52 protein-coding genes (2 of these 52 cut by a window edge) are annotated in these 56571 nt (G+C 73.2%); 27 read left to right on the top strand and 25 right to left on the bottom strand.

Annotation, left to right across the window (positions count from 1 at the left end):
- The 6 genes from ACZ7MX_RS29980 to ACZ7MX_RS29955 form a co-directional block, all read left to right on the top strand.
- Positions 1 to 1412: the 3' portion of a phytoene desaturase family protein gene (locus ACZ7MX_RS29980; RefSeq protein WP_472136513.1), read on the top strand. The gene continues 10 nt to the left of window position 1, outside the view; 1412 of the gene's 1422 nt are visible here — the last part of the coding sequence; its start codon lies off the left edge, out of view; it ends in the stop codon at positions 1410 to 1412.
- A 32-nt stretch (positions 1413 to 1444) separates the two neighbouring features.
- On the top strand, positions 1445 to 1981 hold the full coding sequence (locus ACZ7MX_RS29975) for an O-acetyl-ADP-ribose deacetylase (RefSeq protein ID WP_472136512.1): 537 nt from the start codon (positions 1445 to 1447) through the stop codon (positions 1979 to 1981).
- Between the two features lie 252 nt (positions 1982 to 2233).
- Positions 2234 to 2680: a hypothetical protein gene (locus tag ACZ7MX_RS29970; protein WP_472136510.1), complete on the top strand. Its 447-nt coding sequence runs from the start codon at positions 2234 to 2236 to the stop codon at positions 2678 to 2680.
- 177 nt (positions 2681 to 2857) lie between these two features.
- Positions 2858 to 3871, top strand: a complete 1014-nt coding sequence (pip, locus tag ACZ7MX_RS29965; protein ID WP_472136509.1) for a prolyl aminopeptidase — start codon at positions 2858 to 2860, stop codon at positions 3869 to 3871.
- 175 nt (positions 3872 to 4046) lie between these two features.
- Entirely contained in the window at positions 4047 to 5519 is a 1473-nt protein-coding gene (locus tag ACZ7MX_RS29960; protein ID WP_472136507.1) for an AlkA N-terminal domain-containing protein, read from the top strand.
- A 19-nt stretch (positions 5520 to 5538) separates the two neighbouring features.
- On the top strand, positions 5539 to 6147 hold the full coding sequence (locus ACZ7MX_RS29955) for a methylated-DNA--[protein]-cysteine S-methyltransferase (RefSeq protein ID WP_472136671.1): 609 nt from the start codon (positions 5539 to 5541) through the stop codon (positions 6145 to 6147).
- Positions 6148 to 6341: 194 nt separating this feature from the next.
- Here the strand turns inward: ACZ7MX_RS29955 and ACZ7MX_RS29950 are convergent, their stop codons facing one another.
- On the bottom strand, positions 6342 to 7001 hold the full coding sequence (locus tag ACZ7MX_RS29950) for a TetR/AcrR family transcriptional regulator (protein WP_472136505.1): 660 nt from the start codon (positions 6999 to 7001) through the stop codon (positions 6342 to 6344).
- Between the two features lie 166 nt (positions 7002 to 7167).
- On the opposite strand from ACZ7MX_RS29950, the gene ACZ7MX_RS29945 reads away from it, so the two are divergent.
- Positions 7168 to 7803, top strand: coding sequence for an NAD(P)-dependent oxidoreductase (locus ACZ7MX_RS29945; RefSeq protein ID WP_472136504.1), 636 nt, complete (start codon positions 7168 to 7170; stop codon positions 7801 to 7803).
- Between the two features lie 117 nt (positions 7804 to 7920).
- Here ACZ7MX_RS29945 and ACZ7MX_RS29940 read toward each other — a convergent pair whose 3' ends face one another.
- Positions 7921 to 8748 carry a nucleotidyltransferase domain-containing protein gene (locus tag ACZ7MX_RS29940; RefSeq protein WP_472136502.1) on the bottom strand — a complete coding sequence of 276 codons (828 nt, stop codon included), beginning with the start codon at positions 8746 to 8748 and terminating at the stop codon, positions 7921 to 7923.
- Positions 8749 to 8786: 38 nt separating this feature from the next.
- Positions 8787 to 9299: an NUDIX domain-containing protein gene (locus tag ACZ7MX_RS29935; protein WP_472136500.1), complete on the bottom strand. Its 513-nt coding sequence runs from the start codon at positions 9297 to 9299 to the stop codon at positions 8787 to 8789.
- 184 nt (positions 9300 to 9483) lie between these two features.
- Between ACZ7MX_RS29935 and ACZ7MX_RS29930 the strand changes: the two genes are divergently transcribed.
- Complete coding sequence (locus ACZ7MX_RS29930) at positions 9484 to 10608, top strand: glycerate kinase (protein WP_472136669.1); 1125 nt, start codon at positions 9484 to 9486, stop codon at positions 10606 to 10608.
- A gap of 83 nt (positions 10609 to 10691) precedes the next feature.
- Here the strand turns inward: ACZ7MX_RS29930 and pssA are convergent, their stop codons facing one another.
- From pssA to ACZ7MX_RS29880, 10 genes are all read right to left on the bottom strand, one after another.
- Positions 10692 to 11552, bottom strand: coding sequence for a CDP-diacylglycerol--serine O-phosphatidyltransferase (gene pssA / locus ACZ7MX_RS29925; protein ID WP_030412971.1), 861 nt, complete (start codon positions 11550 to 11552; stop codon positions 10692 to 10694).
- A complete protein-coding gene (locus ACZ7MX_RS29920) occupies positions 11539 to 12186 on the bottom strand; it encodes a phosphatidylserine decarboxylase (protein WP_030807016.1) in 648 nt (215 codons plus the stop codon). The genes pssA and ACZ7MX_RS29920 overlap by 14 nt, the downstream gene beginning before the upstream one ends.
- 169 nt (positions 12187 to 12355) lie before the next feature.
- Positions 12356 to 13561 (bottom strand): acyl-CoA dehydrogenase family protein, encoded by a 1206-nt coding sequence (locus tag ACZ7MX_RS29915; RefSeq protein ID WP_472136498.1) that lies wholly within the window; start codon positions 13559 to 13561, stop codon positions 12356 to 12358.
- A gap of 5 nt (positions 13562 to 13566) precedes the next feature.
- A complete protein-coding gene (locus tag ACZ7MX_RS29910) occupies positions 13567 to 14091 on the bottom strand; it encodes a MaoC family dehydratase (RefSeq protein ID WP_030412968.1) in 525 nt (174 codons plus the stop codon).
- 5 nt (positions 14092 to 14096) lie between these two features.
- Positions 14097 to 15059: an HpcH/HpaI aldolase/citrate lyase family protein gene (locus ACZ7MX_RS29905; protein WP_472136496.1), complete on the bottom strand. Its 963-nt coding sequence runs from the start codon at positions 15057 to 15059 to the stop codon at positions 14097 to 14099.
- Positions 15056 to 17092: a protein meaA gene (locus tag ACZ7MX_RS29900; protein WP_472136495.1), complete on the bottom strand. Its 2037-nt coding sequence runs from the start codon at positions 17090 to 17092 to the stop codon at positions 15056 to 15058. Before ACZ7MX_RS29900 ends, ACZ7MX_RS29905 begins: the two co-directional genes overlap by 4 nt.
- Positions 17093 to 17107: 15 nt before the next feature.
- The gene (ccrA, locus tag ACZ7MX_RS29895) at positions 17108 to 18445 is read right to left on the bottom strand and encodes a crotonyl-CoA carboxylase/reductase (RefSeq protein ID WP_472136493.1); all 1338 of its coding nucleotides are present in this window, start codon (positions 18443 to 18445) and stop codon (positions 17108 to 17110) included.
- Between the two features lie 509 nt (positions 18446 to 18954).
- On the bottom strand, positions 18955 to 21426 hold the full coding sequence (locus ACZ7MX_RS29890) for an AAA family ATPase (RefSeq protein ID WP_472136491.1): 2472 nt from the start codon (positions 21424 to 21426) through the stop codon (positions 18955 to 18957).
- 49 nt (positions 21427 to 21475) lie between these two features.
- A complete protein-coding gene (locus tag ACZ7MX_RS29885) occupies positions 21476 to 22279 on the bottom strand; it encodes a TetR family transcriptional regulator (RefSeq protein WP_472136490.1) in 804 nt (267 codons plus the stop codon).
- Between the two features lie 136 nt (positions 22280 to 22415).
- The gene (locus ACZ7MX_RS29880; RefSeq protein ID WP_472136489.1) at positions 22416 to 24236 is read right to left on the bottom strand and encodes a 3-hydroxyacyl-CoA dehydrogenase family protein; all 1821 of its coding nucleotides are present in this window, start codon (positions 24234 to 24236) and stop codon (positions 22416 to 22418) included.
- Between the two features lie 392 nt (positions 24237 to 24628).
- On the opposite strand from ACZ7MX_RS29880, the gene ACZ7MX_RS29875 reads away from it, so the two are divergent.
- The gene (locus ACZ7MX_RS29875) at positions 24629 to 25408 is read left to right on the top strand and encodes a HEAT repeat domain-containing protein (RefSeq protein WP_472136488.1); all 780 of its coding nucleotides are present in this window, start codon (positions 24629 to 24631) and stop codon (positions 25406 to 25408) included.
- 160 nt (positions 25409 to 25568) lie between these two features.
- Here ACZ7MX_RS29875 and ACZ7MX_RS29870 read toward each other — a convergent pair whose 3' ends face one another.
- Positions 25569 to 26099: a GNAT family N-acetyltransferase gene (locus ACZ7MX_RS29870; RefSeq protein ID WP_472136487.1), complete on the bottom strand. Its 531-nt coding sequence runs from the start codon at positions 26097 to 26099 to the stop codon at positions 25569 to 25571.
- A 165-nt stretch (positions 26100 to 26264) separates the two neighbouring features.
- On the opposite strand from ACZ7MX_RS29870, the gene ACZ7MX_RS29865 reads away from it, so the two are divergent.
- Both ACZ7MX_RS29865 and ACZ7MX_RS29860 read left to right on the top strand, forming a co-directional pair.
- Positions 26265 to 27140 (top strand): SDR family NAD(P)-dependent oxidoreductase, encoded by an 876-nt coding sequence (locus ACZ7MX_RS29865; RefSeq protein ID WP_472136486.1) that lies wholly within the window; start codon positions 26265 to 26267, stop codon positions 27138 to 27140.
- Between the two features lie 632 nt (positions 27141 to 27772).
- Positions 27773 to 28132, top strand: a complete 360-nt coding sequence (locus ACZ7MX_RS29860) for a MerR family transcriptional regulator (protein ID WP_472136484.1) — start codon at positions 27773 to 27775, stop codon at positions 28130 to 28132.
- A gap of 26 nt (positions 28133 to 28158) precedes the next feature.
- Here ACZ7MX_RS29860 and ACZ7MX_RS29855 read toward each other — a convergent pair whose 3' ends face one another.
- Positions 28159 to 29238: an Rv2578c family radical SAM protein gene (locus ACZ7MX_RS29855; protein WP_472136482.1), complete on the bottom strand. Its 1080-nt coding sequence runs from the start codon at positions 29236 to 29238 to the stop codon at positions 28159 to 28161.
- A gap of 197 nt (positions 29239 to 29435) precedes the next feature.
- On the opposite strand from ACZ7MX_RS29855, the gene ACZ7MX_RS29850 reads away from it, so the two are divergent.
- From ACZ7MX_RS29850 to ACZ7MX_RS29840, 3 genes are all read left to right on the top strand, one after another.
- Entirely contained in the window at positions 29436 to 29879 is a 444-nt protein-coding gene (locus ACZ7MX_RS29850) for an SRPBCC family protein (RefSeq protein ID WP_472136481.1), read from the top strand.
- Positions 29880 to 30205: 326 nt separating this feature from the next.
- Entirely contained in the window at positions 30206 to 32776 is a 2571-nt protein-coding gene (locus ACZ7MX_RS29845; protein WP_472136480.1) for an MFS transporter, read from the top strand.
- A gap of 246 nt (positions 32777 to 33022) precedes the next feature.
- Positions 33023 to 33658, top strand: coding sequence for a hypothetical protein (locus ACZ7MX_RS29840; protein ID WP_472136478.1), 636 nt, complete (start codon positions 33023 to 33025; stop codon positions 33656 to 33658).
- A gap of 32 nt (positions 33659 to 33690) precedes the next feature.
- On the opposite strand, the gene ACZ7MX_RS29835 is transcribed toward ACZ7MX_RS29840, so the two are convergent.
- Together ACZ7MX_RS29835 and ACZ7MX_RS29830 are read right to left on the bottom strand one after the other, a co-directional pair.
- Entirely contained in the window at positions 33691 to 34581 is an 891-nt protein-coding gene (locus ACZ7MX_RS29835) for a serine hydrolase (protein WP_472136476.1), read from the bottom strand.
- Positions 34582 to 34882: 301 nt separating this feature from the next.
- On the bottom strand, positions 34883 to 35764 hold the full coding sequence (locus ACZ7MX_RS29830) for a helix-turn-helix domain-containing protein (RefSeq protein WP_472136474.1): 882 nt from the start codon (positions 35762 to 35764) through the stop codon (positions 34883 to 34885).
- Between the two features lie 348 nt (positions 35765 to 36112).
- Here ACZ7MX_RS29830 and ACZ7MX_RS29825 point away from each other — a divergent pair, with 348 nt between their 5' ends.
- The 4 genes from ACZ7MX_RS29825 to ACZ7MX_RS29810 all read left to right on the top strand — a co-directional run bounded on the left by ACZ7MX_RS29825 (position 36113) and on the right by ACZ7MX_RS29810 (position 42368).
- Positions 36113 to 36946, top strand: a complete 834-nt coding sequence (locus tag ACZ7MX_RS29825) for a M55 family metallopeptidase (protein WP_472136667.1) — start codon at positions 36113 to 36115, stop codon at positions 36944 to 36946.
- Entirely contained in the window at positions 36939 to 38300 is a 1362-nt protein-coding gene (locus ACZ7MX_RS29820; RefSeq protein WP_472136472.1) for a M20/M25/M40 family metallo-hydrolase, read from the top strand. Before ACZ7MX_RS29825 ends, ACZ7MX_RS29820 begins: the two co-directional genes overlap by 8 nt.
- A gap of 44 nt (positions 38301 to 38344) precedes the next feature.
- Entirely contained in the window at positions 38345 to 40372 is a 2028-nt protein-coding gene (locus ACZ7MX_RS29815; RefSeq protein ID WP_472136470.1) for a S9 family peptidase, read from the top strand.
- A 160-nt stretch (positions 40373 to 40532) separates the two neighbouring features.
- On the top strand, positions 40533 to 42368 hold the full coding sequence (locus ACZ7MX_RS29810) for a CocE/NonD family hydrolase (protein ID WP_472136665.1): 1836 nt from the start codon (positions 40533 to 40535) through the stop codon (positions 42366 to 42368).
- A gap of 118 nt (positions 42369 to 42486) precedes the next feature.
- Here ACZ7MX_RS29810 and ACZ7MX_RS29805 read toward each other — a convergent pair whose 3' ends face one another.
- The 3 genes from ACZ7MX_RS29805 to ACZ7MX_RS29795 all read right to left on the bottom strand — a co-directional run bounded on the left by ACZ7MX_RS29805 (position 42487) and on the right by ACZ7MX_RS29795 (position 44704).
- Positions 42487 to 42681, bottom strand: a complete 195-nt coding sequence (locus tag ACZ7MX_RS29805; RefSeq protein ID WP_030412947.1) for a ferredoxin — start codon at positions 42679 to 42681, stop codon at positions 42487 to 42489.
- Positions 42682 to 42716: 35 nt separating this feature from the next.
- On the bottom strand, positions 42717 to 43904 hold the full coding sequence (locus ACZ7MX_RS29800) for a cytochrome P450 (RefSeq protein WP_472136468.1): 1188 nt from the start codon (positions 43902 to 43904) through the stop codon (positions 42717 to 42719).
- Positions 43905 to 44098: 194 nt separating this feature from the next.
- Positions 44099 to 44704 (bottom strand): TetR/AcrR family transcriptional regulator, encoded by a 606-nt coding sequence (locus tag ACZ7MX_RS29795; RefSeq protein WP_472136466.1) that lies wholly within the window; start codon positions 44702 to 44704, stop codon positions 44099 to 44101.
- Positions 44705 to 44749: 45 nt separating this feature from the next.
- Here ACZ7MX_RS29795 and ACZ7MX_RS29790 point away from each other — a divergent pair, with 45 nt between their 5' ends.
- Positions 44750 to 45646, top strand: a complete 897-nt coding sequence (locus tag ACZ7MX_RS29790) for a DUF2867 domain-containing protein (protein ID WP_472136464.1) — start codon at positions 44750 to 44752, stop codon at positions 45644 to 45646.
- A 9-nt stretch (positions 45647 to 45655) separates the two neighbouring features.
- Here ACZ7MX_RS29790 and ACZ7MX_RS29785 read toward each other — a convergent pair whose 3' ends face one another.
- Positions 45656 to 45793, bottom strand: a complete 138-nt coding sequence (locus ACZ7MX_RS29785) for a hypothetical protein (protein ID WP_199816352.1) — start codon at positions 45791 to 45793, stop codon at positions 45656 to 45658.
- A gap of 129 nt (positions 45794 to 45922) precedes the next feature.
- Here ACZ7MX_RS29785 and ACZ7MX_RS29780 point away from each other — a divergent pair, with 129 nt between their 5' ends.
- The 6 genes from ACZ7MX_RS29780 to ACZ7MX_RS29755 all read left to right on the top strand — a co-directional run bounded on the left by ACZ7MX_RS29780 (position 45923) and on the right by ACZ7MX_RS29755 (position 49659).
- Positions 45923 to 46078 carry a hypothetical protein gene (locus ACZ7MX_RS29780; RefSeq protein WP_472136463.1) on the top strand — a complete coding sequence of 52 codons (156 nt, stop codon included), beginning with the start codon at positions 45923 to 45925 and terminating at the stop codon, positions 46076 to 46078.
- 3 nt (positions 46079 to 46081) lie between these two features.
- Positions 46082 to 46492: an RNA polymerase sigma factor gene (locus tag ACZ7MX_RS29775; RefSeq protein ID WP_472136663.1), complete on the top strand. Its 411-nt coding sequence runs from the start codon at positions 46082 to 46084 to the stop codon at positions 46490 to 46492.
- A gap of 161 nt (positions 46493 to 46653) precedes the next feature.
- Positions 46654 to 46893, top strand: a complete 240-nt coding sequence (locus ACZ7MX_RS29770) for a hypothetical protein (RefSeq protein ID WP_472136462.1) — start codon at positions 46654 to 46656, stop codon at positions 46891 to 46893.
- Between the two features lie 181 nt (positions 46894 to 47074).
- Positions 47075 to 48532: a CoA transferase gene (locus ACZ7MX_RS29765; protein WP_472136460.1), complete on the top strand. Its 1458-nt coding sequence runs from the start codon at positions 47075 to 47077 to the stop codon at positions 48530 to 48532.
- A gap of 72 nt (positions 48533 to 48604) precedes the next feature.
- Entirely contained in the window at positions 48605 to 49204 is a 600-nt protein-coding gene (locus ACZ7MX_RS29760; protein WP_472136458.1) for a GNAT family N-acetyltransferase, read from the top strand.
- Between the two features lie 5 nt (positions 49205 to 49209).
- Positions 49210 to 49659 (top strand): glyoxalase superfamily protein, encoded by a 450-nt coding sequence (locus ACZ7MX_RS29755; protein WP_472136457.1) that lies wholly within the window; start codon positions 49210 to 49212, stop codon positions 49657 to 49659.
- Here the strand turns inward: ACZ7MX_RS29755 and ACZ7MX_RS29750 are convergent.
- Positions 49640 to 49975, bottom strand: a complete 336-nt coding sequence (locus ACZ7MX_RS29750) for a DUF6204 family protein (RefSeq protein ID WP_472136455.1) — start codon at positions 49973 to 49975, stop codon at positions 49640 to 49642. The genes ACZ7MX_RS29755 and ACZ7MX_RS29750 overlap by 20 nt on opposite strands.
- 307 nt (positions 49976 to 50282) lie before the next feature.
- On the opposite strand from ACZ7MX_RS29750, the gene ACZ7MX_RS29745 reads away from it, so the two are divergent.
- Both ACZ7MX_RS29745 and ACZ7MX_RS29740 read left to right on the top strand, forming a co-directional pair.
- On the top strand, positions 50283 to 52412 hold the full coding sequence (locus ACZ7MX_RS29745) for a DUF5107 domain-containing protein (RefSeq protein WP_472136453.1): 2130 nt from the start codon (positions 50283 to 50285) through the stop codon (positions 52410 to 52412).
- Positions 52413 to 52509: 97 nt separating this feature from the next.
- Entirely contained in the window at positions 52510 to 53433 is a 924-nt protein-coding gene (locus ACZ7MX_RS29740) for an NADP-dependent oxidoreductase (RefSeq protein ID WP_472136451.1), read from the top strand.
- 96 nt (positions 53434 to 53529) lie between these two features.
- Here ACZ7MX_RS29740 and ACZ7MX_RS29735 read toward each other — a convergent pair whose 3' ends face one another.
- The 3 genes from ACZ7MX_RS29735 to ACZ7MX_RS29725 all read right to left on the bottom strand — a co-directional run.
- Positions 53530 to 53889, bottom strand: a complete 360-nt coding sequence (locus ACZ7MX_RS29735) for a VOC family protein (RefSeq protein ID WP_472136449.1) — start codon at positions 53887 to 53889, stop codon at positions 53530 to 53532.
- A gap of 275 nt (positions 53890 to 54164) precedes the next feature.
- The gene (locus ACZ7MX_RS29730; RefSeq protein ID WP_472136447.1) at positions 54165 to 54980 is read right to left on the bottom strand and encodes a methyltransferase domain-containing protein; all 816 of its coding nucleotides are present in this window, start codon (positions 54978 to 54980) and stop codon (positions 54165 to 54167) included.
- A gap of 120 nt (positions 54981 to 55100) precedes the next feature.
- Positions 55101 to 56571: the 3' portion of a diacylglycerol kinase family protein gene (locus ACZ7MX_RS29725; protein ID WP_472136445.1), read on the bottom strand. Its footprint extends 11 nt past the window's final position; the window shows 1471 of its 1482 coding nt (coding positions 12–1482); its start codon lies beyond the right edge, outside the window; its stop codon occupies positions 55101 to 55103.

The raw sequence follows: 56571 nt of genomic DNA, 5'->3' as shown, positions 1-56571 counted from the left end.
TGCTCGATGCCGTCGTGATCGGGGCAGGACCCAACGGCCTGACGGCGGCCGCCGAACTGGCCCGGCGGGGAATGTCCGTCGAGGTCTTCGAGGCCCGCGACACCATCGGCGGCGGCGCCCGTACGGAGGAGCTGACACTCCCCGGTTTCCGCCACGACCCCTGCTCGGCGGTGCACCCGACCGGCGCCGGTTCGCCGGCCTTCAGGAAGATGCCGCTGGACCGCTACGGCCTGGAATGGGTGCACCCCGAGCTGCCGATGGCGCACCCGTTCCCGGACGGTACGGCCGCGGTGCTCGCGCACTCCGTCGGTGAGACCGCGATGTCGTTCGGCCCGCGCGACGCCGGCGCGTACCGCCGGCTGGTGGCGCCGTTCATCGGCAGGTGGGACGCGATGGCCCAGGACTTCCTGCGGACGCAGTGGCTCGGGCTCCCCTCCGACCCGCTGACCTACGCCCGCTTCGGCCTGGTCGCCGCGCAGCCGGTCACCCTCCTCAACCGCCGCTTCCAGGGCGAGAAGGCCCGCGCGCTGATGGCCGGCCTCGCGGCGCACGCCATCTCGCCGCTCGGCGGACCGGGCACGTCCGGCATCGCCCTGATGTTCGCGCTCGCCGCGCACGCCAACGGCTGGCCGGTGGCGCGCGGCGGCTCGCAGGCCATCTCCGACGCCCTGGCCGGTCTGCTGCGGGCGCACGGCGGGGCGGTGCACACCGACTTCGAGGTCAAGCGGCTGGACGACCTGCCGCCGGCCCGCGCCTACGTCTTCGACACCTCACCGACCGCGCTGGCCCGCATCGCCGGCCTGGGCAACGCCTACCGCGACGTCACGTACGGCCCCAGCGTCTTCAAGATCGATTACGCCATGGCGGAGCCGGTGCCCTGGACGGCTCCGGCCGCCCGCCGGGCCGGCACCGTCCACATCGGCCCCACCAGCACCGAGATCGACGCCGCGCTCAGCGCCGCCGTGCACGGCCAGGACCCGTCCGTCCCGTTCCTGATCACCGCGCAGCCCAGCCTGTTCGACGACACCCGCGCCCCCGAGGGCAAGCACGTCTTCTGGGCGTACGGGCACGTCCCCAACGGCTGGGAGGGCGACGCCACGGAGCTCGTCGAGCGGCAGATCGAACGTTTCGCCCCCGGTTTCCGCGACCTCGTGCTGGCCCGCGCGGTCGCCGGCCCGCCGGAGATCGCCGCCCGCAACGCCAATTACGTCGGCGGCGACACGGCCACCGGCTCCGCGGCCGGCCTGCGCCTGCTCATCCGTCCCAAGCTCGCCCGCATCCCCTACGAGACCGCCCACCCCGCGGTCTTCCTCTGCTCCCAGGCCACCCCGCCCGGCCCCGGCGTCCACGGCATGTCGGGCCACTACGCCGCCAAGGCGGTCTGGCGTCGCCTGCGCGCGAACCGCCGCTGACCCGAGCGGTTCCCGCGTCCTACGCTCGTCCCATGAGTTCCGACCGCGCCGCGGCCCACGCTCCCCGCCTCACCCTCGTCCAGGGCGACCTCACCGAACAGGCCGTCGACGCCGTGGTGAACGCCGCCAACTCCTCACTGCTGGGCGGCGGGGGAGTGGACGGCGCCATCCACCGGCGCGGCGGCCCGGACATCCTGGCCGAGTGCCGCGCCCTGCGCGCCTCCCGCTACGGCCGCGGCCTGCCCACCGGCCAGGCCGTCGCCACCACCGCCGGCCGACTGCCCGCCCGCTGGGTCATCCACACCGTCGGCCCGGTCCACTCCACGACCGAGGACCGCAGCGACCTGCTGGCCTCCTGCCACCGCGAAGCGCTCCGGGTGGCCGACGAACTGGGCGCCCGCACGGTCGCCTTCCCGGCCATCTCCACCGGCGTCTACGGATGGCCGCTGGACGACGCCGCGCGGATCGCGGTGGAGGCGGTGCGGTCGGCGGAAACGGCCGTCGAGGAGGTCCGGTTCGTGCTCTTCGACGAACGGGCGTATGCGGCGTTCGCGGCGCAGGTGCGCTGACCGGATACGGGAGGGCCGGAACGGCGGCCTCCTACCGGTGCCTTGCAAGGCGGTCGGAGTGCATCGCATGTCCCACATTGCGCGTATTTTCCGTGTTGCGCGTTTGTGACCTTCTGGGGTGGCGTCGTCCCGTGTCGCGGTCGTAGCGTGGCGGGGAAAGAGCACGACCGCCCCGCGGGAACACCGGCCCCCGAGTGCCGGGCCTCGCGTCGCAGCCGGTGCGTACGCATACGAAGCGGTTGAGGAGCGGGTATGCGAGCTCAGCGTGCGAAAACAGCATTTCTGGTCTGTGCCGGGGCAGCACTCGCGGTGGCCGGCGTATCGGCGCCGGTCTCCGCCTCTTCGGCACGACAGGCGCGGCCCGGTGCGGCGGTCGTCGACTGCGCCGAGAAACCACAGGTCCGCCCGGGCACCTTCATGCTCGCGTGCGGCGACGGCAACAACGTCCTTACGTCGCTTCGCTGGTCGCATTGGCAGCCGCAGTCGGCGGTCGCCGAGGGGCGGGACATGGTCAACGACTGCCGCCCCTACTGCGCGGCGGGCCACTTCCACAGCTACCGCGTCCGGGTGCGCCTCGACGCACCGCAGCACCGCCCGGGCCACCCCGGCCAGTGGCACTACACCCGGATCACCCTGACCTACCCCGCCGACCGGCCGGCGGGCACTCCTCGCGTCGTCACTACGCGACTCTGGAATTGACGGTACATCAGGTCTCGCTGCGGCGCTGCGCGATGGGCATTCCTGCCGTGGCCAGACGGGTTCTCCTGCCGCCTCCATCGGGACGCGTACATGCCGTCCTTGCCCCTGTGCGGTGACCACCGCGGCGTGATCCGTCGCCCCGTGGCGGACAGTCAACTCCGTCTTTAGCGTGACGCCATGCGCCCCTTGAGCGACCGCTGTCCGCCCATCGAGTATCCGCCCATCGAGCCGTACGACGCCGGGATGCTCGACGTCGGCGACGGCAACCTCGTGTACTGGGAGGCGTGCGGCAACCCACGGGGGAAACCCGCACTGGTCGTCCACGGTGGGCCCGGTTCGGGGTGTAAGGCCCGGGCGCGCCGGTACTTCGACCCGGACCGCTATCGGGTGGTGCTCTTCGACCAGCGGGGGTGCGGCCGTTCCACCCCGCATGCCGGCGACCCCGCGACGGACCTGCGGCACAACACCACCCCGCATCTGCTCGCCGACATGGAACGGCTCCGCCGGCACCTGGGCATCGAGCGCTGGCTGCTGTTCGGCGGGTCATCGGGTTCCACGCTGATCCTGGCGTACGCGCAACGGCACCCGGAGCGGGTCTCGGAGATCGTCATCCCGGGCGTCACCACGACCCGGCGCTCGGAGATCGACTGGCTGTACCGGGGGGCCGGCCGCTTCTTCCCCGAGGCGTGGGAACGCTTCCGGGACGGGGCGGCGCGAGGACGGCCGGTGCGTGCGGAGGGTGCGCGTGCGGGTGCCGGGGCCGGAGACCTGGTCGCGGCGTATGCGCGGCTGATGGACGATCCCGATCAGGCCGTACGGGAGCGGGCCGCCGCGGACTGGTGTGCCTGGGAGGACGCGGTGCTCTCCATGGAACCGCACGGCTCCGCCCACCCCTACGGGGACCGGCCGTCGACGGCGCGGCTGGCGCTGGTCCGGATCTGCGCGCACTACTTCTCGCACGGTGCGTGGCTGGAGGAGGGGGTCCTGCTGCGCGAGGCGGGGCGGCTCGCGGGCATCCCCGGGGTGCTCATCCACGGCCGCCAGGACCTGAGCAGTCCGCTCGACACCGCCTGGGAGCTGTCCCGGACCTGGACCGACGCCCGGCTGATCGTGATCGATGACGCCGGGCACAAGGGGAGCGGGCGGACCCGCGCCGAGGTGATCGGGGCGCTGGACCGTTTCGCGCGGTAAGGCTCGATCGCCTCGCGTGGTGCAAGGAGGAGTCGGAGGAGCCGGCGGAACCGGCGGTACGAGTTCCGCGTACCGGCGCCGCCACCGGCAGGGTGATCCGCACCGGACCTGGTAGCCCGACGTTGATGTCGGATTTCCGCCAGCCCGGCCCTCCTCGTTGCGGAATCCTGGAGGCATGCACACCGACACCGGGCGCTGTGTGCGCGCCGTGCAGTCCAAGGACGCCCGCTTCGACGGGTGGTTCTACACGGCCGTGCTCACCACCCGCATCTATTGCCGGCCCAGCTGTCCCGTGGTGCCGCCCAAGCCCCGGAACATGCGCTTCTACCCGAGCGCGGCCGCGGCGCAGCAGGCCGGTTTCCGGGCCTGCAAGCGGTGCCGGCCGGATGCCAGCCCGGGGTCGCCGCAGTGGGACGAGCGGGCCGACCTCGTCGCCCGCGCCATGCGGCTGATCGCCGACGGCATCGTCGACCGCGAGGGCGTCCCCGGCCTCGCCTCCCGGCTCGGATACAGCACCCGGCAGATCGAACGCCAGCTGCTCGCCGAACTCGGGGCCGGCCCCCTCGCCCTGGCCCGGGCCCAGCGGGCGCAGACCGCCCGGCTGCTGGTGGAGACGACGCAGCTGCCGATGGCCTTGGTCGCCTTCGCCGCCGGGTTCGCCAGCATCCGCAGCTTCAACGAGACGGTCCGGGAGGTCTTCGCGCTCGCGCCGACCGAACTGCGGCAGCGCGCCCGGCCGGACCGCCGGGCGGTCGTCCCGGGCACGCTCGCGCTGCGGCTGCCGTTCCGCCGGCCGCTCAACCCCGACAACCTCTTCGGTCACCTCGCCGCCACCGCCGTACCGGGAGTCGAGGAGTGGCGCGACGGTGCCTACCGCCGCACCCTGCGCCTCCCCTACGGACACGGCATCGTCGCCCTCGCGCCCCGCCCCGACCACATCGACTGCCGGCTCGCCCTCACCGATCTGCGCGATCTGGCCGGCGCCATCGCCCGCTGCCGCCGGCTGCTCGACCTCGACGCGGACCCGGAGGCCGTCGACGGGCTGCTGCGCGAGGACCCGGGGCTGGCGCCGCTGGTCGACAAGGCGCCCGGCCGCAGGGTCCCGCGGACCGTCGACGCCGATGAGTTCGCCGTCCGGGCGGTCCTCGGGCAGCAGGTCTCCACCGCGGCCGCCCGTACGCACGCCGGACGACTGGTCCGCGCGCACGGCACCCCGGTCGAGGACCCGGGCGGCGGCCTGACCCACCTCTTCCCGTCCGCCACCGCGCTCGCCGGACTGGACCCGGAGACGCTGGCCATGCCGCGGACCCGACGGGCCACCCTCCTCGGCGTCATCGGCGCGCTCGCCTCCGGGGAGCTGCAACTCGGGGTGGGCAGCGACCGCGAGGAGGCTCGCACCCGGCTCGCCGCGCTGCCCGGCGTCGGCCCCTGGACCGTCGAGTGCATCGCCATGCGCGCGCTCGGCGATCCGGACGCCTTCACCCCCACCGACCTCGGCCTGCGCCGCGCGGCCGCCGGTCTGGGCCTGCCGCACACCCCGGCCGCCCTCATCCGGCACTCCGCGATCTGGCGGCCCTGGCGGGCTTACGCCGTCCAGTACCTCTGGGCCACCGACGACCACCCCATCAACCACCTCCCCACGAACTGAGCCCGCTGCCATGACTGCCATGACCGTGCCCGCCCCCGCGCCCGACGCGCCCCTCACCCACACCGTCCTCGACGACACCCCGGTGGGCCCGCTCACCCTCGTCGCCGCCGGCGACGCCCTCACCGGCCTCTACATGACCGACCAGCGGCACCGCCCGCCCCAGGAGACCTTCGGCGCGCCGGCGGACCCCGACGACCCGCCGTTCGCCGCGGCCGCCACCCAGCTCCGCGCGTACTTCCGCGGCGAGTTGACCACCTTCGACCTGCCGCTGTCGCTGCGCGGCACGCCCTTCCAGCGGCGCGTCTGGGCGGCGCTGTGCACGATCCCGTACGGGGAAACCCGGACGTACGGGCAACTCGCCGCGCTGCTCGGCACGCCCGGCGCGGCCCGCGCGGTCGGCCTGGCCAACGGCCGCAACCCGGTCGGCATCATCGTCCCCTGCCACCGCGTGGTCGGCGCCGACGGCAGTCTGACCGGCTACGGCGGCGGCCTGGACCGCAAGCGACGACTGCTGACCTTCGAACGGGAGAAGGAGGGCCATTTCCCGGCGGAGGAGGCGCTCTTCCCAGCGGAGGAGGGCCTCTTCCCGGAGGAGGAAGGGCTCTTCCCGGCGCAGGAGTGCGGCTGACAGGGGCTTCGGCGGGCTGGGGAGGGGGAGGGGGACGGGGCCCCTTAGGGGGCGGACGAACAGATCCCGTAGGGGACGCGGGCGCCCCTTGCAGGCCACAACGCGGCGGGGGTGCGGCGAATTCCCGTGCGGCGGGTGCGAGATGAGCGCAAAGCCGCTGCCGCACCCGCGAGTCTCCGGTGCCCCTGCGGTCCCTACCGCGTGACCGGGGGGCGGAGTCCGTCGAGCAGGGCGCGGACGGTTTCGGTCGCGAACTCCCGCTCGTCCTCGGGGAGCAGGGCGCCGGCGGGGGCCTTGGCGTCGAAGAACAGGTCGAGGAAGGCGCGGTGGAAGCAGGCGCCGATGAGCAGTGTGGCGGCCGCGTGCGGGTCGATGCCGGGGGCGATCCGGCCCAGCTTCTGTTCGGCCGTCAGATAGGCGGCCAGGTGCTGGACGGCGTTCTGCGGCCCGTCGGTGCCCAGTTCGTCCAGCTTGCGCCGGTGGGTGTCCAGCAGCTCGGGGCTGGCGAAGAGCGAGGCGGCGATGGGGAACGAGCGCCGGTAGAAGCGCAGGGCCGTCAGCGCCACTTCCTCCAGATGCCGGGCCGGGCCGCCCTCGTCGCCGACGGCGTCCGGCAGCCGCCGCAGCGCGTCCGAGAACCGCGGTGCGCGCTCGTGCAGCACCCGCACGAAGATCTCTTCCTTGTTGCGGAAGTGCTTGTAGAGCGCCGCCTCGGAGCAGCCGGCCTCCCGGGCGATCTGCTTCGTCGTCGTACGGGTCAGGCCCACGGTCGTCATCAGCGCGGCGGCGGCGTCGAGGATGCGGGAGCGCGTCAGTGCGCCTCCGGTCAGCGGAGCGGCGGCGTCGGAGGTCATGGGCAGAGCTTACCTTGACAGGTGGGTGAATACTCACTCACTCTGGTTGGTGAGCGCTCACTCACCCTGCTCCTCTCGCTCCATCCCGGGCGGGCGTGGTGGGCGTTCGCCCTGCTCATTCCGGTTCTCCGCTCGTTCCGCGGCCCAGCTCGTCCCGGGAGGGACCATGAAACTCACCATCCTCGGCGCGTCCGGCGGCGTCGGCCGGCAGCTCGTCACCCACGCCCTGGCCGACGGCCACCAGGTGACCGCCGCGCTGCGCAGCCCGGAGAAGCTGACCGAACGCCACGAGCGGCTGACGGTCGTCCGCACCGACCCGTTGGACCCCGCCTCCGTCAAGGCCGTGGTCGACGGCGCCGACGCGGTGCTCTCCGGCATCGGCCAGGGCGGCCGGCACGATCCGCTGCGCCCGGCGTCCACCTCGGCCCGGGCCGTGGTCGAGGCGATGACCGCCACCGGCGTACGGCGGCTCCTGGTGGTCAGCGCGGGCCCGCTCAACCGCACCGGCGCCGGTCAGCCGTTCCTCAGCCACCGGGTGTTCGGGCCCCTGCTGTGGGCGGCCCTCAAGGAGGTCTACACCGACCTGACGCGGATGGAGGCGGTGCTGCGCGACAGCGGCCTCGACTGGACCGCGGTCCGCCCGCCCCGACTGCTCGACCGCCCCGGCGAGGGCCGCTACCGCCATGCCGTGGAGGCCGGACCGGCCGGTTCCGTCATCGCCCGCGCCGACGTGGCCCGGGCCATGCTCGACTTCGTCACCGACCCCCGCACCTACGGCCACGCGGTCGGCGTCAGCCGCTGACCGCGGCCCCGCTACGGCGGACCGTCACCCCAGGGACGGCGCGGCGGCCACGCACCGTCCCCCCGCGCCCCGAAGCCGCCACCCCGACCCCGCCCCGCAGCCTCGTCCCCGCACCCCTCACCCGCGCCCCGGAGCCGTCGCCCCCACCACGGCCCGTACCTCGTCCACCAGCCGCTGTGCCTCCTCCAGTGAGCCGCGGAGTTCCGCTTCCGTGTGGCCGGGGTGGGCGAGCAGGGCGGTGGCGCGGGGGGCGAAATCGGGTGGGGTGTCCGGCAGGGCCGCGGCGGCGGCGAGGGCGCCCTTCTCGTTGAGGCACCAGGCGCCGTGGTGCGCGTACAGGGCCTGGACGAGCTGACCGACGGCCCGGGACAGACACAGGGCCGCGTGCAGCACGTCCTGCGCCGCGGACGACTTGCCCGCCATCGCCACCGAGAAGCCGGCGTCCCAAACCGCCGTGGCGGTCAGGGACGTACGCAGCGCGGGAGGGTAGGCGCGGGTCTCCTCCTTGAGACCGGACAGCTCCCCGTCGGTGTCGGCGAGCACCCGGCCCAGCGCCACCTCGCCCGGGTACGCGGGCGACCAGAAACCGAGCGGATGACCGGCCTGCGTCCCGGTCTCGAAGCGGCCCGCCCGGCAGTCCTCCCAGACCCGCCGCACCCGGTCGAGGTCGCGCAGGATCCAGTCCACATGGCGGCCGTCGGGCAGTACGAGCCAGGCCCCGCCGTTCACCCACGGCCCCCAGGCCCCCGGCCCGAACACCTCGACCGGCCCGCCGGCCACCTCGGCGGCCAGCGCCTCCAGCGCCTGCAAATCCGGCTCGCCCCGGTAGTACACCCCCAGGTCCCAGTCGGAGTCCGCCCGGTGCGTCCCCCGCGCCCGGCTCCCCCCGAGCATCACCCCGACAACTCCCGACACCTGCGCGATCCTGGCGGCGATCTCTTCCATGCCGGCCACCCTAGATACCCGGGCGGCCGGCGATCACGTCATTTTCGGGCGGCGAACGCTCCCGCGGGCGGGACGCCGTCCTCCAGCTCCACCGGGCCGCAGCCGTCCGCGAGGGCCTTCAGGGCGGCGCCGATGCGCAGGGCCATCTCCTGGCTGACCAGGGTCCGGGCCTCCTCCCAGTCGACCAGGCGCCAGGACAGCAGCTCCTCCTCCTGGAGCCGGATCGCGGCGAACCGGTCCGCGTCCAGCACCCCGCCGTCGAAGAGGTACGACACCAGCGGCGGCCGCCCCTGCCCGCGGACCCAGTCGACCGCGAGCAGCGGGCCCAGCTCCACGTCCAGGCCGATCTCCTCGGCGGTCTCGCGGCGGGCGGCCTGGCGCGGCGACTCGCCGTCGTCCGACTCGACGGTGCCGCCCGGCAGGATCCAGGTGTCGCGGTAGTTGGGCTCCACGAGCAGGATGCGGCCCTGCGCGTCACGGAAGAGGGCGCCGGCGCCCGCGAGCACGCGGGGCAGGCCGGCGATGTAGGTGGCGTAGTCCAAGGTCGTCACGGGCGCGAGCCTAGAGCCTGCCCGGGGGATCTTCGAGGCGCATTCCGGGGCGCTCGAAGCGTCCGCGTACCGGAGTGCCCTGTTCGCAGCGCCGCGCGCCGGATAAGGTCGCAGCGGCGCGACTGCCAGTTCGAAAGCAAGGGGAAACACGGTGGCGGACGCAGCAAGGACACACACAGCACATGTGCTGATCGCCGCGGACAAGTTCAAGGGTTCGCTCACGGCCGTCGAGGTCGCCGAGCACGTCACGGCCGGTCTGCGGCGCGTGGTCCCCGGTCTGGACGTGGCGGCCGTCCCGGTCGCCGACGGTGGTGACGGGACCGTCGCCGCGGCGCTCGCGGCCGGCTTCAGCCGCCACGAGGCGCGGGTCACCGGCCCCACCGGCCAGCCCGTGACGGCCACCTTCGCGCTGCGCGCGGACGGCACCGCGGTGGTGGAGATGGCGGAGGCGTCCGGCCTCCAGCACCTCCCCGAGGGCGTCTTCGCCCCCCTGGCGGCCACTACCTACGGCACCGGGGAACTGCTGCTCGCGGCCCTGGACGCGGGGGCGACCACGATCGTCTTCGGCGTCGGCGGCAGCGCCACGACCGACGGCGGCGCGGGCATGCTCGCGGCGCTGGGCGCCCGGTTCCTGGACGCGGACGGCAATCCGGTGGCCCCCGGCGGCGGACCGCTGCGCGAGCTGGTCACGGCCGACCTGTCGGGCCTGGACCCCCGGCTGGCCGGTACGGAGGTCGTGCTCGCCAGCGACGTGGACAATCCGCTCACCGGCCCCAAGGGCGCTCCGGCGGTCTACGGCCCGCAGAAGGGCGCGAGTGAGCAGGACGTCGCCACGCTGGACGCGGCGCTCGCGCACTACGCCGAGGTGCTGGAGCGGGCCGTCGGACCGAAGGCCGCCGAGTACGCGCTGGCGCCCGGCGCGGGCGCGGCCGGCGGGATCGGCTACGGCGCGCTGGTCGGTCTGGACGCGACGTTCCGGGCCGGGATCGACGTGATGCTGGAGGTGCTCGGCTTCGCGCCGGCGCTGGCCCGCGCCACGTTCGTGATCACCGGCGAGGGCTCGCTGGACGAGCAGACGCTGCACGGCAAGGCCCCGGCCGGTGTCGCCGCCGCGGCCCGGGCGGCGGGCCTGGACGTGGTCGCGGTCTGCGGCCGGCTCCAGCTGCCGCCGGAGGCCCTCACCCGGGCCGGTATCCGGCGTGCGTACGCGCTGACCGACCTGGAGTCCGACCCGGCCCGCTGCATGGCCGAGGCGGGCCCGCTGCTGGAGCGGGCGGCTGAGAACCTCGCCCGAGACTTCCTGGTCTGACCTGCGGAGCGCGAGAACGCCGGGAGCCCCGGGCGAGTCGTTCGCCCGGGGCTCCCGGCGTTCTGTGCGAAGGTGCCGCCCCGCTAGGGGAGCTGCGCGGCCCGCGACTCGGCGCGGGACTCGCGGCGATTGTCGCGGAAGGTGTTGACCCGGCGGGCCGTGGCGAACACCGGGATCATGGCGCCCAGGACGATCTGCAGCGAGCAGCCGGTCTGCAGCAGCAGCTGGCCGCCGGGCGCGTCCAGCGCCCAGGCCGCGAGCATGCCCATGCTGAGCACGATCCAGCTGAGCATCGCCACCGCGAGCCGGCCCCGCGGCTTGGGGTACTCGACCCGGCTCACCATCAGCCAGGCCACCCCGATGATCGCCAGCAGCGTCGGCAGGAACGGCAGCTCCAGCAGCACGATGGCGACGACGGTCAGCGCGCCGAACGGGCTCGGCATGCCTTGGAAGATGCCGTCACGCAGGGTGACGCAGGAGAACCGCGCGAGCCGCAGCACCACCGCCAGCAGCACCACCACCGCCGCGACGACCGACACCCGCTGGTGCGCGTCCTGGGCGACCATGCCCCAGGTCACGACGAAGTAAGCGGGTGCCAGGCCGAAGCTGATCAGGTCGGAGAGGTTGTCGAGCTCGGCCCCCATCGCCGAGGCCCGCAGCTTGCGCGCCACCAGCCCGTCGAAGAGGTCGAAGACCGACGCGAACAGCATCAGGATCACGGCCATGGCCGCGCTGTGCCGGGCCATCCCGCCGTCCTCGGTCCCCGTGAGGTGCGGGATGAGCACGCCGGTGGTGGTGAAGTACACCGCCATGAAGCCGCAGATGGCGTTGCCGAGGGTGAGGGTGTCCGCTATTGACAGCCGCGTCGACAGCGGCATGTCGTCCTCGTCCTCGTCCGTCTCGGGCGCCCAGCCCGCCTGCGTCTCGGGATCAATCACGGTCAAGACGTGTCACCCCCGCGGTGGTGGCCTGGCCGACCTCGACCGCGACCTCGACGCCCTCCGGGAGGTAGACGTCGACGCGCGAGCCGAAGCGGATCAGCCCGATCCGCTCGCCCTGCTCCACCTTGGTGCCCTGGGGCACGTAGGGGACGATGCGGCGGGCCACCGCGCCGGCGATCTGCACCATCTCGATGTCGCCGAGCTCGGTGTCGAAGTGCCAGACGACCCGCTCGTTGTTCTCGCTCTCCTTGTTGAACGCCGGAACGAACCCGCCGGGGATGTGCTCCACGGACGTCACCGTGCCGGCCAGCGGCGCGCGGTTGACGTGGACGTTCAGCGGGCTCATGAAGATCGCGACGCGGGTGCGCCCGTCCTTCCACGGCATGATGCTCTGCACCACGCCGTCGGCCGGGGAAATCACGCGGCCCTGGGCGATCTCCCGCTCCGGGTCGCGGAAGAACCACAGCATGCCCGCCGCCAGTGCGGTGGTGGGCACGGCAACAGCGGCCCAGCGGCCCGACCGGCGGGACCGGGCGAGGCTGACCGCCGCCGTGGCAACGGTCGGCAGGAGCCACGGCGACGCTCCGCGCGCGAGGCGGACGCGACCGCGTTGTGCAGAGGATTGGCTGTGGGGCATGGATGACCTTCGTAGCGGAGGATGCCGCGTAGGGATACGGGGGACGGCGGCTTTCCCGGATGCTATCGGTTGCGAGCGGCAACTGGCCAAGAGCCAGAGCCAATCCGTGGCCGAAGAACAATGACGGGGTGTGATCTTCGTCTAGGCCAAAACGACCTAAACCGGACATTCACGCCTGGATTCGGTACTCCTCCAGTAGCCGGCGACCAATGATCATTTTCTGGATCTCGGCGGTACCTTCACCGATCAGGAGCATCGGGGCCTCCCGGTAGAGACGCTCGATCTCGTATTCCTTGGAGAAGCCGTACCCGCCATGGATGCGGAACGCGTCCTCCACGACCTCCTTGCAGTACTCGGAGGCGAGGTACTTCGCCATGCCCGCCTCCAGGTCGTTTCGCTGACCGGAGTCCTTTTTGCGAGCGGCATTAACCATCATGGCATGGGCCGCTTCGACCTTTGTCGCCATTTCGGCCAGTTTGAACTGGATCGCCTGGTGCTGGGCGATCGGCTTCCCGAAGGTGTGCCGCTGCTGCGCGTAGGAAACGCCCAGCTCGAAGGCGCGCTGGGCGACGCCGCAGCCGCGCGCGGCGACATTGACCCGGCCGACCTCGACGCCGTCCATCATGTGATAGAAGCCACGTCCGGTCTGGCCGCCGAGCACCCGATCGGCCGGGATGCGCAGCCCGTCCATGATCAGCTCGGTGGTGTCGACGCCCTTGTAGCCCATCTTGTCGATCTTGCCCGGGATGGTCAGGCCGGGCCGCACCTCACCGAAGCCGGCCTCCTTCTCCACGAGGAAGGTGGTCATCGACTTGTGCGGAGCGGTGCCCTCCGGGTGCCCCTCGTCCGTACGGCACAGCACCGCCACGAGTGTGGAGGAACCGCCGTTGGTGAGCCACATCTTCTGGCCGTTCAGGACGTAATCGTCGCCGTCCCGCACACCCTTGGAGGAAATGGCCGAGACGTCCGAGCCGAGCGCCGGCTCCGACATCGAGAAGGCGCCCCGGATTTCGCCGGCCGCCATCTTCGGCAGGAAATAGTCCTTCTGCTCCTGCGTGCCGTGCTGCTTGAGCATGTACGCCACGATGAAGTGGGTGTTGATGATGCCCGAGACGCTCATCCAGCCGCGGGCGATCTCCTCGACGGTCAGCGCGTACGTGAGCAGGGACTCACCCAGCCCGCCGTACTCCTCGGGAATCATCAGGCCGAACACGCCGAGTTCCTTCAGGCCCTCGACGATCTGCGTCGGGTATTCGTCGCGGTGTTCCAGCTCCGTGGCGACCGGCAGGATCTCCTTGTCCACGAAGTCGCGGACGGTGGAGAGGATTTCCCGCTGGATGTCGGTCAGGCCCTCGGTCTGCGCAAGACGGGTCATGGCGGTCACTTCTCCTTCTTGGCCGCGGGGGCCGCCAGCTCGGGGCGGCCGGGCTGCTCGCCGCCGCGCTCCTTGATGTACGTGGCCGTGGGGACCATGACCTTCCGGCGGAAGATGCAGACCAGGGTGCCGTCCTGCTTGTAGCCCTTGGTCTCCACGTACACGATCCCGCGGTCCGACTTCGACTTCGAGGGCGTTTTGTCGAGCACCGTGGTCTCGCCGTAGATCGTGTCGCCGTGGAAGGTCGGCGCGACGTGCTTCAGCGACTCGATCTCGAGATTGGCGATGGCCTTTCCGGAGACGTCCGGCACCGACATGCCCAGCAGCAGCGAATAGATGTAATTGCCGACCACGACGTTCTTGCCGAAGTCGGTGGTCTGCTCCGCGTAGTTGCTGTCCATGTGCAGCGGGTGATGGTTCATCGTGAGCAGACAGAAGAGGTGGTCGTCGTATTCGGTGACCGTTTTCCCCGGCCAGTGCTTGTACACATCGCCGACGGTGAACTCTTCATAGGTGCGGCCGAACTGCATCGCGCTCATGCCTCCGGGGCTTCGAACTTGGATGTACGGATCATGCCGGCGGCCCGGCCCTTGCCGGCGACGACCAGGGCCATCTTCCGGCTCGCCTCGTCGATCATCTCGTCACCGAGCATCGCGGATCCCTTCTTGCCGCCCGCCTCCGAGGTGTGCCACTCGTAGGCGTCCAGGATCAGCTCGGCGTGGTCGTAGTCCTCCTGGGACGGCGAGAACACCTCGTTTGCGGCCTCGACCTGGCCCGGGTGCAGCACCCACTTGCCGTCGAAGCCGAGCGCGGCGGCGCGGCCGGCGACCTCCCGGTAGCCCTCCACGTTCTTGATCTGAAGGTAGGGGCCGTCGATGGCCTGCAAATCGTAGGTCCGTGCGGCCATCAGAATGCGCATCAGAATGTAGTGATACGCGTCCGCGCCATAGCCGGGCGGCTGCTCGCCGACCACCAGGGACTTCATGTTGATCGACGCCATGAAGTCCGCCGGGCCGAAGATGATGGTCTCCAGCCGCGGCGAGGCACCGGCGATCGCGTCGACGTTCACCAGGCCCTTGGCGTTCTCGATCTGCGCCTCGATGCCGATCCGGCCGACCTCGAAGCCCATGGTCTTCTCGATCTGGGTCAGCAGCAGGTCCAGCGCCACGATCTGCTGGGCGTCCTGGACCTTCGGCAGCATGATGCAGTCCAGGTTCGGCCCCGCGCCCTCGACGACCGTGATGACGTCTCGGTACGTCCAGTGCGTCGTCCAGTCGTTGACCCGCACGGTCCGGGTCTTGCCGGTCCAGTCGCCCTCGTTCAGCGCCTCGACGATCGTGTGCCGGGCGCCCTCCTTGGCGAGCGGCGCGCAGGCGTCCTCCAGGTCCAGGAACACCTGGTCCGCCGGCAGGCCCTGGGCCTTCTCCAGGAAGCGCGGATTGCTGCCGGGCACCGCGAGGCAGGAGCGCCTCGGCCGTTGCCGGTTCACCGCCGTCATGCGGGGACCTCCAAGGGGTCGAGCTGGTTCGCCGTCCGGATCTCGTCGACGATACGGCCGATGATCTCCGTAATACCGAAGTCCTTCGGCGTGAAGACGGCCGCCACTCCGGCTTCCTTGAGCGCGGTCGCGTCGGCCGAGGGAATGATGCCGCCGACGATGACCGGGATGTCGTCGACGCCGGCCCGCCGCAGCCGGGCCAGCACGTCCGGCACCAGCTCCGTGTGCGAGCCGGAGAGGATGGACAGGCCCACGCAGTGCACGTCCTCGGCGACCGCCGCCGAGACGATCTGCTCCGGCGTCAGCCGGATGCCCTGGTAGATCACCTCGAAGCCGGCGTCCCGGGCGCGTACCGCGATCTGCTCGGCGCCGTTGCTGTGCCCGTCCAGTCCGGGCTTGCCGACCAGCAGCCGCAGCTTGCCGCTGCCGAGCTCGGCCGCCGTCTTGGCGACCTTCTCGCGGACCGCGGCCAGCGGGCTGCCCGCCTCGGCGGCGACCGCCAGCGGGGCGCTGGAGACGCCCGTGGGCGCCCGGAACTCGCCGAAGACGTCCCGCAGGGCCCACGCCCACTCGCCGGTCGTCACGCCGGCACGGGCGCACTCCAGGGTCGCCGCGAAGAGGTTGGTGTCGCCGGCCGCCGCCTTCTTCAGCGCCGACAGCGCCTCCTGGGCGCGGCCCTCCTCGCGGTTGTCCCGCCAGTCGTGCAGCCCCCGCACCACCCGCGCCTCGTTGGCCGGGTCGACGGTCATGATGGCGGTGTCGAGGTCCGCGGTGAGCGGGTTGGGCTCGGTGGACTCGAAGCAGTTCACGCCGACGATCTTCTCCTCGCCGGCCTCGATCCGGCCCCGCCGCTCGGCGTGCGCGGACACCAGCTGCGACTTGAGGTAGCCGGACTCCACCGCGGCCATCGCGCCGCCCATCTCCTGGATCCGCTCGATCTCGGCCAGGCAGTCGGTGACCAGCGCGTCCACCTTGGCCTCGATGACGTGCGAGCCGGCGAAGATGTCCTCGTACTCCAGCAGGTCGCTCTCGTGCGCGAGGACCTGCTGGATGCGCAGCGACCACTGCTGGTCCCAGGGCCGGGGGAGGCCCAACGCCTCGTTCCAGGCCGGGAGTTGGACCGCCCGGGCGCGGGCGTCCTTCGACAGCGTCACGGCCAGCATCTCCAGCACGATCCGCTGGACGTTGTTCTCCGGCTGGGCCTCGGTCAGGCCGAGCGAGTTGACCTGGACGCCGTAGCGGAAGCGCCGTTGCTTGGGGTTCTCGATGCCGTACCGCTCGCGGGTGATGTGGTCCCAGATGCGGCCGAAGGCGCGCATCTTGCACATCTCCTCGATGAACCGGACGCCGGCGTTCACGAAGAACGAGATGCGGGCGACCACGTCGCCGAACTTCTCCGGCGGCACCTGCCCGGAGTCCCGCACGGCGTCGAGCACGGCGATCGCGGTGCTCATCGCGTACGCGATCTCCTGGACCGGGGTCGCGCCGGCCTCCTGCAGGTGGTACGAGCAGATGTTGATGGGGTTCCACTTGGGGATGTGGGCCACCGTGTACGTGATCATGTCGGTGGTGAGCCGCAGGCTCGGCCCCGGCGGGAAGACGTGCGTCCCGCGCGACAGGTACTCCTTGACGATGTCGTTCTGGGTCGTCCCCTGGAGCTTGGTGATGTCCGCGCCCTGCTCCTCCGCGACGACCTGGTAGAGCGCCAGCAGCCACATGGCGGTGGCGTTGATGGTCATCGAGGTGTTCATCTGGTCCAGCGGGATGTCCTGGAACAGCCGCCGCATGTCACCGAGGTGGGACACCGGGACCCCGACCCGGCCGACCTCGCCGCGGGCGAGGACGTGGTCGGGGTCGTAGCCGGTCTGTGTCGGCAGGTCGAACGCCACCGACAGACCGGTCTGGCCCTTGGCGAGATTGCGCCGGTACAGCTCGTTCGACGCCTCCGCCGTGGAGTGACCGGCGTACGTGCGCATCAGCCACGGCCGGTCCCGTTCCCTTCGCCCCTGGGACTGAGGGTGACGTTCTGTCATGGGTGCCTCCCGGCCTCAGACGTTCCGGAAGCGGTTGATGGCGTCGAGGTGCTCGGCGCGCATCTCCTCGTCGCGCACGCCCATGCCCTCCTCGGGCGCCAGCGCCAGCACGCCGACCTTGCCCTGGTGCAGGTTGCGGTGCACGTCGTACGCCGCCTGCCCGGTCTCCTCCAGGGTGTAGGTCTTCGACAGGGTCGGGTGGATCTTGCCCTTGGCGATCAGGCGGTTGGCCTCCCACGCCTCGCGGTAGTTGGCGAAGTGGGAACCGATGATCCGCTTCAGCGACATCCACAGGTAGCGGTTGTCGTACTCGTGCATGTAGCCCGAGGTCGAGGCGCAGGTGGTGATGGTGCCACCCTTGCGCGTGACGAAGACGCTCGCGCCGAAGGTCTCGCGGCCGGGGTGCTCGAAGACGATGTCGATGTCCTCGCCGCCGGTGAGTTCGCGGATGCGCTTGCCGAAGCGCTTCCACTCCTTCGGGTCCTGGGTCTGCTCGTCCTTCCAGAACTTGTAGCCCTCGGCGTTGCGGTCGATGATCGCCTCGGCGCCCATCTTCCGGCAGATCTCCGCCTTCTGGTCGCTGCTGACGACGCAGATCGGGTTGGCCCCGCCGGCCAGCGCGAACTGCGTGGCGTAACTGCCGAGGCCGCCGCTGGCGCCCCAGATCAGGACGTTGTCGCCCTGCTTCATCCCGGCGCCGTTGCGGGACACCAGCTGGCGGTACGCGGTCGAGTTGACCAGGCCCGGGGCCGCCGCCTCCTCCCAGCTCAGGTGCCTGGGCTTGGGCATCAGCTGGTTGGACTTCACCAGCGCGATCTCGGCCAGGCCGCCGAAGTTGGTCTCGAAGCCCCAGATGCGCTGCTCGGGGTCGAGCATGGTGTCGTTGTGCCCGTCGGAGGACTCCAGCTCGACGGACAGGCAGTGCGCCACGACCTCGTCGCCGGGCTTCCAGGAGTTGACGCCCGGGCCGGTGCGCAGCACGACGCCGGCCAGGTCGGAGCCGATGACGTGGTACGGCAGGTCGTGGCGCTTGGCCAGGTCGGAGACCTTGCCGTAGCGCTCCAGGAACCCGAAGGTCGACAGCGGCTCGAAGATCGAGGTCCAGACGGAGTTGTAGTTCACGGAGGAGGCCATCACGGCCACCAGCGCCTCACCGGGGCCGAGCTCGGGGACCGGGACGTCATCGACGTGCAGCGACTTGCGCGGGTCCTTCTCCTTGGTGGGCAGGCCGGCGAACATCTCGGCCTCGTCCTTGTGCACGGTCACCGCGCGGTAGGACTCGGGGATGGTCAGCGCGGCGAAGTCGGCGCTGGTGGTGTCAGGCGCAAGGATTGCGTCCAGGATCTCGTTCACGGTGTGCCTCCGGCGGGTGGGGCCGCCCCTTCTCGAGCGGGTCGAGAGCTCGGGGGATTCGTAAGGGACGGCTTGAGGGAACGTCGGGGGTGGTACGGGAGGTGGTGCCGTCGGTTCGGCCGGGGTGGCGCTACCGCCGCCGTCTCCGCCGGTGTCGCGGAGGCGTCGGCCGTGGTGCCTGGCAGCGCCTTGGTGAGCGCGGTGCCCGGCGGGTGCCGGGCGGTGTGCCTGTGACGCAGGCATCCGGGCGGCAGCCGGGGAGGGCTGTTGGGACAGCCGGCGCACGAGGATCGCCTCGTCCGCCGGTCGCCCGGACACCCTCAACGTATGACACCGCGTGCCAGTCGACAAGACACTGAGTGCCAAGAATTTCTCTCAGATGTCATTTGGCCGGCACGTATGAGCGGTAGAAGGGCCGATGGCAGGCCTCTCGGTGACACCACGCACGCGCAACATCACAGCAGGTGAAGGAGGAGGCGGTTAGACCGTTCGGGTGGGTCGTGTCCCGGTCAGGCCCGGGACCTCAGGCGCCCGCGGACGGCCGGCCACAGCTGCGCGGCCGTATGCAGGACCAACAGCCCGGCCGCGACGGCGCTGCCGCCCGGCGCACCGGCCCAGACCCCCGCGGCCAGCAGTCCGGCCGCACCCACCGCGTGGAAGCGGTGCAGGCCGACCGCGGCGAGATCGCCGAGCCGGCTGCCGCGGCCGCGCTGCCAGACCCGCCGGGCCGCCCAGGCCGTGCCGCCGGCCAGCGCCAGCTGCGCCGGCCACGGAGCCACCGGCCCGCCCTCCACCAGCGCCACGGCCAGGCAGCCGAGCGCCCAGAGCACCCCGCAGCACGGCAGGGCGAGCAGCCGCAGCAGCACCGGCCGCACATGGCGGGCCGCCCGCTCCACCGGCGGGTCCGGCACCGCGGGCGGCGGCTCCGGCCGGGCGGAGGACGCCTCCGGGCGGGGCGCGGCGGCGGCCTCCGGCCCCGCGGCCAGCTTCAACCACGGCGGCTTGATGGCCAGCAGGTGCTCCCGCAGCAGCGGCAGGTGGTGCGCCCCGGCCTCGCTGAGCGCCTCCCGGAGCAGCTGCTCGGCCGCCCCCAGCCGCCCCGCCTCCTTCTCCGCCTCCATCAGCAGCGCCAGCGCCTCGACCGTCACCCGGACGTCCCCCGACCTGCGCGCCACCTCCAGCCCGCGGCGCAGCAGCTCCAGGACCTGCCGGCGGTCATGCCGGTGCGCCGCGCAGCCGGCCAGCTTCAGCCAGGCGTGCGCCACGACCGTGAGGTCACCGTCGGGCGCCGTCGCCACCGCCCGGCGGTACGAGAGCGCCGCGTCCCGGGCGAGCCCCAGCTGCTCCTCCGCGTCACCCCGCGCCAGCAGTGAGGTCGCCAGCCGGTGCCGGTCACCCCGCAGCGCCCAGCCGCGCACCGCCCGCCCGTAATGGTGCGCCGCGGCCTCCTGGTCACCGCGCTCGGCCGCCTGCTCACCGAGGTCGTCGGCCAGCTCCGGCGACCGCACCCCGGCCCGGATGCGCGCCAGATGGCCCGCCTCCGCGCAGGCCCCGGCCTCCGGCCAGCACTCCAGCGCACGGTAGTGGCGACGCATCATCCGCAGCAGCTCCGCCTCCCGGAGGTGGTCGGCACGGTGCCGGGCCGCGAGGACGCCCTGCCGCAGCACGAACAGCGCGTCCACGGTCCGCGAGCGCCGCAGCAGATACGCCACCAGGTGGTCCACCACCGTCGCGACCCGCGCGTACCGGCCCTGCTCCACCGCCGCCGCCACGGCCGCCGCCAGCGCCCCGCGCTCCCGGTCGAACCACGCCTCGTCGGCGGTGGCGGCCCGCTCGCCGTAGTGGGCCATCAGCCGTTCCAGCGCCGCACCGCGCGCCGACTCCGGTTCCTGCGCGGCGAGTTCACCGACGTAGAGCTGCAGCAGGTCGTGGAAGCGGACCCGGCCCTCGGGGCCGGTGGGGCGCAGCAGCTGGGCCCTGACCAGGCGGCGCAGCGCACGGTCGGCCTCCGCCGGTGAGACCCCGGCCAGCGCGGCGGCCGACCCGGCGTCGATCTCGTTGCCCGGGTGCAGCCCCAGACGGCGCAGCATCCGCGCGTCCGGGTCGTCGAGCGCCTGGTACGAGGCCTCGAACGCCTGCCGTACCGGGTCGAGTTCGGTCAGCCGCTCACCGGGCGGGCGTAACGCGGCGAGGATGCGCTGCGCGCTGTCGTCGCCGTCCCGCAGCCGGCCGGCCACCACGTCCAGCGCCAGCGGCAGATGGCCGCAGAGCGCGGCGATCTCGTCCAGCTGCGACGGCGGGACCGGCTCGGTGGCCGCCGCCTCCAGCAGCGCCAGCGAATCCTTCGGACTGAGCGTGTCCAGCCGCAGCACGGCGAAGGAGGCGTGCTCCGGGGCGCTCCGGACGGTGACCAGGAGGCGGTGGCGGCGGTCGGGGGGTATCAGCGGCACGAGGTGCACGTCCGGCGCGGCGTCGTCGAGCAGGATCAGCAGCGCCTCCTCCGCCTCCCACAGCTGGCTTGCGAACTGGCTGAGCAGCCCGGCCCGGTGCGGCTGGAGCTGATCGCCGGGGATGCCGAACGCCCGCAGCCAGGTGCCCAGCAGCTCCTCCAGGCTCATCGGCTCCGCGCCGCCGTGCGCCCGGGCGTCCGCGTAGAGCACCCCGCCGGGGAACCACTTGTGTGCCTCGTGCGCGGCGGCCGCCAGCAGCGCCGACTTGCCCACCCCGCCCTCGCCGGTGACCGCTATCGCGGTGGGAGCCCCGGCGCGGTCGCCGGGCGCCAGCAGCGCCAGGAGGGCGGCGAGCGGGCCGGAGCGGCCGAGCAGCGCGGCCGGCCGGGGCGGCAGCGCGTTCAGGGAGCGGACGGGGGCGGGCGCCGGGTAGATCTGGACGACGCCACCCTGGATCACGTCGCGGGCCTGCCCGCCGCTGACCGTGTTGTGGGTGGCCGGAGCCGGCCCCGCCTCGCTCGCGTCCGCCACGCCGTAGTGGATAGCACGAGCGAGCCGGGCCCGTCAGGCCGTTACGGGATCATCTCCGGTCCTTGATCGCCTTGCGGATGGTGCGCATGACCTCCTCCAGCGGGGCGTCCGTACGCGCCACCGCGACCAGCACCTCGCCCTCGCGCGAGACGGACGCCGACGGCTGCTCGCCCGTCGTGCCGCGGCCCGCGCCGATCCCGGCGCCGAAGGTCTCCCGGACGATCTCGAAGGCATGGTCCAGCTGGGCCTCCACGTCACCCTCCGCGCCGGCCCGCAGCCAGCGGCGCAGCACGTGGTTGTGCGCGGTGACCACGGCGGACGCGGCGACCTCCGCCAGCAGCGGGTCGTCATCGCCCTCGCGGTGCGCACCCTCGTCGAAGTGGCCCAGCAGATAGCGGGTGAACAGCCGCTCGTAGCGGGCCACCGAGGCGATCTCGGCCTCGCGGAGGGTGGGCACCTCGCGGGTCAGCCGGTAGCGGGCCACCGACACGGCCGGGGAGGCCGCGTACATCCGCATGACCTCCTTGATGCCGCGGCAGACCGTGTCGAGCGGGTTCTCGTGCGGCGGCGCGGCGTCCAGGACCGCCTCGGCCCGCACCAGGGTGTCGTCGTGGTCGGGGAAGATCGCCTCTTCCTTGGAGCGGAAGTGGCGGAAGAACGTCCGCCGGGCGACGCCCGCGGCGGCCGCGATCTCATCGACCGTCGTCGCCTCGTAGCCCTTCGTCGCGAACAGCTCCATGGCCGCCGCCGACAATTCGCGGCGCATTTTGAGCCGTTGCGCGGCCGCCCGGCGGGTGCCGGGAGAGCTGCTGTCGGGGGCGTCGGAAGGCTGCGTACGAGCGGGCTGGGACATGTGGGGACGGTACTGCATATTTACCCGGCCCGCGGCATGAGGTCCCAGGTCCGCCCTTGTGAGCGGGGGTGGACCGCCGTCCGGCTCCAGCAGCCCACCCCAGCCCGCCCCGTCCGGGCGGGGGCGCCCCCACGGGTCAGCGCCGGGCGTACTCACGGAAGCCGCGGCCCGTCTTGCGTCCGAGGCACCCCGCCGCGACGAGGTGCTCCAGCAGCGGCGCGGGGGCCAGCCCCGGGTCGCGGAATTCGGCGTGCAGGACCTTCTCGATCGCCAGCGAGACGTCCAGGCCGACCACGTCGAGGAGCTCGAACGGGCCCATCGGGTAGCCGCCGCCGAGCTTCATCGCCGCGTCGATGTCGTCCAGCGACGCGTAGTGCTCCTGGACCATCTTGATCGCGTTGTTCAGGTAGGGGAACAGCAGCGCGTTCACGATGAAGCCGGCCCGGTCGCCGCAGTCCACCGGGTGCTTGCGGACCCGGGCGCACACCTCCCGCACGGTCGCGTGCACCTCGTCGGAGGTCAGGACCGTCCGCACGACCTCGACCAGCTTCATCGCCGGCGCCGGGTTGAAGAAGTGCATCCCGATGACGTCCTGCGGGCGTGAGGTCGCCCGGGCGCAGGCCACGACCGGCAGCGACGAGGTCGTGGTGGCCAGGACCGCGCCCGGCTTGCAGACCTTGTCCAGCGTCCGGAACAGCTCCTGCTTGACGGCGAGGTCCTCGGCCACCGCCTCGACGGCCAGGTCCACGTCCGCGAACGCGTCCAGCGTCCCGGCCGGCGCGATCGCCGCCAGCGCCGCGTCCCGGGCCTCGGCGGTCATCCTGCCCTTGTCCACGGACCGGCCCAGCGACTTGGCGATCCGGGCCTTCGCCTTCTCCGCCTTCTCCGCGCTGCGGGCGGCCAGCACGACCTGGTACCCGGCCTTGGCGAAGACCTCGGCGATCCCGCTGGCCATCGTCCCGGAACCGGCCACGCCGACCCGGGTGACCGTACGCCCGGCCGCGGCCTCGCCGCTCGCCGCCGGGCTCTCCGCGTCCGGCACGACCGTGGCCGAGCCCGGCGCCTCGTACGTGTAGAAGCCGCGGCCCGCCTTGCGGCCGGTCAGCCCGGCCTCGGCCAGCTGGCCCAGGATCGGCGCCGGGGCGTGCAGCCGGTCCTGGGAGTCGGCGTACATCGCCTCCAGGACGGTCCGGGCGGTGTCCACCCCGATCAGGTCGAGCAGCGCCAGCGGGCCCATGGGAAGGCCGCAGCCGAGCCGCATCGCGGCGTCGATGTCCTCCCGGGTGGCATACCGCGACTCGTACATCGCGGCGGCCTGGTTCAGATAGCCGAACAGCAGACCGTCGGCGACGAAGCCGGGCCGGTCACCCACCGCGATCGGGTCCTTGCCCAGGTCGCGGGCGAGCTCGGTGACCGCGGCGACCGCGGTCGGCGCGGTGAGCACCGAGGAGACCACCTCGACCAGCTTCATGGCCGGTGCGGGGTTGAAGAAGTGCAGCCCGAGCACCCGCTCGGGACGCTGCGAATCGGCGGCGAGCCGGGTCACCGACAGGGCGTTGGTGCCGGTGGCCAGCACGGTGTCCGGCCGCACCACGGCGTCCAGTTCGGCGAAGACCTGCCGCTTGAGCTCGTAGTCCTCGGGGACCACCTCGATGACCAGGTCGGCGTCCGCGGCGGCCTGCAGATCGGTGAAGGTGCGGAAACGGGCCAGGACGTCCTGCCGCTCGCGCTCGGTGATCCGCTCGCGGCGCACCGCACGGGCCGTGGCGGCCTCCAGCGTGGCGACGGCATGCCGGGCCGCGGCCTCGTCGGTGTCGATGCCGATGACCTCGCGGCCGGCCCGGGCGAGCACCTCGGCGATGCCGGTGCCCATCGTGCCCAGGCCGACGACAGCCACGGTGGAGAGGGACAGTGGGGAAATGTCGGGGGAGAGATCAGGGGTGGACGAAGGGCCCATCGCGAACTCCTGAGGGTGTTCCCCTGAAGGGCAGGGGAGAAGTGACGACTGAAGGGTGGCCGCGCGGACACCAGGGGCAGCGGATACGCGGCGGCCGGAGCGCGGCGGGGCCGCGGAGGCCGCAGCGCTGCTGGCAGCGCCGGCGGTGCGGGAGCTGCGGCGGGCCCTGTCCCGGGGCCGTGCCGTGCTCCGAACTGAGGTCGTGCTGTTGCGGTGCCGAACCGACTTCACTCTGTGGCGGCTGCGTCACCAGGCCGCCCGAGCAGGGGTGCTGCTCGTTCCAGCAGGTTAACCGGTGGGTAACCGCAGCGCCAGGGGTAGGGCGGGTCATTAGTCTGTGGTGCAGGCCACGTCTCGGCAACCGGGGCGCCCCGGCGGGAGGGAAGCGGCAAATGGAAGACGAATTCCACGAGTTGACGGACCGGGTGCGGGCCGAACTCCGCTCCCCACAGGATCTGGTCGCCTACGAGCGCCTGCTGGGGCTCGCCCGCAAGAACACCCCCGCCGCGCGGGAAGAACTCGCCCGGATGCTGGTCGCCGTCGAACGACCCCTGTGGGCCCGCGAGATCGCCGCCTTCATCCTCGGCTGCGCCGGCGACAAACGCGCCTTCGAGACGCTCGTACTGCTGCTCAACTACCGCGATCCGGTGCGCTGCGCCACCGCGGCCCACGCCCTGAGCCGGCTCGGCGACCCGCGCACCGCCCGCGCGGCGGCCGCCCTCGCCACCAACCCGCTGCGCACCGCGTACGCCCTGCACCCGGTCCGGCTCCTCGCCGAACTGCGCGCACCGCAGTCCGTGCCGGCGCTGATCGCCACCCTGGAGCGGCTGCTGACCCCGCACAACCCCTACTGGCGGGTGGCACTCGCCTGCGTCGAGGGCCTGGGCGCCCTGGGCGACCGCCGCGCCGTACCCGTCCTCACCGCCGCCACCGCCCACCCCCGCCTGGCCGCCGCCGCAGCGGCCTCACTGGCCCGCCTGGGGGTCCACGAGCTTCCGGGGGACGAGGGACGGGGCGATGCGGGTGGGGAGGGGGGCACAGCGACGGGGGGCCGCCCGGACCCGGCGAAGGGGGGCCGGGACGGCGCGGGGGAGGGCGCAGGTGTCGCGGGGGGCGGCCCAGCCACGGCGGGGGAGGGGGCAGCCGCTGTGGAGGAGCGCCCAGGGGGGTGAAGCGGTCAGCCGGAGATCACGGGGCGTCCCGAGAGCATTCCATGACCTCGCCCCGGGGTCCCGGGGACGTGGGATGTCGGATGTCGGGTCCGGCACCACGCCGTGATGAGGTATGGACATCACGGCGTGGGGTCCGGGAGCACGACGTGGGAGCCGGGTACTAGGCGGACAGCGGGCGCCAGTAACGCAGCTCGGGGACGCTACTGCCGCCCACCTTGTACGTCTCCTCCGCCCCGTCCGCCACGAAGCCGGCCCGCTCGTAGAACCGCTGGGCGCGGGTGTTGCCGCGCACCACCCACAAATACAGCGCGCGGTATCCGCTCTGCCGTGCCCGGTCCGTGCCCGCGGCCATCAGGGCACGCCCGACGCCGGTGCCGATCCGCTCGGGCGCGACGTACAGCGCGAACAGCTCACCCGCGGTCGGGCGAGGGTCGGGCAACTCCTCGGCGCCCGGGGCGACATCGGGGTCCCGGGCCGGGCCGACCGAGGCCCAGCCGACCACCTCACCGGCCGACTCCGCCACCAGGTCGACCACCTCCGGCGAGCGCCGCCCGAACCACGACCGCCGCCGCTCGGCGTCCGCCGCCACGCTCATCCCGTCCAGATACGTCTGCGGCATCAGCCCGCGGTACGCCGCCTGCCAGCCGCGGACCCGGACCGCCGAGACCGCCTCGATGTCGGCCTCGCCCATTTCCCGTATCCGGAGCGGTCCTGCCGGCCTCCTGTCCCTCCCCATGTTCCTGCCCGTGTCCGTATCCATGAGGGAGAGGGTAGGGGCCCGGTCAAGGGGGCTTTTGGCGTCTTCGCAGCCGTGCGCTTGACCTTGCCCCTGGGGGCAGGGTTCGAGACTTCCGGCATGGCACACAGCGCGACCACGCACACCACTCGCACCACGCACACCACCCCCACCACGAAAACCCCGTCGACGCAGCAGGAGCCCGGGCCGACCGCCACCGGAACCGGCAGGCATCCCGCGGGTACCCCGCCACGCCGGGTGGTGATCATCACCGGTGCGGGTACGGGGATCGGGCGGGCCGCCGCCCGGGCCTTCGCGGCGGAGGGCGCGCGGGTGCTGGCGGTGGGCCGCCGGGCCGAGCCGCTGGCGGAGACGGCGGCGGACGCCGAGGGGGACGGCGAGATCGTCCCGTACACCGCCGACATCACCGCGGACGACGCTCCCGCGAACCTCGTACGCCACGCGATCGAGACGTACGGCCGGCTGGACGTCCTGGTCAACAACGCCGCCATCGTGGGCACCGGGGCACTCGGCAGCTTCACCAAGGAGGGGATGGGGCCGCAACTGGCGACGAACCTCGTCGCGCCTGTACTGCTGACGCAGGAAGCGGTGCCCCATCTGGAGCGGACCGGTGGGGTCGTGGTCAACATCAGTACCTCGATCGGCCAGCGCGGCTGGCCCGGCAATGCGGTCTACGCCGCGACCAAGACGGGGCTCGAACTGCTCACCCGTAGCTGGGCGGTGGAGCTCGCACCGCGCGGGGTGCGGGTGGTGGCGGTCGCACCCGGCGCGATCGAGACCCCGATCGCGCTCCACCAGGGCCTGTCCGACGAGCAGCGGGCGGCGCACCGCGCATGGCAGATCGCGCACACGCCGATGGGACGGATCGGCCGCCCCGAGGAGGTGGCCTGGGCCATCACCCACCTGGCCGCCCCGTCCGCCTCGTTCGTCACGGGGGTGATCCTCCCGGTCGACGGCGGCGCGGTGGTCGGCTGAGCCCGCCCCGACCGCCCCGACCGCTGCGATCGTGGGCCGGGCCCGCCTCGGCTCTGGCCCCGCGGGCCTGCCTCGGCCTTGTCCCCGCGGGCCCGCCCCGGCCCTGTCCCGGCGGGCTTGTCTCCGTCTTGTCCCCGCGGACCTGCTTCGGCCCTGCCCCCGGGGGCCCGCCTCGGCCTTGTCCCCGGAGGGACCGCCCCGGCCCTGCCCCCCGCGGGCTCGCCTTCGCCCCGGTCGTCAGCCCCGACCGATCCGAAGCGGTCAACTCACCCCCCGCCCGTCGGCTCCGCCCGCTCCGAAGGGGTCAACTTGCCCCCCGCCGGCCCGAACCTCGTCACTACACCCGCCCACCCCCCGAAGGGGGGTGGGCGGCGGGGAAACAAGAGGTGCGCGGCAAAGGCGAGACGCGAAAGGCGAGACGCAAGAGGCCAGCACAGCCGCGCCGACGCCAGCACCAGTAGTGGAGCCGCCACCAACCCCCGGACCCGTGGCGTAGCCGCGCCGGTGTCAGCATCCGGGGCCGCGCCGCGCCACCACCGCACTGGTGCACGTGCTGCAATCGGCTGCGAGGCTCCGTGCTGGAATCGGCTGCGAGGTTGGAGCCGAGGTGGAGTCGAGGGAGGGGGCAACCCGTGCGGATCGGGGAGTTGGCGGAGGTTACGGGGGCGACGCCGCGGGCGTTGCGGAACTACGAGCGGGAGGGGCTGATCGCCTCCGTCCGGGAGGCGAACGGCTATCGGGTCTACGACGCCCGCGCGGTCGTACGGGTGCGCAACATCCGCCACTTGCTGGCGGCCGGGCTCACGCTCGCCGACGTCCGCTGTTTCACCTCCTGCCTGGACGGCGACATGACCACCGCTCAGCCGTCCGCCGAGGGGCTGCGGATCGCCCGTGAGCGGCTCGCCGTCATCGACGAGCGGATCGCCGCCCAGACCGAGGCCCGCGACCGCCTGGCGCGGGCCCTGGAGGCCGCCCCGGCCGCCTCTGCGTGAGCGGCCGGCCCGGCGGGTCGGCTGGTTCAGATGAGGGTCAGCTGGGTCGGGCCGGGGGGCGATGGTGTGGGTGTGTGCGAGGGCGGTCGCGAAGAGGTGTCATCGGCTGCGGGGGTGGAATTCTCGGCGGTGTCCCCGGACGGTGGGCGGATGCGGCGGGCCTCCCCGGAGCGGGCGGGGCCGATGCCGTATTCGGCGGCGAGTTCGTGGACCTGGCGGGTGATCCGGCGCTGGTACCACGTGGGCGCGTAGGAGCCGTCCGCGTACATCGTCGCGTAGCGCCGTACGAGGTGCGGATGATGGCGGTCCAGCCAGGACAGGAACCACTCGCGGGCGCCGGGGCGCAGGTGCAGCACCAGCGGCGTGACGGATCCCGCGCCGGCCTCCGCGATGGCGCGGACCGTGTCGCGAAGCTGCTCGGGCGCGTCGCCGAGGAACGGGATGACGGGTGCCATGAGCACGCCGCAGGGAATGCCGTGCGCGGTGAGGGTGCGCACCACGTCCAGCCGGCGTTCGGGGGCGGGCGTGCCGGGCTCGACCGTGCGCCACAGCTCGTGGTCCAGGAAGCCGACGGAGACCGAGACGCCGACGTCGGTGATCTCGGCGGCCTGCCGCAGTAGTTCCAGGTCGCGCAGGATGAGCGTGCCCTTGGTGAGGATCGAGAACGGGTTGGCGTGATCGCGCAGGACCGTGAGGATGCCGGGCATGAGGCGGTAGCGGCCCTCCGCGCGCTGGTAGCAGTCGACGTTGGTGCCCATCGCGATGTGGTCGCCGCGCCAGCGGCGCCCGGCCAGTTCGCGGCGCAGTAGTTCCGGGGCGTTGACCTTCACCACGATCTGGGAGTCGAAGCCGAGGCCGGTGTCCAGGTCCAGATAGCTGTGGGTCTTGCGCGCGAAACAGTAGACGCAGGCGTGGCTGCAGCCCCGGTAGGGGTTGACCGTCCATTCGAACGGCATCCGGGAGGCACCCGGGACGCGGTTGACGAGGGAACGGGCGCGCACCTCGTGGAACGTGATCCCGCGGAATTCGGGGGTGTCGATCGTCCGGCTGACCACGTCCGCACCGAACAGTGCGGCCGGGCCGTCACCCAGGTTGTCCCAGCGCATTCGGGCCTCCTTCTGCATGCTGCATGCCGTCGAGCCCCCGGCCGCCATAATAGAACACACGTTCCCTTCTTGTTCCTCGCGTGTTCCCGTCCCGCCCGGCGAGGCGGGCCCGGGCGGATTTTGGGCGCGCACCCCAGTGGTGGTTGGCTTGGCGGCGCATCGCAGGACCGGCAGCCGACTACTGGAGGAAGACACACATGGGTCAGGTCGAGGCCACCACGCAGCGCGAGATCGCGGCGGACCCGGAGGACGTGTTCGACGCGCTCGCCGACTACAGCGGCACGCGCCAGCAGCTGCTGCCCGAGCACTTCTCGGAGTACGAGGTCCGCGAGGGCGGCGACGGCAAGGGCACCCTCGTCCACTGGAAGCTCCAGGCCACGAGCAAGCGGGTGCGGGACTGCCTGCTGGAGGTCGACGAGCCCACCGACGGCCAGCTCGTGGAGAAGGACCGCAACTCCTCCATGGTGACCACCTGGGTCGTCACGCCGGCCGGCGAGAAGCGCGCCAGGGTCGTCGTCACGACCACCTGGCAGGGCGCGGGCGGTATCGGCGGCTTCTTCGAGCGGACCTTCGCCCCCAAGGGTCTCGGCCGGATCTACGACGCCATCCTCGCCAACCTCGCGGCGCGCATGGAGAAGTGATCGGACGTCATACGTCCCCTGTGTGTCATGTGCGCGCAGCTCACCCTCGACGTCAGGTGCTTCCTGCGCTGAGTGTGGACGTCACATGCGTCACCCTGGGCGCGTTGCGTCACGCTCACCGGTTCGGGTGGTTTCGGCCGTGCCGAGGTGCCCCGGCCGTCGGACCCGTTCCGTGCGGAAAGCCCTGATGGGAGCCCAAGGCGCCTGCCCGACAAGGCACTTGACGTCCGGTCCGACCCCGCCACATCCCTTTCGTCGCGCTTGAACGCTGTTGTCGCCCAATGCGAGAAATTGGGCGGCAACAGGCGTGACGAGGGGAGCAGCACGTGGGCGGGACCACCCTGAGCGACCCGGCCGGGCGGACCGGCCCACCGGCACCGGGCACGGCCACGGCCCCGCCCGCCGACGACCGGCCCGGTGCGCCGGACGGCGCCGGCCCGGTGCCGCTCGGCCCCCGCCGGGCCCGTCTGGTCCTCGTCGGCCTGCTGCCGGTCCTGCTGCTCGCGGCCCTCGACCAGACCGTCGTCGCCCCCGCGCTCCCGAAGATCGTCGGCGAGCTGCACGGCCGGGGCGCGATGTCCTGGGTGATGACGTCCTACCTCCTCGCCTCCGCCCTCGGCCTGCCCCTCCACGGCAGACTCGGCGACCTTTTCGGCCGCAAACCGGTCTTCCTCTTCGCGCTCCTGGTCTTCACCGCAGGTTCGGCACTGGCCGGCTGGTCGCGCACCCTGGACGAACTGGCCGCCTTCCGGGCCGTCCAGGGCCTCGGCGGCGGCGGACTGCTGATCGGCGTCCACGCACTCGTCGCCGACGTCGTACCGCCCCGGGCCCGTGGCCGCTCCCTGGGACTGATCGGCGCCGCCTTCGGCCTCGCCTCCGCGGCCGGACCGCTGATCGGCGGCTTCTGCGCCGACCACGCCTCCTGGCGCTGGTGCTTCTCCCTCCACGTCCCGTTCGGTGCGCTGACGTTCCTCGTCATCGCCTTCGCGCTGAAGCTGCCCCGGCCGGCCCGCCGGCCCAGGCTCGACCTCTCCGGCGCCCTGCTGCTCGCAGCGTTCGCCACCTGCCTCGTGCTGCTGACGAAGTGGGGCGGCACGGAGTACGCCTGGAACTCGCGGGTCGTCCTCGGCCTGGGGGCGGGGGCGCTCGGCAGCGCGCTGCTCTTCCTCGCCGTCGAGCACTTCGCCGCCGAACCGATCGTCCCGCTGCGGCTGGTCCGCGACGCGCTCTTCACCCGCACCGGCCTGATCGGCGCCGCCGTCGGCATCGCCCTTTTCGGCGCCGCCCGATGGCTGCCGACCTTCCTGCGGGGAGCCGACGGCGCCTCGGCCACCGAGTCCGGCCTGCTGATGCTGCCGCTGTTGGGCGGCATCGTCCTCGCGTACGTCGTCTCCGGCCGGTTCATCGGCCGCACCGGCCACGGCAAGGTCTTCCCCGTGCTGGGCTGTGCGGTGGCCGCCGGGGGGATGTGGCTGCTGGCCCGGACGCCGCCGGGCACCCCCAGGGAGACCGCCAGCCTCTTGACGGCCCTCCTGGGCCTGGGGCTCGGCCTCGTGCTGCCGGTGCTGGTGCTCGCCGCCCGGAACTCCGTACGCGCCCGCGACCTCGCCACCGCGACCAGCGCCAACCACTGCTTCCGGCACCTCGGCGGCAGCGTCGGCGTGGCCCTCTCCGGCCTCCTCTTCGCCGACCGGCTGGCGGTGTCGCGGCGGCTGCCCGACCCGGAGTCGATCACCCCGCAACTGCTGCGCGCGCTGCCCGCCTCCCTGCGCGACGGCCCCGTCGCCGCCTACGCCCACGCCGTCCCGAGGGTCTTCTTCTCCTTCGTGCCGGTGCTCGTCCTGGGCCTCGTGCTCCCCTTCTTCCTGAAAGAGAAAACACTGGTGTCCCACGCCTCTCACGCCCCGCAGACCTCCCCGACCCCGGACCGGCCCACCACCTACGGAGAGCCGATCGAACCGGCGGATCATTCCGGATCTTCCGTAGCTTCCGGACCCGCCGGACCCGCCGAACAGACCGGACAGACCGTGCCGACCGCCGTGCCGCAGGCCCGTTCCGCCGTGGATCCGGAGGCTCTCAACTCGACGTTCCCCACGGGTGGTTACCGCCGTGGTTCCCGCTTCTCCGGTGGCGGGCATCCGGGCATCCCGGTGTGCGGGGCGGTGCGGCACCACGACGGCTCCATCGTGCCGCGGGCCGCGCTCACCCTCATCGACGTCACCGGGCGGCAGATCGGCCGCGGCGCCTCCGGCGAGGACGGGCGGTACGCCCTGAGCACCCCCGGCGCCGGCTCCTACGTGCTGATCGCGGCCGCCGGTGGCCACCAGCCGCAGGCCGTGACCGTGACCGTCGGCGAACGGCCGGTCGAACTGGACGTGGTCCTCGGCGGCGCCGGGCGGCTGGCCGGCACCGTCACCACCGCCGACGGCACCCCCGTACGCGATGCCATGGTCACCCTCACCGATGTGCGCGGCGAGGTCGTCGCGACCACCCGCAGCGGACGCGAAGGCGCTTACGTCATCGGGGAGTTGGTGGCCGGCGAGTACACCCTCGCCTCCAGCGCACCGGCGTACCGGCCGGCCGCGCTGCCGGTCACCGTCCAGGCGTCGCGGGAGACCCGCCAGGACATCGAACTCGCGGGGGGTGCGGTGCTGCGCGGGACCGTACGGGCCGGTGGCGGGCGCCCGGTCGAGGACGCCCGGGTCACCCTGCTGGACGTCGCGGGCAATGTCGTCGACACCGCCGTCACCGGGCCCGACGGGCTGTTCCGCTTCGTGGACCTCGCGGCCGGCGAGTACACCGTGGTCGCCGCCGGATATCCGCCGGTGGCCACCGTCCTCCAGGTGGCCGGCGGCGGCCGCACCGAACGCGACCTCCAGCTCGGACACGAGGACTGACCGCACGCCAACGGGTGGTGACGGGACGCCTGTTGTGCGGGCATACCACCTGTTCGGCCTCTTGGGGAAATGCCGCCCACCGCGTCGGCCTGCGGCCGTAGCGTGGTGGCGGTGAGGCACGATCGGGGTACCAGGAAGCAACCGCCCGTGGAGCGTGGCGGGTCGGACGCCGCCGGCCGGTGCGCTACGTCAGCCCGGGTGGCCGAGCCGCGCCACGCTCTGCCGGGACGGATTCCGCTTGCGGTCGTGGTGGTGGCCGCGGACGGCCGGATCTCCCACTGGAGCAGCGACGCCCACCGGCTCTTCGGGCCCGGCCGCGCGGAGGCGGTGGGCACCCCCGCGCTCGACCTGATGCCGGTCACGGGTGCCCTCGGCGGCAGCGGCGCGGAGGGGTGCGACGGGCACGGTGGTCTGTACGCCTCGTCGGGAGGTCGGACGTCCTACCCCACCGCGGGCCGGGCCCGGATGGCGACCGGCGGGGCGGGGCCCGTGGACCTGCTGTGGTGGGCGTACCCGCTCGCTGTCCCTGGCCCCGGGCCGACGCTCGTCCTCGCCGCGGATGCCGCCCTGTTGCCCGAGGGCCCGGGCGGACCGGGCGGGCCGGGCGGTCCGGTCGCCGGAGGTGAGCGCTGGATGCCCGGCTTCGCCCGGCACACCGACACCGATCTGCCCGACACCGATCTGCCCGACGCCGATCTGCCCGGCGCCGATCACCCCAGCGTCGATCTCCTCGGCGCCGCCGAACTGGCCCGTCGGCTCCCCGGGTTCCTGCCGGACCTGAGTCCCGGCCTGAGTGCCCGGATCGTCGCTCAGGTCCGGGAGCTGGGCTGTCCGGTGCTGGAGATCAGCCGCCGGGACGGCCTGGCCACCGAGCTCGCCTAGGCAGGTGCCGTAACCGCCCGCGGGCGGCCGGCTCAGCGCTGGAGGTCGCGGTGGATGACGCGGGCGGCGCCCTCGACCGTGGCGACCCCGTAGTCCATGGTCGCGTTGCCGGTGGAGAGGACGGCCATGCCGTAGTCGTGGCCGTGGCCGGTGAAGGTGCCGACGCTGTTGATCCGCCAGCCGCCGGTGTCCCGCGGCAGCCAGCCGTTCTTGACGTGGACGGTCGCGGTGTCCGGGGCGCCGGCCGGTACGCCCCAGCGCTGGTCGGCCGCTACCCGGTGCATCAGGTCGAGTGCGTAGCCGCGGGAGGCCGGGCCGAGCACCGCCCCGTCCGTGGTGAGCAGCTGCATCAGGGTGAGCTGGTCGGCGGCGGTGACCTGGGTGAGGCCCCAGGTCGCGCCGCGGCCCGGCACGGTGTCCCGCATCCCGGCGAGGTCCAGGAAGCGCTGGACGCCGGCCGGGCCGATCTGGTGCCACAGGGCGTTGGTCGCGTCGTTGTCCGACTTGGTGATCATGGCGGTCGTCAGCTTGACCTCGTGCGGGGTCAGCTTCCGGTGCGCCTCCTCGGCCTGCCGCAGCAGTGCGCCGAGGACGGTGACCTTCACCACACTCGCCGAGTCGAAGTGGGTGCCGGATTTGAAGGCGCAGCGGGTGCCGGTCCGGCGGTCGTAGACGGCCAGCGCCGAGGCGCTCTGCCGGCCGTGCAGGGCGTCGGCGATGTCGTGGGACAGGGCCGGGGCCAGGCCGGGCTTCTTGGAGCTGCAGACGACCTTGGCGCCGGCCACCGGGGCGCTGGCGGTGCCGGCCGCGGCCGGGGTCGCCGAGGTGAGCACCGTGAGCAGTGATCCGGCGGCCACCAGCGCGGCCAGTCCGCGGCGCGTGCCGGTTGCGGGGCGTCGTCCGTGGAGGCGTGATCCGTGCATGGGGGTGGTTCCTGTCCCGCTGTGTCGGGGCCCCGCCGGTGGCGGGTCGGCCCTCGGGTGACCGGAGGCGGTCGGGCCGGCGCAGCCGCGTGCGGCGGCGGTGCGCCCTTCATGGGTCACGGCGACGATACGGGGCAGGTCCGAGGACACCCCGGGAATGTGGGGTGCTATGTCCGTATTTGAGAGGTGTGGCTCGGGTGTGAGATTCGCCAAATAGGGACGGACGGGGCGGGTGGGGAAGATCGGAGGGGGGTGCGGCACGCGGGGCGGGGCGGGTGGCGGGGTGCCCTGGAGTGTGTCCCTAGGGGCGCGGCACCGGTTGGCGGAGGCGGCTGGGGCGTGGCCGGCGGGGCGCGGCGGTCCGTCGGCGGTGGGTGCCCGCCATCAGCCGGCGGCCGCGCAGGGCCAGCTCGATCTCGAAGCGGGTCCGCGGATCGCGCAGCCGGGCGCCGAAGAGCTTCTCCAGCTGGCGCATCCGGTACCGCACGGTCTGCGGATGGATGCTGAGCGCCTTGGCCACCTCCGGCGCGCCCATCCCGCCCAGCCAGGCCAGCAGCGTCGCCTCCAGGCGGGAGCACCGCTCCGGCGAGAGGCCGGCGAGCGGCCTGAGTCGGCGGGCGATGAGGGCGCGGGTGAGCGACTCGTCCTGGAGGAGCAGCAGGCTGGAGAGGTGGTCGTCGACGAACGCCACGCCCGCGGCGGGGCCGTCGCACCGGGCGGCCAGCTCCAGCAGGCGGGAGGCGGCACGGACCGAGGCGGCGGCGTCCTGCGGTGGCACCGCATGGCCCACCGCGGCGGCGCGGTGGCGCAGGACGCCCTTCAGCCGGGCCCGGCCCTCGTCGCCCTCGGCGAGCGCGCCGGGGATCAGCAGCCCCGGCGCCTCGTCCGGCAGGCTGACCAGACAGTCGCCGAGCGCCGCGGCGACGAGGTGGAGGTCGGTGGCGGTCGCCAGCCGGACCGCCCGCACGGTGGCCGGCAGCGGCCGGCCGGCCCGCAGGACGTCCGCGATCAGTCGGGTGACCTGCGCCCCGTCGGTCCGCTCCAGGAATTCCCGGAAGCCTGGATTGCGCTCGCAAAGGGAGTGGATGACCAGTTCGGTGAGGACGGCCAGTTGCTCGTCACCGCCGTCGGCCTGCGGGTCGCCGAGTGGTGCTAACGAGCTGGCGTTACGTGCTGTGCTCATGATTCTGCCTCTGTCTCCTCATGTGGGAGGCCGGTTCGGGACGTTCTATCCCACCGGGCCGGGGGCGTCGGCGGCTGACAGAAGTCCGTCGAAACTCCATCGGAATTCTGGCGGATGCCCTTCCGCTTTGCGACAGAAACTGTGTGGAATACGGTGCCACACGAGCGTGTCCGCGTCACCTGCGTGCGCTGCGAGGGCTCACGGTGTTGCGGCCAACTCGGTGGTCCTGGAGGGTTCCGGACGAGGCGTCACGCGTTGCTGGGCGCCTGCGGTGCCTCGAAAAAGTTGTGAACGAGTGATGTCCAAAATCGTGCATACCGCCTGCCGCCTGCGATAGGACTGGTGACCGTGAAGATCCTCATCTCCGCCGACATGGAGGGCGCCACCGGCGTGACCTGGCCCGCGGACGTGCTGCCGGGCAAGCCGCAGTGGGAACGCTGCCGCCCTATGTTCACCTCCGACGTCAACGCGGCGATCGCCGGATTCTTCGACGGCGGGGCCGATGAGGTGCTCGTCAACGAGGCCCACTGGTCGATGCGCAATCTCCTGCTGGAGCAGCTCGACGAACGGGCGCAGATGCTCACCGGCCGGCACAAGTCGCTCAGCATGGTCGAGGGCGTGCAGCACGGCGACGTCGACGGCATCGCCTTCGTCGGCTACCACACCGGCGCGGGCACCGAAGGCGTCCTCGCCCACACCTACCTCGCCAACACCCTCACCGGCGTCTGGGTCGACGGCACCCGCGCCAGCGAGGGCTACCTCAACTCCCTCGTCGTCGCCGAGTACGGCGTGCCCGTCGTCCTGGTCACCGGCGACGACCGCACCTGCCAGGACGCCCAGGGATACGCCCCCGAGGCGCCCGCCGTGGCGGTCAAGGACTACGTCTCGCGCTACGCCGCGGTCTGCCGGCCACCGGCCCGTACGGCCGCCGACATCCGGGCCGCGGCCGCCAAGGGCACGGCGCTGGCGGTCCGTCACGAACCGGCGCGCCGGGGCCCGTTCCACGTCGAGTTGGAGTTCGACGCGGAGCATCTGGTGGGTGCCGCGACCTGTGTGCCCGGCGTGGAGCGCAGCGCGGAGCGCCGGGTCGCGTATACCGGTCGGAACATGTACGAAGCCATCCGGTGCTTCAAGGCGGTCACCACCGTCGTGTCGTCCGCCGTGGAGGAAGAATATGGCTGAGAAGACCGAGCAACAGGGCACCGCCGGCCACGCGGCCGGGGTGGACCGGCAAGCGCTGGACGAGGTGGTGCGGTTCACCTCCGACCTGATCCGGATCGACACCGGCAATGCCGGCGACGGCACCTGCCGGGAGCGCCCGGCCGCCGAGTACGTCGCCGAGCGCCTCGCCGACGCCGGCATCGAACCGACCCTGCTGGAACGCACCCGGGGCCGCACCAACGTCGTCGCCCGCATCGAGGGCACCGACCCCGCGGCCGACGCCCTGCTGGTCCACGGCCATCTCGACGTGGTCCCCGCCGAACCCGCCGACTGGACCGTGCACCCGTTCTCCGGTGAGGTCGTCGACGACGTGGTCTGGGGCCGCGGCGCCGTCGACATGAAGAACATGGACGCGATGGTGCTTGCCGCCGTACGGCACTGGGCGCGCACCGGCGTGCGGCCGCGCCGCGACATCGTGCTGGCCTTCACCGCCGACGAGGAGGCCAGCGCCGAGGACGGCTCGGGCTTCCTCGCCGACCGGCACGCCCCGCTGTTCGCCGGCTGCACCGAAGGCATCAGCGAATCCGGGGCGTTCACCTTCCACGCCGGCGGCGGGATGCAGCTGTACCCGATCGCGGCGGGGGAGCGCGGCACCGCCTGGCTCAAGCTGACCGCCCGGGGCCGGGCCGGGCACGGCTCGAAGGTCAACCACGACAACGCGGTCAGCCGGCTGGCCGGCGCGGTGGCCCGGATCGGCGAGCACGAATGGCCGGTCCGGCTCACCCCGACCGTACGGGCCGCGCTGCGCGAACTGGCCGCCCTGCACCGTCTGGACGTCGACGTGGACGCGCCGGACTGCGATGTCGACGCACTCCTCGGCAAGCTCGGCCCGTCCGCCAAGCTCGTCGAACCAACCGTCCGCAACAGCGCCAACCCCACGATGCTGTCCGCCGGTTACAAGGTCAATGTGATCCCCGGCTCCGCCGTGGCCCATGTGGACGGCCGGGTCGTCCCCGGTGGCGAGCCGGAGTTCCGCACCACCCTGGACGAGCTGACCGGCCCCGAGGTGGAGTGGGAGTACCACCACCGCGAGGTCGCCCTCCAGGCCCCGGTGGACACCCCGACGTACGCCGCGATGCGGGCCGCCGTCGAGCGCTTCGACCCGGACGGCCACGTCGTCCCGTACTGCATGTCCGGCGGCACGGACGCCAAGCAGTTCTCCCGGCTGGGCATCACCGGTTACGGTTTCTCGCCGCTGAAGCTCCCCGAGGGCTTCGACTACCAGGCGCTCTTCCACGGCGTGGACGAGCGCGTACCGGTCGGGGGACTGCACTTCGGTGTCCGGGTCCTCGACCACTTCCTGCGCGCGGCCTGACCGGCCCGCGCCCCGCCCTACCGGTGGAGGAGAGGATCCGCACCATGGTGACCACGGCCCCTTACGGCAGCTGGACGTCCCCGGTGGACGCCCGGACGGTCGCCACGCACGACGGCCGGCCGGCCTTCGTCGGCGTGGTCGGCGACGAGGTCTGGTGGACCGAGCCACGCCCCGCCGAGGGCGGCCGCCGGGCACTGGTCCGCCGGCGGCCGGACGGCACCGAGCAGACCGTGCTGCCCGCGCCGTGGAACGTCCGCAGCCGGGTGCTGGAGTACGGCGGCCTGCCCTGGGCCGGTACCGTCACCGAGCGCGGACCGCTGATCGTCTTCTGCGACTTCGCCGACCAGCGGCTGTACGCCTTCGAACCGGACAGCGGCCGGGAGCCCCGCCCGCTCACCCCGCTGTCCGCCGTGGGGGAGGGGCTGCGCTGGGTCGATCCGGTGCTGCGCCCGGAGCTGGGCGAGGTGTGGTGCGTCCTGGAGGAGTTCACCGGCGAGCGGCCGACGGACGTGCGGCGGGTGATCGCGGCCGTCCCGCTCGACGGCTCGGCGGCCGGACACCGGCAATCCATACGGGAGTTGAGCGACGACCGGCACCGGTTCGTGACCGGTCCGCGGATCTCCCCGGACGGTGACCGGGCGGCCTGGCTCGCCTGGGACCACCCCCGGATGCCCTGGGACGGCACGCTCGTGATGCTCGCCGAGGTCACCGGCAAGGGCGAGTTCACCGCCGTCCGGCCGCTGGCCGGTGACCTCGGACCGACCGCACCGGGCGGCGGCGCGACCGGCGAGTCCGTGGCGCAGATCGAATGGGACGCCGACGGCTCGCTGCTGTTCGTCTCGGACCCCGGCGGCTGGTGGGAGCTCCGGCGCATCCGCCCCGGTGCGAAGGACGACGGCGTGGTGGCGAGCCGCAGCCTGTGCCCCGCCCGGGAGGAGGAGTTCGGCGGCCCGCTGTGGAACGTCGGCGAGCGCTGGTTCCTGCCGCTGGAGAACGGCACCCTCGCGGTGCTGCACGGCCGCGGCGCCATGACCCTGGGCATCCTCGACCCGGTCAGCGGCGACCTCGTCGACGCCGCCGGGCCCTGGACGGAGTGGACGCCCACGCTCGCCGCGCACGGCAGCCGGGTCGTCGGCATCGCGGGCGGCCCGGACCGCTCGTACGAGGTCGTCGAGCTGGACACCTGCACCGGGCGGGCCCGGGCGATCGCCTGCCGGCACACCGACGCCGTGGACCCGGCCTACTACTCCCGGCCGCGGCACCGCACCTTCACCGGCCCCGGCGGCCGGGACGTGCACGCCCACATCCATCCTCCGCACCATCCCGAACACACCGCCCCCGACGGGGAGTTGCCGCCCTATGTGATCTGGGCGCACGGCGGCCCGACCAGTCGCGCGCCGCTGGTGCTCGACCTGGAGATCGCCTACTTCACCTCCCGGGGCATCGGCGTCGCCCAGGTCAACTACGGCGGCTCGACCGGCTACGGCCGCGCCTACCGCGAGCGGCTGCGCGGCCAGTGGGGCGTGGTGGACGTGGCGGACTGCGCGGCGGTCGCCCGGGCGCTGGCCGAGGAGGGCACCGCCGACCCCGCCCGGCTCGCCATCCGCGGCGGCAGCGCCGGCGGCTGGACCACCGCCGCCTCGCTGACCTCCACCGACCTCTACGCCTGCGGCACCATCAGCTACCCCGTCCTGGACCTCACCGACTGGGCGAACGGCGGGACCCATGACTTCGAGTCCCGGTACCTGGAGTCGCTGGTCGGCCCGCTCGCCGAGGTCCCCGACCGCTACCGGGAGCGCTCGCCGCTGCACCGCGCGGACCGGATCACCGCGCCGTTCCTGCTGCTCCAGGGGCTGGACGACGTGATCTGCCCGCCCGCGCAGTGCGAGCGCTTCCTCGCCGAGGTGGCCGGACGCGGGGTGCCGCACGCCTATCTGGCCTTTCCCGGCGAGGGACACGGCTTCCGCCGCGCCGAGACCCTGGTCCGCACCCTGGAGGCGGAACTCGCCCTCTACGCCCGGACCTTCGGCGTTCCGCGGGACGACGTCCCGCCGCTGGAGCTCCGCGAGTGACCGGTGGCCGCCTCCGCCGTAGGCCCAACTGGGCCGTCTGCGGCGGACGGTGGCGAACTGACGTCCCTACGGGAAACCCCGGGCAGGAGCGTTGACACGACATTACTCGTGTCACAACATGAACGCGCCGTTACCGACTGGTTGGTACGCCGTGTCCCCGTTGGAGGTCCTGGTGCCCCGCGAGTCCCGAGCCGTGTCCCGTCCGCTGCTCCGCACGTCCCTCGCCCTGCTGGCCGGCACCACCCTCGCCGCGCCCCTCGCCCTGACCGGCCCCTCGGCCGCGGCCGCCGGGCCGTACACCGTCACCGCGCTGAAGGTCACCGTCCGCGCCGGCGGCCGCAGCTGCACCGTCGACACCGATGTCTACCGTCCGTCCGGCGTGGACACGGCCCACCCCGCGCCCGCCGTGCTGACCACCAACGGCTTCGGCGGCAGCAAGGCGGACGGTTCCACCGACGCCCTCGCCAAGGCGTTCGCCGCCCGCGGCTATGTGGCGCTGGCCTACTCCGGCCTCGGCTTCGGCAGGACCGGATGCCCGATCTCCCTGGACGACCCCCGGATCGACGGCCGGGCGGCCGGCCAACTCGTCGACCTGCTGGCCGGATCGCGGACCGCCGACAACGGCACCCGCCTCGACTACGTCGCCAAGGACGGCCGGGGCGATCCGCGGGTCGGCATGATCGGCGGGTCCTACGGCGGGGCGATCCAGCTGGCGACGGCCGCCGTCGACCACCGGGTGGACGCCCTGGTCCCGCTGATCACCTGGAACGACCTGTCCTACTCCCTCGACCCCAACAACGCCGGCCGTCGGCAGGGCGCCGGCGGACCGGTGCCGGGCGCCTACAAATGGCAGTGGACCAACGGGTTCTTCCTGATCGGCGAGGCGCAAGGGCTGCTGCACCCCGGCATCGACCCGTCGCGGACCGGCGGCGCGGGCTGTCTGCACTTCGTCGCGCGGGCCTGCGGGACCAAGCGGCTGCTGGATTCCGGGAAGTACCCGGTCGCCCGCACCGAGGCCATGCTCCGCTATGCGCGCAGCGTCTCTCCCGTCTCGTACCTGAAGTCCGTCACGGCGCCGACGCTGCTGGTCCAGGGCCAGGCCGACAGCCTCTTCAACCTCAACGAGGCCGCCGCCACGTACCGGGCCCTCACCGCCCAGGGCACCCCGGCGAAGATGATCTGGCAGTACTGGGGCCACAGCGGCGGCATCAAGAACCCGCCCGCGGGCGAACTCAGCCTGGCCAAGGGCAACATGGAGGGCAGTTACGTCGGACGCCGGATCCTCGCCTGGTTCGACCGCTATCTGCGGCACCGCACGCACACCCGCACCGGGCCGGCCTTCGCGTACTACCGGGACTGGGTGACCGACGGGAACAACTACGCCACCGCCGCCGGCTTCCCGGCGGGCGGCAGCCGGCGGCTGTATCTGTCCGGCGACGGCAAGCTCGTCGACAACCGGGCCAAGGTGGCGCGCGGCAGCCGCGAGTACCGCAATCTGCGGACGGCCACCAGCCATTCGGAGAGTTCGCTGGCCGGGATGCTCCAGCTGCCCGACCCGGCACCGTTCGACGCCCGCGGAACGCATCTGGACTGGACGTCCGCGCCGGTCACCGGCCGGCCGGTGGACGTGGTGGGCGCGCCCAGGGTGACGCTGAAGGTGGTCTCGCCCCGGACCGAGCAGGTGCAGAACTCCGCCGACGCGGCCGACAAGCTCGTGCTCTTCGCGAAGCTCTACGATGTCGCGCCGGACGGCACGCAGACGTTGGTGCACCGGTTGGTGGCCCCGGCCCGGGTGCCCGATGCGACCCGGCGGTTCACCGTGGAACTGCCGGGCATCGTGCACCGATACGAGCCGGGGCACCGGCTGCGCTTCACCCTCGCCGCGAGTGACGCGGCCTATGCGGGCAATCGCGGGGTGAAGCCGGTGACGGTCACCAGCGCGCCCGAGGACACCGGAGTCCTCGAACTGCCGGTCACCCAGGGGGCGTTGCGGTAGCGGATGAGGTGGCTGCCGTAGGAAGGAGGGAGCGGGCGGTACGGTGCGGGCGCGCCGCGGGCGCCGAAGCCGTCCGGCCGCCGCGCGCGTCGGCCGCGCCGTCCGCGGGGAGGTCGGTTCAGTCGTCCGTGATCGTGATGGCCTGCACGGGGCAGGCCCGGGCGGCCTCCCGCACCAGCGGGTCGCCGGCGCCGTCCTCACGGCCGGAACGCACCAGGCCGAAGCCGTCGTCGTCCTGGTCGAACACCGCGGGGGCGGTCAGGGCGCACTGGCCGGCGCCGATACAGACGTCCTGGTCGATGGTGATCCGCATGCCGGACCCCTTTCGTTCGTCCGCCGTCATGGCCGCTACCAGGACAGCGGTAGTTCGATCATGCCTTGGAGAGTGTCCCCCGGTTTGAACGGAATCTCGGCAGCCGGTACGGCGAGTCGCAGATCCGGGATCCGGGTGAACAGCGAACGGAGCGCGATCTCCAGCTCCGCCCGGGCGAGGTTCTGGCCCAGGCACTGGTGGATGCCGAAGCCGAACGCGACGTGGTGCCGGGCGGACCGCCCGAAGTCCAGCCGGTCGGGCGCGGGGTAGGTGTTCTCGTCGCGGTTGATCAGGGACGCCGGGAACAGTACGCCGTCGTCGGCGCGGATCAGCTGCCCGCCGACCTCGATGTCCTCCTTCGCCACCCGCAGCAGGCCGTCGGCGATGGACAGGAACCGCAGCAGCTCCTCCACCGCGGCCGGCATCAGGCTCTCCTCGGACTTCAACTGCGCCAGCTGCTCCGGGTGTTCGAGCAGGGTGAAGACGCCGAGCGAGATCATGTTGGCGGTGGTCTCGTGGCCGGCCACCAGCAGGATCATGGCGAGCCGGACCAGCTCGTCGTGGTGCAGGTCGCCGGCCCGCAGCCGGTCCTCGATCAGCTCGTCGAGCAGTCCGTCGCCCGGGCGCTTCTCCTTGTCGGTGATCAGTCCGGTGAAGTACTCCTCCAGCCTGGTCCGGGCGTCCTCCGCCTCCTCGGCCGAGCGGCCGCGCAGGATGCGGCGGGACTCCTCCTCGAAGAACTCGTGGTCGGCGTACGGGACGCCGAGCAGCGAGCAGATCACCATCGACGGGACCGGCAGCGCGAACGCGGAGACCAGTTCGGCCGGCGGGCCCTGTTCCAGCATCCGGTCGATCAGCTCGTCGACGATCCGCTGGATCTCCGGCCGCAGCGCGGCGGTCCGCTTGACGCTGAAGCTGGGGATCAGCATCCGGCGCTGGGCGTTGTGCTCCGGGTCGTCCACCCCGATCAGCGGGGTGCGGACCCGGCGGATCGCCGCGAACCGCTCGAAGGGGATCGGGAAGGCAGGGTTCTGCCGGTCGGCCGACAGCCGCGGGTCGCTCAGCAGCGCCCGCGCCTCGGTGTGGCCGGTCACCGCCCATACCTTGCGGCCGTCGTAGAAGGTGACCTGGGTCAGCGGGCCGGCCTCCCGGAGCGGCTGGTACGCGCTGGGCGGGTGGTAGGGACAGGTGCGGTCCTGGAAGTAGGAAATGGCTTCGGTCACGACATGCCTCCCGGGCGAGGGGGGTTGAGTGGACTCGAACCACTCGGGTGTGGGATGTCAACGCACATGCGCGCCGTATTCGCCGCGCCGATCTCCACTTCATGCCTCGGACACATGGCGCGTCTACGCGGAGATCGGCCAACTTGGTTCATCCGCGGTCGAGTTCGGGCACCGGCACCTCCTCCTGCCGGTCGTCACAGCGGTCGCACCAACATGTCGATCACGCCGTCCAGATAGTGCTCGCGCGCCGTCCCGTCCGGCAGGCTTCCCGGGACGGCGTGCGCCAGCTGGGTGTGCCCGAGGTAGGCGGTGTACGCCAGCAGTCCGCGCCGGTGCGCCTCCTCCTCGGGGAAGCCCAGCTCCGCGAAGAGCGAGGCGACGTAGCCGATCCGCCGTTCGGTGACCCGGGCCAGGGCCGCCGCGACCCTGGGCTGCGCCGCGGTCGCGAGCAGGGAGACCTCCAAGGGGTCCTCGGCGGCCCAATGCGTGGCGTGCAGCAGCAGCCGGCGCAGCCGCTCGCCGGGGTCCGGCTCGGCCTCGATCTCGGTGATCACGGCCTCCGTGCCGAGCTGCTCCCAGCGTTCCAGGGCGGCCTCGATCAGTGCCTCCCGGTTGGCGAAGTGCCAGTAGAAGCTGCCCTTCGTCGTGCCGAGCCGGGCGGCCAGCGGTTCCACGGCCACCGCGGCCAGACCGCCCTCACCCATGGCCGTGAGGGCGGCGTCGGCCCAGTCCTGCGCGGTCAGCCGCTGCCGGGGGACGCCGCCGGATTCCTTCGTCCGCTGCTGTCGTGCCATGTCCATACGCTACCGTACGGTCAAACATACGCCACCGTATGGAGGTGCTCCGTGCGTACCGTTCGCGACGTCCATTCCCGCACCGTCCAGGCCCCGGCCGAGACCGTCGGCGCCCTGCTCGACCGGCTCGGCAGCGACCACGACCCGCTCTTCCCGGCGCCGGCCTGGCCCCCGATGCGCTTCGACCGTCCTCTGGGCGTCGGCGCGGACGGCGGCCACGGCTTCGTCCGCTACCGCGTCGGCGCGTACCAGCCCGGCCGCCACATCCGCTTCGACTTCACCGGCGGCAGCCGCGGCCGGCACGAGGTCACCGTCCACCCCGACGGTCCCGACCGCTGCCGCGTGGAACACCTCCTGGAGGCGCAACTCCCGCTCGGCCGACGGCTGTTGTGGACCGTGGCGATCCGCGCCATGCACCGCGCCGTCGTCCAGGAGCTCTTCGACAACATCGAACGGGCCGCCACGGGACGGCGGATACCGCCACCCCGCCGCTCCCCGTGGGTCCGCCTGCTCCACCGTCTGGTGTGGGACCGCGCCCGGGCCGTCGAACTGCCCGCCGCCGCGCGGCTCGCGCGCGGGGCCTTCCCGCGCACCGACTTCGAGGACGCCTGGCAGCTGGACCTCCGGCCCGGCCTGCCGGACGCCCCGGAGGCGTGGCAGGGCGTACTGCGCGGGGCGCCCTTCCCGGTCGTCGGCCGGAGGGACCGGGAGCTGCTGCTCGGCGAGGACGCCCGGCACCTCGACTTCCGCGCCTCGCTCCTGGTCGCGGACGGCACCGTCACCCTCGGCACGGTCGTCCGCATCCACAACACGGCCGGTCGGCTCTACTTCGCCCTGGTCCGCCGCGTCCACCCCTTCATGGCCCGCACGATGCTCCGCCGCATCCACCGCCGCCTGGCCCTCGCCGCCCCCACCGCGGCCGAGCGGGAGGCGGCGGTGCGCACCTGAGCGGCCGAACTACTTCTCCAGCAGCGTGAGCAGGAAGGTGACCACCACGACGCCGATGCCGAGGGCGGCGCCGAGCACCGGGTCGACGTAGGCGAGGTAGACGGCGAGGCCGCCGAGCACGAGGGCGAGTGCGGTGCGAGTGTCCATACCGTCAAGTCCCGCCGGGGCGGCCGGAATTTTCATCCCGGCCCGATGAAAAACTTCCGGCTCCCATCCCGTCCTTCCAGGGAGCCCGGGACCCCCGAGCGGTACCCGGTCAGCGGAGAGGGACGACACATGAGGCAGCTCTCAGGGGGCGGAAGCGACTCCGCGGAGTCACCCCGCCGGCTGTCCAAGGAGCGCGAGGCCGAGCTGATGGAGGCGCTGCGTACCGTCGAGCCGCGGCTGATCGCCTCGGTCACGCGGGTCACCCACGACTACCACCTCGCCTAGGACATCACCCAGGAGGTGTGCATCGCCATCTTCCAGGAGTTCCGCAAGGGCACGAGGTTCGAGAAGCCGGTCCTGGTCTTCGCGACCGTGGTGGCCCGCAACAAGCTCCGCGACCACTGGCGCAAGAGCTCCTCGGGCGAGCGGCCGTACGACGAACCGCCCGAGCACGGACGGCGGTTCGGCCCCGACCCGGCCGCCGGCCTCGAATACCTGGAGCTGCTGGAGTCGGTGAAGGCGGCGATCGCCGACGAGCGGCAGGCGGCGGTCTGGGAGCTCACCCACGTCTGGGGCCTGAAGGGCACCGAGATCGCGGCGCTGCTGGAGATCTCCTCGGCGACCGTGAGCCGGCAGCTGGCCGCGGCCGAGGCGAAGGCGAGGTTCTGGCGGGAGGACGAGGACCTGGAACCGGCGTAGGCCCCGGGCTCCCGGCGGCCGCACCCTTTGGCGGCCGCCGCCCGTCACCGTCCCGGCGCCGTCTGCCGGGCTGGATCCCGCCCCGAGGCCGTGCGTCCACCGCGGCTTCAGGGTGGGACCTATCCCGCCCCGGTCCTGCACATCCGAAATGGGGAGCATCCATGAGTGAACGTCAGTCCTCTCCGCACGAGAGGCTGCTGACCTACCTCCGAGAGGGGGACCGCCTCGTGCCACCGGACACCCGCACCGCGCACGACTGGGACCTGCGCTACGGGGCCCTAGCGGCGGCAGCCGACCTGAGCGGGGACACCGAACCACCGGAGCCCACCGACCTCTCGCCGGCGTCCTGGTACGACGACGGACACGAGGCGGGCCTCGGCCGCCCGGTGGTGAACCGGTGACGGCCGGTCGCTTACCTAGGGAGCTGAGTCCGTACGCGCACGTCACGGGGGGCGTGCGCGCACGGAGTTGACGGCGCGGGCACCGGCGGCGCGGCCACACGGGGGTGGGCGGCGCCGGCGGGGCCCGGAGCCGGCCGCAGCGCGTTCCGGCGGGGTGCGGGGGCCGTGGCAGACTGCCTGCATGGGGCAACGACAGGGTGACGGGGGCGGGCGCGGCACCGCGTCGGCATGGGCGGCGCTCGGGGGTGAGCCGGGGCTGATCGAGCGGGTCGCGTACCGCGGGCCGGGCGGTCTGCTGCCGGCGCGGCTTGCGGTGGGCACCTTGGCGCGGGGCACGGTGGCCGTGTGTGCACTCGCCGCGGCCGAGCTGGCGGCGGCGCGCCGCGGCGGCCCGGTACCCGCCGTACACGTCGACGAGGGGGCGGTCGCCACCGCCTTCGTCAGTGAACGTCACCTCCGGGTCGACGGCCGTCCGCTGTCGGCCTTCGCGCCGCTGTCCCGCTTCTGGCGGACCGCCGACGGCTGGGTGCGTACCCACGCCAACTACCCGCACCACCGCGCCCGGTTGCTCCGGGCGCTCGCTCTGCCGGACGATGTCGGGATCGCGGAGGTCGAGGCCGAGCTGGCCGGGCGCGCGGCCGAGGAGATCGAGGAGACCGTGTACGCGGCCGGCGCGCTGGCCGTCGCGGCGCGTACGCCCGGGCAGTGGGCGCGGCATCCGCAGGGCGCGGCGGTGGCCGCCCGTCCGCTGCTGACCCTGGGCCCGCTCGACGCCGGCGGGCCGCCGCGCGTCCTGCCACCGCTCGCGGGGCACCCGGTGCGGCCCGCCGCCGGTCTGCGGGACCTTGACCTGACCCGGGTGATCGCCGGCCCGGTCGCCACCCGCACCCTCGCCCTGCTCGGCGCGGACGTGCTGCGCATCGACGCCCCGCAGTTGCCGGAGAGCCAGGAAGCGCACAGCGACACCGGATTCGGCAAGCGGTCCACCGCCCTCGACCTCGGCTCGGCCGCCGGCCGCGCCACCTTCGAGGAGTTGCTCGCCCGCGCCGACGTCGTGGTCACCGGCTACCGTCCGGGCGCCCTCGACCGCTTCGGCCTGGCCCCCGAGGAGCTGGCCGCCCGCCGCCCGGGGCTGGTGGTGGCCCGCCTCTCCGCGTGGGGCGACGACGGCCCCTGGCGCGCGCGGCGCGGCTTCGACAGCCTGGTGCAGGTGGCCACCGGCATCGCCGCCGTCGAGGCGGGCCCGGACGGGACCCCCGGCGCGCTCCCCGCCCAGGCCCTCGACCACGGCACCGGCTATCTGCTGGCCGCCGCGGTACTCCGCGCACTGACCGAACAGACCCGCACCGGCGGTTCGTTCCTCGCCACCTTCTCCCTGGCCGGTACCGCCCACTTGCTGATGCACGACCTGTCGGACGGGGAGGGGGAGGAGGGGCTCATGAACGGGCCCGGGCGTACGCCGTGCGGTGCCGCCGCGCCCGGCGACCGCGGGTACGACCCGGCGGACCACCTCCGGGAGACCGTCGGTCCGCTCGGCCGGCTGCGTCACGCCCTGCCGCCGGTCTCCTTCGACGGCGCGCCGGACACCTGGGCGACCCCGCCCGGCCGGCCGGCCGCGGACGCCCCGGTGTGGCGCTGAGACGTGGTGCTGAGGGTGGGGCGCTGACCGTAATCGCTGGCCGCACCGTGCGACCGTCCGTACGATTTGCCGGTGACGATCAACCACCGCTACCTCGCGCGCGGCCAGCGGGTGGGCATCCGGCCCCTCACCGCCGCCGACCGGGACGAGTTCACCGCCGGGGCGCGCGCCAGCGCCGCACTGCACCGGCCGTGGCTCTACCCGCCGACCGACGCCGCCGCCTTCGACGCCTACCTGCTCAGGCTGCAGGAACCCCAGCGCGAGGGCTTCCTGATCTGCGAGCTCACCACCGGCCGGATCGCGGGCTACCTCACGATCAACAACATCGTGCACGGCGCCTTCCGCTGCGGTGCGATCGGCTACGGCGCCTTCGCGCACGCCGCCGGCCGCGGCCTGATGAGCGAGGGGCTGCGCCTGATCCTCCACCACGCCTTCGGCGCGCTGGGCCTGCACCGGCTGGAGGTCAACATCCAGCCGGAGAACGCCGCTTCGCTCGCCCTCGTCCGGCGCGCCGGCTTCCGCCGGGAGGGGTTCTCCCCGGACTTCCTCTTCATCGACGGCGCCTGGCGCGACCACGAACGCTGGGCGATCACCAGTGAGATGGTCGAGGAGACGGCCACGGACGGGGAGACCGCCACGGAGGGGGAGACCGCCACGGAAGGGCAGGAGTGACGCCGGTGCCCACCACGGACGTGACCTTCGGCCGCACGGTGCCGGTCTTCCGCATCTTCGACGTGGCCAAGGCCCATGAGTTCTACGTCGATTACCTCGGCCGCACCGTCGACTGGGAGCACCGCTTCGAGCCGGGAATGCCGCTCTACACCCAGGTCTCACGGGGCAACCTCGTACTGCACCTGTCCGAGCACCACGGCGACGGGACGCCCGGCGGGGTGGTGTACACGGAGCTGACCGGGGTGCGCGCGCTCCACGCCGAACTGGCCGCGAAGGACTACCCGTATCTGCGGCCCGGTCTGGAGCACGACGAGACCGGGTGGTCCCTCACCCTCATCGACCCCTTCGGCAACCGGCTGCGTCTCACCGAGCCGGAGCCGGAGCCGGAGCGCGAGTCCGAGCCGGAGCCCGAGTCCGCTCCGCTTCGGCCCCCGGTCACCGGGACTTGCGGTTGATCTTCATGGTGTCCATGTCGGTGGCGGTGGACCGCAGGTCGCGATACCCGAGGCCGGCCGCGGTCAGCGCTGCTTCCGCCTTCTCCTCGCCGAGGGCGGCCGCCATCTCCTCGCCGTCCGCGGCGTCCGAGACGATGACCCATCGGTAGCTGAACGAGTGCAGCGCGGCGTCGTAGGCCAGCGCACCCTCGGGCGTGAACCGGTACTGCGACAGCCCGTGTTGGTCGGCCTCGGCGAGCAGCTTCGCCCGGGACGCGGCCGTCAGGCCGTCCCACCTGCCGCGGACGATCACCCGGTAGGTGTGCTGGGTCGCCATGGTCCTCGCGTCTCCTGTCGCTGCGTCAGTGGGAAGGGAGTGGGGGGTGGAGCGCCAGGCTATGCGGCCCTGTCCGCCGGCGCCCCTGATTTTCCGATGCGGTTGCATCGCACCGAGGCGCCAGGCGGTTCCGCGGGCGGCATCGCCACCGTTGCCCGACCGCATCGCGCCGTTCCCGGGGCCTTCCTTTGCGTAACCCTGACCCCGCGGGCCGGAAGAAGCCCTGTTCAGACCGGCGAGGAGGCGGTTCCATGGTCAACAGGAGGCCGCCTAAGCCGAGGTGGCCGGTCCCCCCTGCGAGGCAGCCGTGGCCACGAGCGTGCGACGCACCACCCTGACCCTTCCCGCCGCCCCCCTCGGTCCGGACAACCCCCTCCCCGCCCTCCGAGGCGGCCACGACCTCCACCGCGTGCACATCCCCCGGGACGCCGGGCTGCCCGCCGACATGGCGCGCCAGATCGGATACCGGCCGCTGACGTCGATCCTGCCGGTCGCGCGGCGCGACGGATACGGCCGCGACCGCCGCAGCACCGACCTCGACGCCCTGGTCATCGAGAACGACCGGCTGCGCGCCACCGTCCTGCCCGCTCTGGGCGGCCGGGTGTACTCCCTGCACCACAAGCCCACCGACCGCGAACTCCTCTACCGGAACCCGGTGTTGCAGCCCGCCGCGTTCGCCCTCAACGGCGCGTGGTTCTCCGGCGGCATCGAATGGAACATCGGCGCCACCGGCCACACCACCCTCTCCTGCGCCCCTCTGCACGCCGCCCGGGTCCCGGCGCCGGACGGCGGTGAGATGCTCCGGCTGTGGGAATGGGAGCGGCTGCGCGATCTGCCCTTCCAGGTGGACCTGTGGCTGCCGGACGGCTCCGACTTCCTCCACGTGGGCGTACGGATCCGGAACCCGCACCACCACACCGTGCCCGTGTACTGGTGGTCCAACACCGCGGTCCCCGAAGAGGCGGGCACCCGCGTCCTGACGCCCGCCGACCGGGCCTGGCACTTCGGCTACGAGCGGACCTTGCGCCGGGTCCCGGTCCCGGAATCGGACGGCGCCGACCGCACGTACCCGGGGAGCAGCGAATTCCCGGCCGACTACTTCTACGAGGTGCCCGACGGCGCCCGCCGCTGGATCACCTCGCTCGACGCGACCGGGCGGGGCCTGGTCCAGACGTCCACCGACGCGCTGCGCGGCCGCAAGCTCTTCCTGTGGGGCACGGGCCGGGCCGGGCGGCGCTGGCAGCAGTGGCTCACCGAGCCGGGCACCGGTGGCTACGCCGAGATCCAGGCCGGGCTCGCCCGTACCCAGCTGGAGCATGTGCCCCTGGACGCCGGTGGTGCCTTCACCTGGCTGGAGGCGTACGGCCCGCTGGCCGCCGATCCGGCGGTGGTGCACGGCCCGGAGTGGGCGGCGGCCCGGGAGGCGGTCGCCGCCGGGCTGGAGGCGGCCCTGCCGCGGGCGGACGTCGACGCGGCGTACGCGGCCTGGCTGCCGTACGCCGACCGGGAGCCGAAGGAAGCGCTGGCCACCGGGTCGGGCTGGGGTGCGCTGGAGGCGGTCCGGGCCGGTTTCCCGTTGCCCGGCACGCCGTTCGACCCGGCGACCCTCGGGCCCGAACAGGAGCCCTGGCTGGCCCTGTTGCGGACCGGTGAACTGCCGCCCGGCGGGCCGCTGCCCGGCCCGGCGCCGACCGCCCCGGCCTGGCGCGACCTGCTGGAGTCCGCCCCGCCGGGCCCGGCCACCGACTACCACCTCGGCCTCGCCCAGTGGCGGGCCGGCGACCGCGCCCAGGCGGTCCGCAGCTGGGAACGGGCGGTCGGGCAGGGTGGTGGGAGCCCGGGCCGCGCGACCGGCCCCGGGGCAGGAGCCGGGCAGCGCGGGCGCGGTGCCACCGCCCCCGGGGCAGGCGTCCCGCCCCGCCGGCCCGAGGCATGCGTCCTGCCGCTCTACTGCCTGGCCGTCGCCGAGTCCGTCGCGGGCGAACCGGCGCGGGCCGCCGACCGGTACGCGCAGGTCTGCGCCGCCGTGACGATGGCGGGCGCCGCGGACGGTCCGGCCGCCCGTACCTGGCGTGCCGTCCTTCCCGCCCTCGTCCGGGAGGCGGTGCCCGCACTGCTCACCGCGGGCCGTACCGAGGACGCCGCGCGGCTGCTGGCCGCGCTGCCGGAGCGGGTCGCCGCCGAGGGCCGCTTCCGGTTGCTGACCGCTCGGGTCCTGCTCGCCCAGGACCGGCCGGAGGCGGCCCGGGAGGTCTTCGACGCCGGCTTCGAGATCGCCGATCTGCGGGAGGGCGACGAGACGCTCAGCGACACCTGGTTCGCGATCGCCGAGCGGCTGACCGCGGCCGGCGGACCGGTCACCGACGAGGTACGCGCCCGGGCCCGGTCCGCGCATCCGCTCCCGGACGCCTACGAGTACCGGATGCGGCCGGTGTAGCCGGCCTCCCTACGGGTGCGCCGGACCCGTACGCCGATCCGGTGAACGGGTGCGCGGGTCCGGAATGATCGCGGACCGTCCCGTGTTGTGCCCGGTCATGAAGGCAATCAGCACACAGCACTACGGCGACCCCGACGTCCTCACCTACTCCGACCTCCCCGACCCGAAGGTGGCCCCGGACTCGGTCCTGATCCGGGTCCGCGCGGCCGGGGTCAATCCGGTGGACTGGAAGATCCTCGCGGGCTATCTCGACCCGATGCTGAACGTCCACTTCCCGCTCATCCCCGGCTGGGACGTGGCGGGTGTGGTCGAGGCGGTCGGTGCGGACGTCCCCGAGTACGAGGTCGGTGACGAGGTCATCGGCTACGTCCGCAAGGACGACCTCCAGCACGGCACGTACGCCGAGCTGGTCGCCGCCCCGGTGCGGACCCTGGCGCGCAAGCCGGCCGCGCTCAGCTGGCAGCAGGCCGCCGGGCTGCCGCTCGCCGGACTGACGGCCTATCAGGCCGCCGCGCGGGTGGGCGCCAAGGCGGGCGAGACCGCCCTGGTGCACGCCGCCGCGGGCGGCGTCGGCTCGCTCGGTGTGCAGATCCTCGTCGCCCAGGGCCTCCGCGTCATCGGCACGGCCAGCGAGCGCAACCACGACTTCCTGCGGTCCCTCGGCGCCGAACCGGTCACCTACGGCGACGGGCTCGCCGACCGGGTGCGGGCGCTGGCACCCGACGGGATCGACGTGGCCCTGGACTTCGTCGGCGGCGGCGTGGTGGACGTCTCGCAGGAACTCCTCAAGGACCGCGGCCGGGTGGCGTCCGTCGCCGACGGCGAGGTCAAGGAGAAGGGCGGCCACCTGGTGTGGGTGCGCCCGGACAGCGACGCCCTGACCGCCCTCGGCGCCCTCGCGGACGCCGGGAAGCTGACCGTGGCGGTCGACGCGGTGTACCCGCTCTCCGAGGCCCCGGAGGCGCTGCGGCGGAGCATGGCGGGACGGGCCCGCGGCAAGATCGTCCTGGAGGTTTCCTGAGAGAGCCGGAGGTTTCCTGAGAGAGCCCGACAGAGCCGGAAAGAGGCCGTTTCGAGCGGGGTGCGCAGGACGGGAGCAGGCCGCCGGGGGAGTCCGTCAGGCCCCCGCGGCCTGCTTGCGGTCGACGTACTCGAAGATCGAACCGTCCGGATGACGGGCCACCACATTCCGGCCGATCGGCGTCGGCACCGGTCCGGCGATGATGTCCGCGCCGACCGCCGTCAGATCGGCCACCGCCTCGTCCACGTCCTCCACGGCGAGGGTCGCGGTGATCTTCCGCAGTACCGACAACTCCGCCTCGGGGCCGCTCATCAGGAAGAAGCAGCCGACGGCCGCGACCGACACACCGCCGCGCTGGAAGCGGATCGCCTCCGCGCCGGTCAGCCGTTCGTAGACGCCGATCGCGGCATTGAGATCACCGACGCACACCCGCAGCGAGGTCCCCAGAATGTCCATACGAACCACCCTAGTTGGGCCCCCGGCCGGTACGCGATCACCTGACCGTGATCGGACCACCCGCACCTGCACTCGCACCTGCACCCGAACCGCACGCACCTCGTGTGGTGTGTCGCCGGAATACCGCCCCAGCCCGTTGCGTTGAGGCCCTGCAAGGGGCGCTCGCAACCCTTACGGGATCTGTTCGACCATCCCCTACGGGTACGCACCCGCGCCGCGACGCGGTCGGCGCCGCCATGACGGTGCGGCCCGCCGGCGTCAGGGCCGCGCCGCGCTCAGACCCGGCACAGGATCTCGCCGTGCAGGATGCCGAACCAGCCGTCCTCCTCGGCGCCCCAGGCCCGCCAGGCCCCCGCGATCCGCCGCAGTTCGGCCTCCGTGGCGTGCCCGCCGTCCACCGCGATCCGGGCGTACGACGAGCTGACCGTGCGGTCCGCCCACAGTTCGCTCCACCAGGACCGCTCCTCCGGCGTCCGGTAGCACCAGGTGCCCGTGGTGGCGGTGATCGCCTCGGGGGCGAAGCCGGCCTGCCGGGCCCAGGCGTGCAGCCGGCGCCCGGCGTCCGGCCCGCCGCCGTTCGCCCGGGCCACCCGCAGATACAGCTGCCTCCAGTCGGCCATGCCGGGGACCTCCGGGTACCAGGTCATCGCCGAGTAGTCCGCATCGCGGACGGCCACGAGCCCGCCCGGCCTGGTCACCCGGCGCATCTCCCGCAGCGCCTGGACGGGATCACCCACGTGCTGCAGCACCTGATGGGCGTGCACCACGCAGAACGTGTCATCGGGAAAGTCCAGTGCGTGGACGTCGCCGACCACGAACCGGGTGTTGTCGGCGCCGCGCGCGGCAGCGGTGGCACGTGCCTGGTCCAGCACCTCCGGCGCCCGCTCCAGCCCGGTGACCTGACCGTCCGGCACCAGCGCGGCCAGATCGGCGGTGATCGTGCCGGGGCCGCAGCCGATGTCCAGGACCTGCATGTGCGGCTTCAGTGAATCCAGCAGATATCCGGCCGAGTTGGCCGCGGTGCGCCAGGTGTGGGAGCGCAGTACGGACTCGTGGTGGCCGTGCGTGTAGACGGCGGACTCCTGCGGCATGGGGCACTCCTTCGCATGCGTCGGTGTGGCCCCCACGGTACGCGGCGATCTCGTATCTTGAGAGTCCCGTCTCAGTATGTGATCGCGTCGGCGGCAGGGCCCACCGCGCCGAGGGGCCGCTCAGTCGGGCAGCAGCCGATACACCGTCAGCGCCTCGCGCTCCTTCTCCAGCGTCAACTCGCCACCGGACATCGCCACTTCACCGTCGTACGCGACCACCGCGGTGTCCCCGAGCCCACCGATCCGCAGCCGCGGCAGCCGCGCCTCGCCGAGCACCGGCGAGCGGCGCGGCGTGCCCATCAGGGCCGCGGCGAGCAGCCGGGTGCGGGCCAGCCGGCCGCCGTGCACCACCCGTACGTCGAGCACCCCGTCCGCCAGGTCGTGCCGGCGCACCGGTGCGAAACCCAGCCCCCGGTACTGGCAGTTGCCCACGAACAGCAGCCAGACCGAGTGCAGTTCGCCGCCGATCCGCACCGACATCGGTTCCGCGGAGCGCAGCACCTCCCACGCCGCGAGCACCCCCGCCGGCCAGGCACCGATCCGGCCCGCCCAGCGCTCCCGGATCCGCACCAGCTCCGGATAGACGCCCACCGAAAAGGTGTTGAGGAAAAAGTGCCCCTCCCGGTGCGGGCCGGTCCGGAAGCGCGCCAGGTCGACCGCGACCGCCTCCCCGCTCTGCACGGCCCGCGCCGCCTCCGCGAAGCTCTCGATCCCCAGGTCGTACGCGAAGTGGTTGGCGGTGCCGCCGGGCAGCACCGCCAGCGGCAGCCCGTGCCGCACCGCGACCGCCGCCGCGGCGTTGACCGTGCCGTCCCCGCCGACCACCCCCAGCGCGCCGCCCAGCTCGCGGGCCCGCTCCGCGGCGGCCTCCAGCGCCTCGTCCAGCGGCTCCCGGTCCGACCCGTCGCACACCACCACCTCGGCCTCCGGCAGCACCGCGTGCACCTCGGCGGCCCGGTCCGGGCGCTGGCCCGTGCGCTGCCCGGAGCCCGGGTTCGCCACCACCACCAGCCCCCGGCCGCCGGGCAGCGCGGGCGCCTCCGCGCGCGGCCGGGCCGGCGGCGCCAGCTGGGCCCGGGTCGGCACCAGCCCCCGTACCGCGAACGCCGCCCCCGCACCCAGCGCGGCACCCGCCAGCACATCACCCGGATAGTGCACGCCCGTATAGACGCGGGAGAACGCCACCGAGACGGCGACCGGCGCCAGCGCCAGGCCCCACCACTTGTTCTCGAAGAACACCCCGGTCGCGAAGGCCGCCGCCGAGGCGGCGTGCCCGGACGGGAAGGAGGACGTGAACGGCTGGCGGGTCAGCTGCCGTATCACCGGCACCGCCTCCAGCAGCGGCCGCTGCCGGCGCACCGAGCGCTTGCCGAGGGTGTTCACCGTGGCCGAGGCGACGGCCAGGGACGCCACCCCGCGCAGCGCGGCCCGCCGCGCCGGCCGCCCGCCCAGTGCCACCGCGCCCGCCGCGATCCCGAACCACAGCAGGCCGTGATCGGCGCTGCGGGTCAGCCGGGGCAGCACCCGCTGGGCCCCGGGCCACTCACGGGTGGCGATCAGGTCGAAGGTCCGCCGGTCGAGTCTGCTCAGG

The organism is Streptomyces sp. NPDC107765 (assembly GCF_055657085.1).
This window is presented reverse-complemented; position numbering and strand designations above follow the sequence as displayed.

Coding starts and splice junctions, on each gene's coding strand:
- ACZ7MX_RS29885 (WP_472136490.1), bottom strand. CDS start 22,279: ATGTCCCAGCCCGCTCGTACGCAGCCTTCCGACGCCCCCGACAGCAGC.
- ACZ7MX_RS29765 (WP_472136460.1), top strand. CDS start 47,075: ATGGGGCAACGACAGGGTGACGGGGGCGGGCGCGGCACCGCGTCGGCA.
- ACZ7MX_RS29780 (WP_472136463.1), top strand. CDS start 45,923: ATGAGGCAGCTCTCAGGGGGCGGAAGCGACTCCGCGGAGTCACCCCGC.
- ACZ7MX_RS29975 (WP_472136512.1), top strand. CDS start 1,445: ATGAGTTCCGACCGCGCCGCGGCCCACGCTCCCCGCCTCACCCTCGTC.
- ACZ7MX_RS29920 (WP_030807016.1), bottom strand. CDS start 12,186: ATGCCCCACAGCCAATCCTCTGCACAACGCGGTCGCGTCCGCCTCGCG.
- ACZ7MX_RS29880 (WP_472136489.1), bottom strand. CDS start 24,236: ATGGGCCCTTCGTCCACCCCTGATCTCTCCCCCGACATTTCCCCACTG.
- ACZ7MX_RS29945 (WP_472136504.1), top strand. CDS start 7,168: ATGAAACTCACCATCCTCGGCGCGTCCGGCGGCGTCGGCCGGCAGCTC.
- ACZ7MX_RS29960 (WP_472136507.1), top strand. CDS start 4,047: ATGCACACCGACACCGGGCGCTGTGTGCGCGCCGTGCAGTCCAAGGAC.
- ACZ7MX_RS29870 (WP_472136487.1), bottom strand. CDS start 26,099: ATGGGCGAGGCCGACATCGAGGCGGTCTCGGCGGTCCGGGTCCGCGGC.
- ACZ7MX_RS29795 (WP_472136466.1), bottom strand. CDS start 44,704: ATGGACATGGCACGACAGCAGCGGACGAAGGAATCCGGCGGCGTCCCC.
- ACZ7MX_RS29905 (WP_472136496.1), bottom strand. CDS start 15,059: ATGACGGCGGTGAACCGGCAACGGCCGAGGCGCTCCTGCCTCGCGGTG.
- ACZ7MX_RS29955 (WP_472136671.1), top strand. CDS start 5,539: ATGACCGTGCCCGCCCCCGCGCCCGACGCGCCCCTCACCCACACCGTC.
- ACZ7MX_RS29750 (WP_472136455.1), bottom strand. CDS start 49,975: ATGGCGACCCAGCACACCTACCGGGTGATCGTCCGCGGCAGGTGGGAC.
- ACZ7MX_RS29900 (WP_472136495.1), bottom strand. CDS start 17,092: ATGACAGAACGTCACCCTCAGTCCCAGGGGCGAAGGGAACGGGACCGG.
- ACZ7MX_RS29770 (WP_472136462.1), top strand. CDS start 46,654: ATGAGTGAACGTCAGTCCTCTCCGCACGAGAGGCTGCTGACCTACCTC.
- pip (WP_472136509.1), top strand. CDS start 2,858: ATGCGCCCCTTGAGCGACCGCTGTCCGCCCATCGAGTATCCGCCCATC.
- ACZ7MX_RS29970 (WP_472136510.1), top strand. CDS start 2,234: ATGCGAGCTCAGCGTGCGAAAACAGCATTTCTGGTCTGTGCCGGGGCA.
- ACZ7MX_RS29815 (WP_472136470.1), top strand. CDS start 38,345: ATGGTGACCACGGCCCCTTACGGCAGCTGGACGTCCCCGGTGGACGCC.
- ACZ7MX_RS29855 (WP_472136482.1), bottom strand. CDS start 29,238: ATGCGCTGGGACAACCTGGGTGACGGCCCGGCCGCACTGTTCGGTGCG.
- ACZ7MX_RS29865 (WP_472136486.1), top strand. CDS start 26,265: ATGGCACACAGCGCGACCACGCACACCACTCGCACCACGCACACCACC.
- ACZ7MX_RS29950 (WP_472136505.1), bottom strand. CDS start 7,001: ATGACCTCCGACGCCGCCGCTCCGCTGACCGGAGGCGCACTGACGCGC.
- ACZ7MX_RS29740 (WP_472136451.1), top strand. CDS start 52,510: ATGAAGGCAATCAGCACACAGCACTACGGCGACCCCGACGTCCTCACC.
- ACZ7MX_RS29835 (WP_472136476.1), bottom strand. CDS start 34,581: ATGCACGGATCACGCCTCCACGGACGACGCCCCGCAACCGGCACGCGC.
- ACZ7MX_RS29830 (WP_472136474.1), bottom strand. CDS start 35,764: ATGAGCACAGCACGTAACGCCAGCTCGTTAGCACCACTCGGCGACCCG.
- ACZ7MX_RS29735 (WP_472136449.1), bottom strand. CDS start 53,889: ATGGACATTCTGGGGACCTCGCTGCGGGTGTGCGTCGGTGATCTCAAT.
- ACZ7MX_RS29730 (WP_472136447.1), bottom strand. CDS start 54,980: ATGCCGCAGGAGTCCGCCGTCTACACGCACGGCCACCACGAGTCCGTA.
- ACZ7MX_RS29805 (WP_030412947.1), bottom strand. CDS start 42,681: ATGCGGATCACCATCGACCAGGACGTCTGTATCGGCGCCGGCCAGTGC.
- ACZ7MX_RS29850 (WP_472136481.1), top strand. CDS start 29,436: ATGGGTCAGGTCGAGGCCACCACGCAGCGCGAGATCGCGGCGGACCCG.
- ACZ7MX_RS29785 (WP_199816352.1), bottom strand. CDS start 45,793: ATGGACACTCGCACCGCACTCGCCCTCGTGCTCGGCGGCCTCGCCGTC.
- ACZ7MX_RS29910 (WP_030412968.1), bottom strand. CDS start 14,091: ATGCAGTTCGGCCGCACCTATGAAGAGTTCACCGTCGGCGATGTGTAC.
- ACZ7MX_RS29820 (WP_472136472.1), top strand. CDS start 36,939: ATGGCTGAGAAGACCGAGCAACAGGGCACCGCCGGCCACGCGGCCGGG.
- ACZ7MX_RS29875 (WP_472136488.1), top strand. CDS start 24,629: ATGGAAGACGAATTCCACGAGTTGACGGACCGGGTGCGGGCCGAACTC.
- ACZ7MX_RS29915 (WP_472136498.1), bottom strand. CDS start 13,561: ATGACCCGTCTTGCGCAGACCGAGGGCCTGACCGACATCCAGCGGGAA.
- ACZ7MX_RS29940 (WP_472136502.1), bottom strand. CDS start 8,748: ATGGAAGAGATCGCCGCCAGGATCGCGCAGGTGTCGGGAGTTGTCGGG.